This is a genomic window from Burkholderia mayonis, from assembly GCF_001523745.2.
Classification (GTDB): domain Bacteria; phylum Pseudomonadota; class Gammaproteobacteria; order Burkholderiales; family Burkholderiaceae; genus Burkholderia; species Burkholderia mayonis.
The window spans coordinates 3,378,497-3,435,534 of sequence record NZ_CP013386.1 but is presented as its reverse complement, the minus strand read 5'-3'; the positions used below and the strand labels follow the sequence as shown (position 1 = coordinate 3,435,534).

The following is a 57,038-nucleotide window of genomic DNA, read 5'->3' as shown; positions in this document are numbered from 1 at the left end:
CCGCGCGCGTGACCGTGACGGGGAACGTGCGGTCGTCGCTCTTGCGGAAGATCGTCAGCGTGACCTTCGTGCCGGGTTCGCCGCGCATCTGCTTGACCGCCTTGTCGAGCGTCATGCCGCGCACCGGGCGATCATTGATGCGGGTGATCAGGTCGCCCGGACGGATGCCGGCGCGGAATGCTGGCGTGTCTTCGATCGGCGAGATCACCTTGACGAGGCCGTCTTCCTGCGAGATTTCGATGCCGAGTCCGGCGAAGCGGCCCTTCGTCTGCTCCTGCAGTTCCTGGTAATCGGTCTTGTCGAGATACGACGAGTGCGGGTCGAGGCTCGACACCATGCCCTTGATCGCCGCGGTCAGCAGTTTCTTGTCGTCGACGGGCTCGACGTATTCGCGCTTGATCTGCCCGAACACTTCGGCGAAAAGCCGCAACTGGTCGAGCGGCAGCGGCGCTGCGGCCGTCGTGACGGCCTGCTGGGCCGACGCGGAGATTTGCAGCGTCGCGAAGACGCCGGTCGCGAGGCCCGCGGCAATCAGGCCGATGTTCTTCAATTTCATACGCATAGAGTCTGGTGCGATCGGAAAGCGCGTGGCTGTCGCGGGAGCAACGGGACGGTCATAGGACGGTCAAGTATAACTGTTCGTCCGGATGCCTTGTGGATTGGGGCGAAACGGGGAACGCCAGCAGGATTCCGACAACGCCGCGCGAAACAGGTTCGCGCGGCGCGTGCGTGCGGGGGGTTACGCCGCGGTTGCCTTGCCCTGTTGCGCGACGGCGGCCTGCGCCTGCGCGATCGCGTCCTGGTCGCCGAGGTAGTAGTGCCGGATGGGCTTCAGGCTCTCGTCGAGCTCGTAGACGAGCGGCACGCCGTTCGGGATGTTCAGGCCGACGATGTCCGCATCGGAGATGCCGTCGAGATACTTGATCAGCGCGCGCAGCGAGTTGCCGTGCGCGGCGATCAGCACCTGCTTGCCGGCCTTCACCGCCGGCGCGATCGATTCGTTCCACAGCGGCAGCACGCGCGCGACCGTGTCCTTCAGGCATTCGGTGAGCGGCAGCTGCTCGCGCGGCACCTTCGCGTAGCGCGGATCGTCGTACGGCGCGCGCTCGTCGGTCGGCTCGAGCGCCGGCGGCGGCGTGTCGTAGCTGCGGCGCCAGACCAGCACCTGCTCGTCGCCGTACTTCGCGGCCGTTTCCGTCTTGTTGAGGCCCGACAGCGCGCCGTAGTGGCGCTCGTTCAGCCGCCACGAGTGGACGACGGGCACGTACATCAGATCCATCTGGTCCTGCACATGCCAGAGCGTGCGGATTGCGCGCTTCAGCACCGACGTGTACGCGATGTCGAACGCGTAGCCGGCTTCCTTCAGGAGCTGGCCGGCTTGCTGGGCTTCGCGGTTGCCTTGTTCGGTCAGGTCGACGTCGACCCAGCCGGTGAAGCGGTTTTCCTTGTTCCAGGTCGATTCGCCGTGGCGGATGAGAACGAGCTTGTACATAGATGCTTGCGGTCGGTAGTGAGGAAGCGGTAAGCGCGGATGCGGACCCGGCTCCGGGGCGACATCGCGTCAGACGGTTATTTTATAATGGCAAGATTGCCCTTTCCGATTTCTCTTTTTCGGCGGATTCTCCGTGACGTTTTTCACCGATTACACGAACCTCGCGCTCATCGCGATCCTGGTGGTTTCCGGCGGTCTCCTCGCATGGCCCGCGCTGCGGCGCGGAGGCGGCGGCCTGTCGGCCGCGGAGGCGACCCAACTGATCAACCGCCGCAACGCGATCGTCGTCGATCTGCGCCCGGCGGCCGAGTACGGCGCGGGCCATCTGCCGTCCGCGCGCTCCGTCGAGTTCGGCGAGCTGCAGGCGAAGGCCGGCCAGCTCGCGAAGAACAAGGGCACGCCCGTGCTGCTCGTGTGCCAGAACGGTCAGCAGTCGCAAAAGGCGCGCAAGATCGTCGAGGACGCAGGCTACCAGGACGTCCACGTGCTGCAGGGCGGCCTCAGCGCGTGGCAGCAAGCCGGCATGCCGGTCGTCAAATAAGGAGTGGCGAAGTGAACAAAGTGGTCATGTACAGCACGCAGGTGTGCCCGTATTGCATCCAGGCCGAGCGGCTGCTCAAGCTGCGCGGCGTCGAGCACGTCGAGAAAGTGCTGATCGACAAGGAGCCGGAGCGTCGCGCCGAAATGATGGAGCGCACCGGCCGCCGCACCGTGCCGCAGATTTACATCGGCGACATGCACGTCGGCGGCTACGACGACCTGTCGAAGCTCGACCGCGAAGGCGGCCTGAAGCCGCTCCTCGAAGCCGCCTGACCAGGCGCAAGCAACCGCTCCGCCACCGCCTTGCGGACGGCGCGCGGTCCAAGCACGATTACACCGGGCGTGCCGGAGGGTTCCGGCCGCCGCGAAATCATTTTTAGGGAGCCACCATGTCCGACGTAGAAAACCAACCATTCTTCAACATCCAGCGCATCTACCTGAAGGATCTGTCGCTCGAGCAGCCGAATTCGCCTGCGATCTTCCTCGAACAGGAGATGCCGGCCGTTGAAGTCGAAGTCGACGTGAAGGCCGAGCGACTTGCCGACACCGTGTACGAGATCGTCGTCGCGGGCACCGTCACCGCGAAGGTGCACGAGAAGGTCGCGTTCCTCGTCGAAGCGAAGCAGGCGGGCATCTTCGATATCCGCAACATCCCGGCCGAGCAGATCGACCCGCTCTGCGGCATCGCATGCCCGACGATTCTGTTCCCGTACCTGCGCTCGAACATCGCCGATTCGATCACGCGTGCAGGCTTCCCGCCGATCCATCTCGCCGAGATCAACTTCCAGGCGCTCTACGAGCAGCGTCTCGCGGAAATTTCGCAACAACAGCAAGGCGGCGCGCCGAACGGCACGACGCTGAACTGAGCGCGAACGACGATCGGTGCTGAGCATGAAAGTCGCTGTTCTCGGCGCTGGCGCGTGGGGCACCGCGCTCGCGGCGCATCTCGCCGCGCGGCACGACACGCTGCTGTGGGCGCGCGACGCCGCGCTCGTCGCCGAGCTCGCGGCGCGGCGCGAGAACGTCCGCTACCTGGATGGCGTCGCGCTGCCGCCGGCGCTGCGCTACGAGGCCGATCTCGCGACGGCGGTGTCGCACGCGCAAGCGGACGACGCGCTTTGTGTGATCGCCGCGCCCGTGGCCGGGCTGCGTGCGCTGTGCCGCGCGATGCGCGATGCGGGCTGCGTACCCGCGCACTTCGTCTGGGTCTGCAAGGGCTTCGAGGCGGACACGCGGCTGCTGCCGCATCAGATGGTCGGCGAGGAGCTGCCGGATCACGCCAGCTACGGCGTGCTGTCCGGGCCGAGCTTCGCGCGCGAAGTCGCGCAGGGGCTGCCTGTCGCGTTGACGGTCGCGAGCGCGTCGGCCGCGTGCCGCGAGCGCACGCTCGCCGCGTTCCATCACGGCGCGATGCGCATCTACACCGGTGACGATGTCGTCGGCGTCGAGGTCGGCGGCGCGGTGAAGAACGTGCTCGCGATCGCGACGGGCATCGCCGACGGCCTCGGCCTCGGGCTCAACGCGCGCGCGGCGCTCATCACCCGTGGGCTGGCGGAGATGTCGCGCCTGGGCGTCGCGCTCGGCGGCCGCGCGGAGACGTTCACCGGCCTCACGGGCCTGGGCGACCTGATCCTCACGGCGACGGGCGATCTGTCGCGCAACCGGACCGTCGGTCTGCAACTCGCCGCCGGCCGTTCGCTCGACGATATTCTGGCCGCGCTCGGCCATGTGGCCGAAGGCGTGCGGTGCGCGCATGCGGTGCTGTCGATCGCGCGCGAGCGCGGGGTCGACATGCCGATTACCGAAGCGGTGTGCGCGGTGCTGTTCGACGGCGTCGCGCCGCGCGACGCGGTGAGCGGCCTGCTGCGCAGGGATGCGAAGGCCGAATAGGCTCCGACGAGCCGAATCGAACCCAACCAAGCGAGACAAGCGAAATCGGGCGCGCGGCATTGCGCGCACCGGTTTCGTGCGTCTGTGCGCACGGGCCGGGCGAGCGTACGCTGTGCGTATCGCGATCAATTCGATGGAGGACGTCATGCCGAGCATCGGTTCGACGTCGGTCGAGGCGCGCGTCGTCGACATCACGACGCTCGCGCTCGACGCAATCGTCAATGCGGCCAACGAGTCGCTGCTGGGCGGCGGCGGCGTGGACGGCGCGATCCATCGCGCAGCGGGGCCCGAGCTCGTCAAGGAATGCGCGACGCTCGGCGGCTGCGCGACGGGCGACGCAAAGCTCACGCGCGGCTACCGGCTGCCCGCGAAGTTCGTGATCCACGCGGTCGGCCCGGTATGGCACGGCGGCGGGCGCGGCGAGCCCGAACTGCTCACGTCGTGCTACCGGCGCTCGCTCGAGGTGGCGGCCGACGCCGGTTGCGTGTCGCTTGCGTTTCCCGCGATCAGTTGCGGCGTGTATCGCTTCCCGTCCGACGATGCGACTGCGATCGCGGTGCGCACGGTGGTCGACGCGTTGGCCGGCGCGAAATTCGAGCGCATCGTGTTCGCGTGCTTTTCCGACGCGATGCTCGAGCTCTATCGCGCGGAGCTTGCGCGGTTTTGACGGGGGCGTCGAGCGCTGTCATCGACGTAGTACACAAAGACGAAGTCGCGGCCTTCTTCGTTCCCGCCGTCTCGCCGTCGATCCGTTACGGAGCGGCCCGCTGCGGCGTGAACGATCCCGGCCCGTTCGCCTTGCCGGATTCACTTTCGCCGGCGACCGGCAGCGACACAGGCAGCGCGACATTCGGCGCAGCTTTTCGCCGTGGTCCCGATCGCTCGAATCGATCCGCTCAATGCCCCGCGCGCTTCTCAAGCCCCGCCTTCGAACCCCGCCTGCCGCCACGCCTCGAACACGACCACCGCGACCGTATTCGACAGATTGAGGCTGCGATTGCCCGGCCGCATCGGCAGCCGCACGCGCTGCTCGGACGGAAAGCGCTCGACGAGCTCGGGCGCGAGCCCGCGCGTTTCCGCGCCGAACACGAACCAGTCGCCCGGCACGAACGCGCGATCGTGAAAGCGTCCCGAGCCGCGCGTCGTGAACGCGAACATGCGCGCGGGATCGGGCGCCTCGGCGGCGATGAACGCATCCCAATCGCGATGGACGCGCATCTGCGCATATTCGTGATAGTCGAGTCCAGCGCGGCGCATCCTCGCGTCGTCGAGCGGGAAGCCGAGCGGCTCGATCAGATGCAGCCGCGCGCCCGTGTTGGCGCATAGCCGGATCACGTTGCCGGTGTTCGGCGGAATTTCGGGCTCGACGAGAACGACGTTGAACATGATTCGATTCGATCGGTGAAAAGCGTGTGAACGCGTGTGGGTGGCGCGATGCGGCGCGCCGTCAATCCTTCGCGGTGCGCAGCGCGACGAAGTTCGTCACGCGTCGCGCGCCCGCTTCCTTCAGTTTGCGCGCGAGCGCGTCGAGCGTCGCGCCCGACGTCATCACGTCGTCGACGACCCCGACGTGCAGGCCCGCGACCGGGCGCGCGATCTCGAACGCCGCCGCGACGTTCGCGCGCCGCGCATCGAACGCGAGCCGCGATTGCGGCGCGGTGTCGGCCACGCGCGCGGCGAGCGTCGCGTCGGCGCGCACCTTCAGCACACGCGCGAGCGGCCGCGCGATCGTCCACGCCTGGTTATAGCCGCGCTCGACGAGCCGGCGCCGCGCGAGCGGCACGGGCGCGATTACGTCGATCGGCGGCGCGCCGTCGAGCGCGTCCGCCGCGAGCCGCGCGAGGCGCTCGCCGAATTCGCGGCCGAGCGCGAGTTGCGCGCGGAACTTCAGGTCGATCGCGAGGCTGTCGAGCGGCGCGCGGTAATCGGCGAGCGCGAGCGTCGCGTCGAACGGCGGCGGCGACTCGGCGCATGCGCCGCAACGGTAGCGCATCGCGCCGCCCGGTCCGCGCGCGCCGGGCAGCGGCAACGCGCAGCGCGGGCAGCGCAGCCGCGCCTCATTCCAATATGCGCGGTCACAACAGTCGCAAATTGTCCGATGTGACAAATTGCCGCACAGTGCGCAGCGGTTCGGCAGCGCAACAGCGGAAAAACGTGCCAGGGCAATGCCCAAGCGCGCCGCCGCCGCCCGTATGCCGCATCGCAATACGACGGGATTCGCCATGGTCCGGCTCCTGCAACGGGCCGCTTCGCTGAATGGCGCGAAGCGAGCGAGTATACTTCGGGCTCTTCGCCAGTGTGCCCGACATGTCCCCAGCTCCCGTAGAAACCAGCCGTCCGGCCTATGATTCACGGCGCTTGCAGCGAATCTTCGACCGCCGCGCCGCCGCGTTCGACGCCGTGTCGTTCCTGCCGCGCGAAATCGCGCAGCGGATGCGCGAGCGCCTCGACTACATCAAGGTGAATCCGGCGGGCGTGCTCGATGCGGGCTGCGGCACGGGCGACGATCTGCCGTTGCTGCGCGCGCGCTTCCCGGAAGCGCCCGTGTTCGGCGTCGACGTGTCGCGCGGGATGCTCGTGCGCGCGGCCGCGCGCGACACCGCCGAGACGAGCTGGCGCCGGTTCCTGCCGGCGACGCTGTCGAAGGCGCTCGGCCATCGCGGGCCGCGCGTCGCGCAAGCCGATTTCTCCGCGTTGCCGTTCGCGAGCGACGCGTTCGATCTCCTCTGGTCCAACTTCGCGCTGCACTGGCACGCGCGTCCCGATCTCGTGTTCCCTGAATGGCATCGCGTGCTGCGCGTCGACGGGCTGCTGATGTTCAGCACGCTCGGCCCCGACACGCTGCGCGAGCTGCGCGCCGCATGCGCGGAGGCGGCCGCCGCGGCGGGCGGCGCGCCCGCTGCCGCCCGCGTGATCGATTTCGTCGACATGCACGATCTCGGCGACATGCTCGCCGAGAGCGGCTTCGAGATTCCGGTGATGGACCAGGAGACGCTGACCGTCACCTACAAGTCGCCCGATTCGCTGCTTGCGGACGTGCGCCGCCTGGGCGCGTATCCGTTCGGGCGCGACGCGTCGGGACATGCGTCGCGCCGCCTGCGCGCGGCGCTCCACGATGCGCTCGAAGCGCGCAGGCGCGACGACGGCACGATTCCGCTGACGTTCGAAGTGATCTACGGACACGCATGGAAGGCGGCGCCGCGCATGACTGCGGAAGGCTTCAGCATCGTGCGCGTGCAGGACATCGGCAGAGGGCGGCCGAAGCGTTCGTGACGCGGTAAAGCGGGGTTTCGTTATGCCGGGAATCAACGGCCGCGGGAGGCTGGAAAAAGCCTCCTAAAATGGCCGGAAAGCTTGTCGCGCTTGGCTTGCCGGGCGATGGCCGTTTGCTTGTGGATGACTTTGAACCCGCCTATAATGCGACAGTTTGTCGTCCTGGGGGTCCTCACAATACAGGACGGCCGCCCGATGAGGGCGAGCATCAGACGCCATTCGCGAGAGGCAGCGATGGAAGCAGCGAACGGTTTGCATGACGCCGAACCGGTCCTCGCGGACTGGCTGATGAAGCGCAACTGTTCGGTGTCGCCGCGTCAATTCGTGGCGTTCTACGTTTCGCTCGCGGCGTTTTCGCTGTCGATCGCAGTCCTGTTGTCGTGGCGCGGAGCCTGGCTCGTGCTGCCTTTCACCGGGGTCGAGTTGCTGGCGGTGGGTGTCGCGTTCGCAGTCTATGCGCGCCATGCGGTCGATTACGAACGCATCCGGCTGTATCCTCACCGGCTCGTCATCGAGCGGATGAGCGCGGAGCGGCTGACGCAGCTCGAATTGAACCCGCGCTGGGTGCGGGTCGAGCCGGGTGCGTCGCCGCGCGATCCCATCAAGTTGGTGTCGCGCGGAGAGGCCGTCGTGGTCGGGCAGCACCTCGCGCAATACCGGCGCGCGCAGTTCGCGCGCGAGCTGCGCGCGTCGCTGTCGCGCTGCGGCTGAACGGGGTGGTCGGCGTGAAGCGGGCGGCCAGCGACGGGGGAGGGTTTGAATGGAAATTTTGGGTAAGGAAGCTATGAAAACAATCAAGCGAGCCCTCACGGGCGTGCTGGCATGCAGCGGGTTGCTCTTGTCCGGCGCCGCTCTGGCGGTCGGCGACAGCCCGGGCGGCCCCCGCGTCAACGAGATCAATCTCCAGCCGCCCGTGACGAAGATCGCCGAGGAGCTCTACGACCTCCACACGATGATGCTGATCCTCTGCACGGTGATCTTCGTCGGCGTGTTCGGCGTGATGTTCTATTCGATCTTCGCGCACCGTAAGTCGAAAGGCCACAAGGCCGCCAATTTCCACGAAAGCACCACCGTCGAAATCATCTGGACGATCGTGCCGTTCATCATCGTCGTGTTGATGGCGCTGCCCGCCACGAAGGCCGTCGTCGCGATGAAGGACACGACGAACGCCGATCTCACGGTCAAGGTCACCGGCTACCAATGGAAGTGGGGCTACGACTACGTGAAGGGGCCGGGCGAAGGCATCAGCTTCCTGTCGACGCTGTCGACGCCGCGCAGTGAAGTCAACGGTCAGCAGCCGATCAGCGACACCTATCTGCAGGAAGTCGATCACCCGCTCGTCGTGCCGGTCAACAAGAAGATCCGCATCATCACGACCGCGAACGACGTCGTCCACTCGTGGTACGTCCCGGCGTTCGGCGTCAAGCAGGACGCGATCCCGGGCTTCGTCCGCGATACCTGGTTCAAGGCGGAGAAGACGGGCACCTACCGCGGCTTCTGCACGGAGCTCTGCGGCAAGGAGCACGCGTACATGCCGGTCGTCGTCGAAGTGCTGTCGGACGACGACTACGCGAAGTGGGTGAACACGCAGAAGGCGAAGCTCGCAGCCGGCGCGGTCGATCCGAACAAGGTGTATACGCGCGCCGAACTGATGGCGCACGGCGAAGAGGTTTACAAGGCGAACTGCGCGGTGTGCCACCAGCCGAACGGCAAGGGCGTCGGCGCTTTCCCGGCGCTCGACGGCGGCAAGATCGTCAACGGCCCGATCGCCGGCCACCTCGAGCAGGTGCTGAAGGGCAAGGGCGCGATGCCGTCGTGGGCGTCGCTGTCGGATCTCGACATCGCGTCGGTGATCACGTACGAACGCAATTCGTGGGGCAACCACAAGGGCGACTCGCTGCAGCCGAAGCAGGTGGCCGACGCACGCAACGGCAAGCTGCCGGAAGACGCCGCGCAACAGGCGGGCGACACGGCGGCGCCGGCGGCGGAAGCCTCGGGCGCGGCCGCGCAGGCTCAGGCACAGGCGCTGCCGGCGGAAATCTATTTCGAGACGGGCAAGAGCGAACTGCCGGCCGACGCGAAGGACGCGATCGCCGCAGCGGCTGAATACGTGAAGGCGCATCCGGACGCGAAGCTCGCGCTGTCGGGCTTCACCGACAAGACGGGCCCGGCCGACGCGAACGCCGAACTGGCCAAGCGCCGCGCACAAGCGGTGCGCGATGCGCTGAAGGCCGCGGGCATCGCGCAAGAGCGCATCATTCTGAAGAAGCCGGAAACGATCACGGGCGGGGCTGACGCGAAGGAAGCCCGGCGGGTCGAGATCGGGCCGGCGGCTTGACGTGTCGCTGTGTTTGTCGACGTATTCGCATTAGGAGATTCTCATGTCTAGCATCGGGCACGACGTAGCCGCGGGCCACGCGCACGACGACCACGCGCACGAAACCCCGCACGGCTGGCGGCGCTGGCTGTTCGCCACCAACCACAAGGACATCGGTACGCTGTACCTGCTGTTCTCGTTCATCATGTTCCTGTCGGGCGGGGTGATGGCGCTCGCGATTCGCGCCGAGCTGTTCGAACCGGGCCTGCAGATCATGCGGCCGGAGTTCTTCAACCAGCTGACGACGATGCACGGCCTCATCATGGTGTTCGGCGCGATCATGCCGGCCTTCGTCGGTTTCGCGAACTGGATGATTCCGCTGCAGATCGGCGCGTCGGACATGGCGTTCGCGCGGATGAACAACTTCAGCTTCTGGCTGCTGCCCGTCGCGGCGGTGCTCCTCGTCGGCTCGTTCTTTGCGCCGGGCGGCGCGACGGCCGCCGGCTGGACGCTGTATGCGCCGCTTTCGACGCAGATGGGCCCGGGCATGGATTTCGCGATCTTCGCGGTGCACATCATGGGCGCGTCGTCGATCATGGGCGGGATCAACATCGTCGTGACGGTGCTCAACATGCGCGCGCCGGGCATGACGCTGATGAAGATGCCGATGTTCGCGTGGACGTGGCTCATCACCGCTTACCTGCTGATCGCGGTAATGCCGGTTCTGGCGGGCGCGATCACGATGGTGCTGTTCGACCGTCACTTCGGCACGTCGTTCTTCAACGCGGCAGGCGGCGGCGATCCTGTGATGTACCAGCACATCTTCTGGTTCTTCGGGCACCCCGAGGTGTACATCATGATTCTGCCGGCGTTCGGGATCGTGTCGCAGGTGATCCCGGCGTTCTCGCGCAAGCCGCTGTTCGGCTATAGCTCGATGGTGTACGCGACGGCGTCGATCGCGATCCTGTCGTTCATGGTCTGGGCGCACCATATGTTCGCGACCGGCATGCCGGTCACGGGCCAGCTCTTCTTCATGTACGCGACGATGCTGATTGCGGTGCCGACGGGCGTGAAGGTGTTCAACTGGACGGCCACGATGTGGCGCGGCTCGCTGACGTTCGAGACGCCGATGCTGTTCGCGATCGGCTTCCTGTTTGTGTTCACGATGGGCGGCTTCACGGGCCTGATGCTCGCGATGGCGCCGCTCGACATCCAGTACCACGGCACGTACTTCGTCGTCGCGCACTTCCACTACGTGCTCGTCGCGGGCTCGCTGTTCGCTCTCTTCGCCGGGTGGTACTACTGGGCGCCGAAGTGGACGGGCTGGATGTACAACGAGACGCGCGGGAAGATCCACTTCTGGTCGTCGATGATCTTCTTCAACATCACGTTCTTCCCGATGCACTTCGTCGGGCTCGCGGGCATGCCGCGACGCTATGCGGACTACCCGGCGCAGTTCACTGACTTCAACCAGCTCGCGACGATCGGCGCATTCGGCTTCGGCCTCGCGCAGGTGTACTTCCTGTTCGCGGTCGTGCTGCCCGCGTATCGCGGCGGCGGCGAGCTCGAGCGGGCTTCCGACAAGCCGTGGGACGGCGCGACGGGCCTCGAGTGGACGGTGCCGAGCCCGGCTCCGTTCCACACGTTCGAGCATCCGCCGACGGTCGAGTAACGGTTTGCCTATTTTCGCCGCCCGCGTCGTGCGACGCGGGCGGCGGAGTCCCAATCGAAAAAATATCGCATGACCCGGAATTCACAAAAAAGACGAACGCCCGACGAGATTCGCGCGGGCAACAAGCGGCTGCTTTTGATCCTGCTCATCGTCGTCGCCGTTTTCTTTGTGGGTGCCGTCGTCCGGCAGTGGATTGCGTCCACGTCCTGACGCAGTATTGAGGAAGGCCTGATGTCGAAGTCCGAGGCGAACGTCGATCGCGCGTTCAACCGGTCGATGCTCGTGAAGCTCGTCGTCGTGGCGGGGCTGATGTTCGGCTTTGGCTTCGCGTTGGTGCCGATGTACCGCGCGATCTGCCAGATCACCGGCATCAACAACTTGCTGCAGCGCGACGTCAGCGAGCGCGAGGCGAAGAACACGCAGATCGATTACACCCGGACGGTGTCGATCGAGCTCGACGCGAACGCGCGCGGACCGCTCGGCTTCAAGCCGAAGCGCAACAGCATCGACGTGCATCCGGGCGAGTTGACGACGGTCGTCTACGAAGTGACGAACGGGCAGGGCAGAACGGTGGTCGCGCAGGCAATCCCGAGCTACGCGCCGAAGCAGGCCACCGAGTTCTTCAAGAAGATCGAATGTTTCTGCTTCACGCAACAGACGCTCGCGGCGAACGAGACGCGCGATATGCCGGTCGTGTTCGTGATCGATCCGAAGCTGCCGAAGGACGTGAAGACGATCACGCTGTCGTACACGTTTTTCGAGTTGAATACGCCGGCGCCCGCTGCGCGTGGCGCCGCGGGGCAGACGGGCGGCGCCGCGGCGAAGCCCGCCGCCTGACACAGGGGAGGGCGACAATGACGAGCGGATCGGGTAACAAGAGTACGTTCTTGCAGACGATGAAGGCGGTCCTGTGGTCGTTCTTCGGCGTGCGCAAGCGGCGCGATCTCGAAGCGGACGCGACGCAGCTCAACCCGCTGCACGTGCTGATCGCCGCGTTGATCGGGGCGGCGCTCTTCGTCGGCGTGCTGATCCTGATCGTGCGCGCGGTGGTGGGGTAGCGGATTCGGATTTGGCGGGCGCGCGGCTTCGCGAGTCCGCAAGCAGAAGGTGAGGCGGCGCCGCGTGCGCCGCGAGAGAGAAATAAGCCGGATCGTTCCGGAACAAATTGGACTGAAGTGGAGAATCAAGCATGACCGGTCAAAACGAGAGCCCGTACTATTTCGTGCCGCATCCGTCGCAGCACCCGATCAGCGCGGCCGTCGGCCTGCTGGTCATGCTCGGCTCGTTTGCGCTGTGGGTCAACGGCGAGCCGTGGGCGCCCTACACGGCGCTCGTCGGGCTGCTGTGGCTTCTGTTCGTGCTGTATCACTGGTTCGGCGACGCGATCGCCGAGTCCGAAAGCGGGATGTACGGCAAGCGCGTCGACAAGTCGTATCGCTGGAGCATGAGCTGGTTCATCTTCTCCGAAGTGATGTTCTTCGGCGCGTTCTTCGGCGCACTGTTCTATGCGCGTGAAATCGCGATGCATCAGCTCGGCAGCCTCGACTACAAGCTGATCTGGCCGGACTTTTCCGCCGTGTGGCCGAACGAAGGCCCGGGCGCGCTCGTCGGCCACTTCAAGACGATGGGCCCGTGGCCGATCCCGACCCTCAACACCGCGCTGCTGCTGTCGTCGGGCGCGACGTTGACGGTGTCGCACCACGCGCTGCGCGACGATCACCGCACGAAAGCGATCGCATGGCTCGCCGCGACGCTCGTGCTCGGTATCTGCTTCCTGTTCCTGCAGGGCTTCGAGTATTTCCACGCGTACAACGAGCTGAACCTGACGCTCGGCTCCGGCGTGTACGGCTCGACGTTCTTCCTGCTGACGGGCTTCCACGGCTTCCACGTGTTCCTGGGCGGCACGATGCTCGCGGTGGTGCTGGCGCGGATGATCCGCGGCCACTTCAAGCCGGATCACCACTTCGCATTCGAAGGCGCCGCGTGGTACTGGCACTTCGTCGACGTCGTCTGGCTGGGCCTGTACGTCGTCGTCTACTGGCTGTAACAACGAAAACGGCCCGCGCAGCGATGCGCGGGCCGTTTGCTTGGTTCGTCGGCGCCGCGATGTGCGCCGAAGGGCCGCAGGCCGACCGGTGCGCCGCCCCGACTTCGTCGGGCGGCGTTTTTGCTTAAATGGATCGTGTTCGTGCGGCGTTATGCCGCATCAGCGGCCGATCGGAATGCCGGTCGAATGGATCCAGCCCATCCAGTTCGCGAACAGGATGAACAGGAACAGCGAGATCGACAGGCCGACTCGCATCGCGAGCGACCAGACCATCCGCTTCGTATGGCCCCGGTCGTGCATCATGAAATACAGCGCCGACACCATGCTGGCGATGATGAGTACGAAGGCGATCGGAACGAGAATGTGCATGAAGCTAACCGGAAACCGGCAATTAGAGGAAGAAAAAAACATTATCTCACTTCGGTCGGGCAGTCGTCGCCCCCAGGGAGCGGCGCGATGAGGATTCGCTGGCTGCCCGCGCTGCTGATTCTCGCGGTGATCGCGGTGACGGTGCGGCTCGGTTTCTGGCAGCGCGACCGCGCGCATCAGAAGGAGGCGCTCGAATCGCAGATCACGCGCTACGAGCACGCGAGTCCCTTCGACGTGCCGCGCGAGCCCGTCGCGCTGAAGGACATCGAGTTCCACCGCGTGCGCGCGGTTGGCCGCTTCATGCCGGAGCTCGCGGTGTTCCTCGACAACCGGCCGTACAACGATCAGCCGGGCTTTTATGTCGTGATGCCGCTGAAGCTCGCGAACGGCGGCTACGTGCTCGTGAACCGCGGATGGCTGCCGCGCAATTTCGCCGACCGCACCGCGATTGAGCCGTTCGCGACGCCGGCGGGCGACGTGACGATCGAGGGCATCGCGCGCGGCAGCGCGTCGCGCGCGTTCGAGCTCGGCGAAGGCGGCTCGGCCGCGCATCAGAAGATCCGGCAGAATCTCGACGCCGCCGCGTACGCGCAGGAAACCGGCCTGCCGCTGCAGCCGTTCGTGATTCAGCAGACGAGCGACGGCGGCGACAAGCTCGTGCGCGACTGGCCCGCGCCGACGACGGGCGTCGAGCGCAACTACGGTTACATGTTCCAATGGTGGGGCATGGCGGCGGCTGCCGCCGGCTTCGGTCTGTATGCCGCGCGGCGCGCGGCGAAAAAGCAGTCCGGCGACGCGTGACGGCGGCGCCGGTCCGTCGCGCTGCGACGCGCGACGTCCATCGTTTCAAGAGGTTTCTTTGGTGATGCAATTTTCCCGTCCGACGGAGCCGCAGGGCGGCCGGCAAGCGGAACCCGCGCAGCGCGGTTCATGGAAGCGCGGCCGCTGGGTGCTGCTCGCGCTCGCGCTCGTCTGCGCGGCGCCCGTGATCGCGTCGTATTTCACGTATTACGTGATCAAGCCGCGCGGCGGCGCGACCAACTACGGCACGCTGATCGAGCCGCAGCGGCCGATTCCGCCCGATCTGAACGTCGTCGACGAAGCGGGCAAGACGGTGCCGCTCGCGTCGCTGCGCGGCGTGTGGCTGTTCGTGATGGAAGACGGCGGCGCGTGCAACGACGTGTGCGCGAAGAAGCTCTATTTCATGCGCCAGGTGCGCGCGACGCAGGCGGGCGAGCGGCAACGGATCACGATGGTGTGGCTGAAGAGCGACGCGGCGAACGTGCCGGCCGCGATCGCGGACGCATATCCGGACACGGTCAAGCTGCGCGCCGATCCGGCCGCCGTCGCCGCATGGCTGCCGGCCGACGCGGGCACGCAGGTCGCCGATCACATCTATCTCGTCGATCCGAACGGCAATTTGATGATGCGTTTCCCGAAGAATCCGGATCCGAGCAAGATCAAGAAGGACGTGACGAAGCTCCTCAAGTGGTCGAGCATCGGTTGAGCGCCGGCTGCGACCGGCGATAGAGGGTAAGAGAGAAACACGGATGTATCTACTGCAACTCGGCCTGATCGGCCTCTGCATCGCGCTGCTGCCGCTGTCGTACGTGTGGGTGAAGGCGGACGACGACAAGTTCCGCAAGCTCGTCTGGATCACGACGTTCCTGACGCTCGATCTCGTGATGTTCGGCGGCTTCACGCGCCTGACCGATTCCGGTCTCGGCTGCCCGGACTGGCCGGGCTGCTACGGCACGTCGTCGCCGTTCGTCGCGCACGCGGCGATCACCGCCGCGCATCAGGCGATGCCGACGGGCCCCGTCAGTATGACGAAGGCGTGGATCGAGATGATCCACCGCTATTTCGCGATGGCGATCGGCGTGCTGATCATCGCGCAGACCGTGATCGCGTGGGCCGCGCGGCTGCGCCGCCGGCCGCTCCACGTATCGCCGTGGTGGCCGACGAGCCTGCTGCTGCTGATTCTCGTGCAGGGCGCGTTCGGCGCGTGGACCGTGACGATGAAGCTGCAGCCGGTGATCGTGACGATCCATCTGCTGCTCGGCCTCACGCTGCTCGGCACGCTCGGCTGGCTCGCCGCGCGCCAGACGCCGCTGCCCGCATACGAGCCCGAGGTCGGCCGCTATCGCGCGGCGGCGCTCGCCGCGCTCGTCCTGCTCGTCGCGCAGATCGCGCTCGGCGGCTGGGTCAGCACGAATTACGCAGTGCTCGCGTGCACCGACTTCCCGACCTGCAACGGCGCGTGGATTCCGCCGATGGACTTTCGCAACGGCTTCCACCTGTGGCGCGCGCTCGGCATGACGAACGACGGCGACGCGATCACGCAGGACGCGCTCGTCGCGATCCACTGGACGCACCGGACGTTCGCGTTCGTCGTCGTCGCGTACCTGGTCGCGTTCGCGCTGAAGATGCGCCGCTTCGCGTCGTTGCGGCGCCCGGCGAACGGCGTGCTCGTCGTCGTCGTGCTGCAATTCGTCACGGGTTTGACGAATATCGTGTTGCAGTGGCCTTTGCCGGTCGCGGTCGCGCATAACGGGGGGGCCGCGATCCTGCTCCTCCTCGTCGTCATGCTAAACTTTCGCATCCTTTCAAGCCGTCCCGGCCGCGCCGCGCAACCCGCGCGCGACGCCGCGCCCGCGTGACGTTGACCGTACATGGACACCACACTTTCCCAAACGCCCGGTAGCCGCCTCTCCCAGTATCTGGCGCTGACGAAGCCTCGCGTCACGCAGCTCGCCGTGTTCTGCGCGGTGATCGGGATGTTCCTCGCGACGCCGGGGATGGTGCCGTGGACCGTGCTGCTCGGCGGCACGATCGGCATCTGGCTGCTGGCGGGCGCCGCGTTTGCGATCAATTGCCTTGTCGAGCAGAAGATCGACGCAATGATGCGGCGCACCGCGTGGCGGCCGTCCGCGCGCGGCGAGATCACGACCGCGCAGATCCTCGTGTTCTCGACCGTACTGGGCGGCCTCGGCGCCTGGACGCTCTACACGTTCACGAATCCGCTGACGATGTGGCTGACGATCGCGACGTTCGTCGGCTACGCGGTGATCTACACGCTGCTGCTCAAGCCGATGACGCCGCAGAACATCGTGATCGGCGGCGCGTCGGGCGCGATGCCGCCCGCGCTCGGCTGGGCGGCCGTCACGGGCGCGGTGCCGGGCGACGCGTGGATTCTCGTGCTGATCATCTTCGTCTGGACGCCGCCGCACTTCTGGGTGCTCGCGCTGTACCGCCGCAAGGACTACGAGAACGCGGGCCTGCCGATGCTGCCCGTCACGCATGGCGAGAAGTTCACGCGGCTGCACATCCTGCTGTACACGGTGATCCTGTTCGCGGTCACGATGATGCCGTTCATTTCCGGCATGAGCGGGGCCGTCTACCTGACGAGCGCCGTGCTGCTCGGCGCGATCTTCCTCGCGTACGCGTGGAAGATCTATCGCGATTATTCGGACGCGCTCGCGCGCAAGGCGTTCCGCTATTCGATCGTCTATCTGTCGCTGCTGTTCGCCGCGCTTTTGGTCGATCACTACGCACGTCCCGTGATCGGGATGTAACTCCAACGGTTCGACTGCGATGCTCAAATCCCTGTTCGCACGCCGCCGCGCGCAGCGCGGCTGGCTGTTCGCCTGCATGCTCGCGGGCGCATTGTCGATCGCGGGCTGCAACAAGCAGCCGGCGTTCCAGAATCTCGACATCACCGGCAACTCGCAATTCGCGAGCGACTTCGCGCTGCCGGACACGACGGGCAAGATCCGCACGCTCGGCGAATTCAAGGGCAAGGCGGTCGTCGTGTTCTTCGGCTACACGCACTGCCCGGACGTGTGTCCGACGACGATGGCGGAGCTGTCGCAGGCGCTGCAGCAGCTCGGCCCGGACGGCAAGCGTGTGCAGGTGCTGTTCGTCACCGTCGATCCGGAGCGCGATACCGCGGCGCTCCTCGGCCAGTACGTGCCCGCGTTCAATCCGGCCTTCATCGGCCTGCGGCCCGCCGACGAGGCGCAGCTGAAGAAGGTGACGAAGGATTTCCGCGTCTATTACGCGAAGGTGCCGGGCAAGACGCCCGACAGCTACACGATGGACCACACCGCTGCGAGCTACGTGTTCGATCCGAACGGCAAGCTGCGCCTCTTCGTGCGCGACGGCCAGGGGCCGGGGCCGTGGGTCCACGACCTGAAGCTGCTGCTCGACTGATAGCGAAACGTGTGGCCGCGCGGCCGCACGTCGGCGCGACATGCACCCCGAAGCGTCGGACGCCGGTCCGGCCTTCGGGGTGTTTTTCATGACGATGGCGGAAATCGCGGCGCGGCGATCGCGGCAATCGCCGCGGACAACGGCGTTTTGCCGCAAGCAGCCGGTTTTGCCGTCCCGTCAGTCGATCCCGCCTTCGCGATTCTCCCTTTCTTTTCCCGAACTCGCGCGCCGCTTACGGCAGCGCCGGCAGATTGACGCCCGGCGCGACGCGCGTCGTCTTGAATTCGGTCACCGTGTACGTGACGAGGCCGTCGGTGACGAACGGGTCGGTTTCGAGGATCGCATCCAGCGCGTCGCGATCGATCCGCACGGCGAGGATCACGCCGCCGTCGCGCGGCACCTTCGGCCCGCACGCGACGAACACGCCGGCGTCGAGATGGCGTTGCAGATACGCGCGGTGGCGTTCGAGCGCGTCGTCGATGCGCTCGAGCGGCGCGGTGTAGCGGATGTCGATCACGTACATGGAGGCCTCGTCGGAAAGCGGACCGCGACGCCCTGTCGCGGCCAAGCCGTCCTTGTAGCACAACCGCCGCCGTCGCGCTTCCATTCAAGTTGTAAGTCAGCGTGCCGTAAATAGCGGCAGCGATCGTTCGTTGCCGGGGCCGCGGCGCGGATGGTGCGCAACGAACACGACACGGGAAGGCACACACGATGAACAGAATGAGCTTGAATCGCAAGTTGTGGCTGGCGCTTGCGCTCGTATGGGTCGGATTGCTGGGGGTGGGGGCGTGGAGCGCGTTCGAGACGCGCTCGACGATGCTCGCCGAGCGCAAGGAAGGGATGGCGAACCTCGTCGATTCGGCGGCGGGCGTCGTGAAGGCGTATTACGCGCTCGCGCAGAGCGGCAAGATGAGCGACGCCGATGCGCGGCGCGACGCGCTCGAGCGCCTGTCGGCGATGCGCTACGGCGATTCCGGCTATCTGTTCGTGATGGATTCGAAGCCCGTCGTGCTGATGCATCCGACGCTGCCGAAGCTCGTCGGCACGCAGGTCGGCGATTACCTGGATCCGGACGGCAAGCCGCTCTTCGTCGCGATCCTGAACGCGGCGAAGGAGCGTGGGCACGGCTTCGCCGAGTATCGCGGGCGGCTGCCGCACAGCGAGACCGCGGTGCCGAAGATCAGCTACGTGACGCGCTTTGCGCCGTGGGACTGGAACATCTCGAGCGGCGTGTTCCTGAAGGACATCGACACCGTCTACTACGAGACGCTCGTCGGCCACCTCGCGATGGTGTTCGTGATCGGCTTCGTGATCACGGCGGCGATGCTCGTCATCATCCGCAACGTGCGCGCGAGCCTGGGCGGCGAGCCGGACGAGGCGGCCACGCTTGCCGCGCGGATCGCGGCGGGCGACCTGACGCGGCCCGTCGCGGTGCGCGCGGGCGACGAGACGAGCATGATGGCCGCGATGCGCGACATGCAGGGCCGCCTGCAGTCGACGATCGGCGGCATACGCCTTGCGGCGGAGTCGATCGCGGCGGCGAGCCACGAGATTGCAGCGGGCAATCACGACCTGTCTCAGCGCACCGAGCAGCAGGCCGCGTCGCTCGAGGAGACCGCGGCGAGCATGGAAGAGCTGACCGCGACGGTCAAGCAGAACGCCGAGAATGCGCGACAGGCGAGCGGGCTCGCGAACAGCGCGTCCGAGATCGCGCTGAAAGGCAACGACGTCGTGAGCCGCGTGATCGGCACGATGGGCGAGATCAACGACAGCTCGCAGAAGATCGCCGACATCATCGGCGTGATCGACGGCATCGCGTTCCAGACCAACATCCTCGCGCTCAATGCGGCCGTCGAGGCGGCGCGCGCGGGCGAGCAGGGGCGCGGCTTCGCGGTCGTCGCGGGCGAGGTGCGCTCGCTCGCGCAGCGGAGCGCGACCGCGGCGAAGGAGATCAAGCAGCTGATCGACGCGTCGGTCGAGCGCGTGCACAACGGCTCGGCGCTCGTCGGCCAGGCGGGCACGACGATGACCGAGATCCTGCAGGCGGTGCGGCGCGTGACCGACATCATGGGCGAAATCGCGGCCGCATCCGAGGAGCAGTCGAGCGGGATCTCGCAGGTCGGCCGCGCCGTCACGCAGATGGACGAAATGACGCAGCAGAACGCGGCGCTCGTCGAGGAGGCGGCCGCCGCCGCGTCGTCGCTGCAGGAGCAGGCGGCGCGCCTGCGTGAATCGGTGAGTGCGTTCCAGGTCGGCGACGGCGCGGCTTCTGCGGGTACGGCGGGCGGCGGCCCGAATGCGGCCGCTTCGTCCGGGCGCGTCGAGCCGGCGCTCGCATGACGCAATCCCATACCTATATGAGCGGGATGTATTTCACAGCCTTGCGATCTTGTGACACCATTTGCGCTTTCGTCAGCGCGGCCCGGCCGGTCAGGCCGTCGCGCCCCCTTTATCGAGCCTGGATGGTTCTGCAAGCAAGCGAGAAATAGATGAAGCGTCGCACTCTCCTGAAAGTTGTCTCCGCAGTTGCGGCCGGCGCGGCTGCCCTCTCCGTTTCCGTCGGCGCGCAAGCGCAGGACAAGGTGATCAAGGTCGGCACGGTCGCGGGTCCGGACGCGCAGGTCTGGCAAGTCGTCCAGAAGGTCGCCAAGGAAAAGCAGGGCCTCAGCGTGAAGGTGATCGAATTCAACGACTACGTGCAGCCGAACGCGGCGCTCGACGCGGGCGACCTCGACGCGAACAGCTTCCAGCACCAGCCGTACCTCGACAGCCAGGTGAAGCAGCGCGGCTACAAGATCGTGAGCGCGGGCCTCACGTACATTTCGCCGATCGGCGTCTATTCGAAGAAGTTCAAGTCGCTGAAGGATCTGCCGGCCGGCGCGAAGGTCGCGCTGCCGAACGATCCGTCGAACGAGAACCGCGCGCTCCTGCTGCTGCAGACGCAAGGCGTGATCAAGCTGAAGGCGGGCGCCGGCACGGGCGGCAACAACGCGACCGTGCTCGACGTCGTGGAGAATCCGAAGAAGCTGAAGCTGACCGAGCTCGACGCCGCGCAACTGCCGCGCGTGCTGTCCGACGTCGACGCGGCCGTGATCAACACGAATTACGCGCTCGCCGCGAACCTGCAGCCGACCAAGGATGCGATCGCGCTCGAATCGCTGACGAGCCCGTACGCGAACCTGATCGCGGTCCGCGCGAAGGACAAGGATCAGCCTTGGGTGAAGAAGCTCGTGAAGGCGTACCAGTCGCCGGAAGTGAAGGAATTCATCGCGAAGCAGTTCAAGGGTTCGATGGTCGCGTCTTTCTGAGCGCCGTCCGATAGCTTCGAATCGCCGGAAGGCCCGCGCATCGCGCGGGCTTTTTTGTTTTGGGCGAAGCGGCCTGCGATCCGCCGGCGCACGCTCGTCCGTACTGTCCCGAAATATTGAATAGTCTGCGGAAATGATATCCTCGGACGCATGCCGTCGCGCCCCGTTTTCGGCGCGGCGGCGCGAGCCGCGCACGTTCCGGGGAGCGCGGCCCGCCTACCATTCAGAACCGGGGGAGACAGACTCATGAAGCGATTCAAGATCGTTGCCGCTCATTCGATCGCGGCGGGCGTCGCGGCGTTCGCGATGCTCGGCGCCGGCGCCGTGCACGCGCAGACCGTCAAGGTGCTGTCGATCGTCGATCATCCGGCGCTCGACGCGATCCGCGACGGCGTGCGCGCGGAGCTGAAGGCCGAGGGCTACGGCGACGACAAGCTCAAGTGGGAATACCAGAGCGCGCAGGGCAACACCGGCACCGCGGCGCAGATCGCCCGCAAGTTCATCGGCGATCGTCCCGACGTGATCGTCGCGATCGCGACGCCCGCCGCGCAGGCCGTCGTCGCGTCGACGAAGAGCGTGCCCGTCGTCTATACGGGCGTGACCGATCCTGTCGCCGCGCAGCTCGTCAAGGGCTGGGGACCGACGGGCACCAACGTGACGGGCGTGTCCGACAAGCTGCCGCTCGACAGGCAAGTGGCGCTCATCAAGCGCGTCGTGCCGAAGGCGAAGACGGTCGGCATGGTCTACAGCCCGGGCGAGGCGAATTCGGTCGTCGTCGTGAAGGCGCTGAAGGAGATCCTCGCGAAGCAGGGGATGGCGCTCAAGGAAGCCGCCGCGCCGCGCACCGTCGACATCGCGCCCGCCGCGAAGAGCCTGATCGGCAAGGTCGACGTGATCTACACGAATACCGACAACAACGTCGTGTCCGCGTACGAATCGCTCGTGAAGGTCGCGAACGAGGCGAAGATCCCGCTCGTCGCGGGCGACACCGACAGCGTGAAGCGCGGCGGCGTCGCGGCGCTCGGCATCAACTACGGCGACCTCGGCCGGCAGACGGGCAAGGTCGTCGCGCGGATCCTGAAGGGCGAGAAGCCGGGGGCGATCGCGTCCGAGACGAGCAGCAACCTCGAGCTGTTCGTCAACGCCGACGCGGCCGCGAAGCAGGGCGTGACGCTCGCGCCCGATCTCGTCAAAGAGGCGAAGACGGTCATCAAGTAACGCGAGCGCGCGAGCCGGCGCCCGCCGAACGAGGGTGCTCGTTCGGCGGGCCTCGGCGGGCCGCTCGCTGCGCGCGGCCCACGGGCTCGGGCCGGGTCGGGCGCCGCCGCCGCGCGCCGTCCCGTCCCGCCCAGCACGCAGCAACAGGATTTCCCCACCATGTCTCTTTTCTCTCTTCTGGGCGCGCTGGAGATCGGCCTCATCTTCAGCCTCGTCGCCCTCGGGGTGCTGATCTCGTTTCGCATCCTCAACTTTCCCGACTTGACCGTCGACGGCAGCTTTCCGCTCGGCGGCGCGGTCGCCGCGACGCTGATCTCCGCGGGCCACGATCCGTTCACGTCGACGCTCGTCGCGATCGCCGCAGGCGCGTGCGCGGGCTTCGTCACCGGCTGGCTCAACGTGCGCCTGAAGATCATGGATCTGCTCGCGAGCATCCTGATGATGATCGCGCTCTATTCGGTGAACCTGCGGATCATGGGGCGGCCGAACGTGCCGCTCATCACCGAGCCCACGCTCTTCACGGTGCTGCAGCCCGACTGGATGCCCGACTACGTGCTGCGGCCGGCGCTGTTGTGCGTCGTCGTTGTGGTCGCGAAGCTCGGGCTCGACTGGTTCTTCTCGTCGCAGCTGGGGCTCGCGATGCGCGCGACGGGCGCGAATCCGCGGATGGCGCGCGCGCAAGGCATCGCGACCGGCCGCGCGACGCTGTCCGGGATGGCGCTGTCGAACGCGCTCGTCGCGCTCGCGGGCGCGCTGTTCGCGCAGACGCAGGGCGGCTCGGACATCTCGATGGGGATCGGCACGATCGTGATCGGGCTCGCCGCCGTGATCATCGGCGAGACGCTGCTGCCCGCGCGGCGGCTCTTCCTCACGACGCTCGCCGTCGTGCTCGGCGCGATCCTCTATCGTTTCTTCATCGCGCTCGCGCTCAACAGCGAGTTCATCGGCCTGAAGGCGCAGGACCTGAACCTCGTGACGGCCGTGCTCGTGACGGTTGCGCTCGTGCTGCCCGCGACGCGCAAGAAGCTGTTCGCCCGCAAGACGGGAGGGGTGTAAATGCTGTCCGCACAAGACCTGAAGCTCACGTTCAACCCCGGCACGCCGATCGAGACGCGCGCGCTGCGAGGGCTGTCGCTCGACATCCCGAACGGCCAATTCGTCACGGTCATCGGCTCGAACGGCGCCGGCAAGTCGACGTTCCTGAACGCGGTGAGCGGCGATCAGCCGGTCGATTCGGGGCAAATCACGATCGACGGCGTCGACGTCACGCGCAAGCCCGCGTGGGGCCGCGCGCCACTTGTCGCGCGCGTGTTCCAGGACCCGATGGCTGGCACCTGCGAAGCGCTGACGATCGAGGAGAACATGTCGCTCGCGATGGCGCGCGGCGCGCGGCGCGGCTTTCGGCCGTCGCTGAACCGCGCGTCGCGCGAGCTGTTTCGCGACAAGCTGCGGCTGTTGAATCTCGGGCTCGAGAACCGGCTCGCCGACCGCATCGGCCTGTTGTCGGGCGGGCAGCGGCAGGCGGTGAGCCTCCTGATGGCGTCGCTGCAGCCGTCGCGGATCCTGCTGCTCGACGAGCACACGGCCGCGCTCGATCCGAAGACGGCAGCGTTCGTGCTGGAGCTGACGGCGCGAATCGTCGCCGAGAGCAAACTGACGACGATGATGGTCACGCACAGCATGCGGCAGGCGCTCGATTATGGCGATCGCACGGTGATGCTGCATCAGGGGCAGGTGGTGCTCGACGTGTCCGGCGACGAGCGCCGCGGGCTCGACGTGCCCGATCTGCTGAAACTGTTCGAGAAGACGCGGCACGAGAAGCTCGACGACGACGCGTTGCTGCTCGGCTGACGTTCGGCGGCGGGACGGGGACGCGGCGGCGTTGCGCGCGGCGTTCGGGGCGGCGAAAGGGCGGCGGCGTGCGACGCGGGGCGAGCCGTCCGTTCTCGGGTTCCGGGTGCGGCGGTTTCGTTTCGACCGGTGCGGCGGCGGGGATTTTGCGTTTCCGGCCGCCGCGACTTCGTGCGAGCGGGTGTCGCGGCTTGCCGAAGCGGACAATTCCGAGCGGCTGTCCGGCGGCTGTCTGGGGCGGGGCAGCGGAGGTTCATTGCCGTAGCGCTCCGCGGGTTCCGATTCGATTTTTCCTCCGATCCTCTGACGAAAGGCCGGTTTCACATCGGTTGCTGTGCGTCGCGGAGGCGTTGCCATATACTGTACAAATATACAGTTATCGGCAACGCGATGTCCGGCTCCTCCCTTTCCCTCGAATCGCTGCATCCGTCGCTCTGGCGCGGCTCCCAGCTCGCGCGCGGCGGTCCGCGCACGGTCGACACCGGTTATGCGGCGCTGTCGGCCGAGCTGCCGGGGGGCGGCTGGCCGGTCGGCGGGCTCGTCGAGCTGCTCGTGCCGCACGCGGGCTGCGGCGAGATGCGCGTGCTCGCGCCCGCGCTCGCTGCGACCGGCAGCGCGCGGCGGCCGCTCGCGTTCGTCGCGCCGCCGCAATCGCCGCATGCGTGCGCGCTCACCGGCCTCGGCGTGCCGCTCGACGCGATGCTGTGGCTGCGCGCGGACAGCGGCGCGGATGCGCTGTGGGCGGCCGAGCAGGCGCTCAAGACCGGCTGCTGCGGCGCGCTCCTGCTGTGGCAGCAGAACACGCGCGCCGATGCGTTGCGCCGCCTGCATCTCGCCGCCGCGCGCGCGGGCGACACGCTGTTCGTGATGTTCCGGCCGCTTGCGGCCGCGCGGCAGCCGTCGCCCGCGGTGCTGCGTGTCGCGCTGCATCCGTCGCCGGGCGGCGTGTCGGTCGAGATCGTCAAGCGCCGCGGGCCGGCGCGCGGCGAGCCGCTCCCGCTCGAGTTGCCGTCGCCCATCGTGGAGAGCCGTTATGCGCGTCTTGCTCGGCATCCATCTGCCGCGCCTGCCGCTCGACGTGTGCGCGCCGTCGTCGCCTGACGGCGGCGACGGCTGCGCGGTGCTCGAACAGGGCGTCGTGCTGGTCGCCGATTCGGCCGCGCGCGCGCGCGGCGTGCGCGCCGGCATGAAGCGCGGCGGCGTGCTGACGCTCGCGCCAGGCGCGCGGCTCGTCGAGCGCGATCCGGCGCGCGAGGCTGATGCGCTGCGTGCGGTCGCGCTCGCGCTCTTGCGCTTCTCGCCGTGCGTCGCGCTCGACGACGAAGCGACGCTCGTCGTCGACGTCGGCGCGAGCCTGCGGCTGTTCGGCGGCCTGCCGTCGCTGTGCCGGCAGGTGCGCGCGACGCTCACCACGCTCGGCTACGCGGCGCGTCTTGCCGCCGCGCCGACCGGGCGCGGCGCGTGGCTGCTCGCGCGCGCACCGGGCCGGCCGCGCACGCGGCGGCGGATCGTGCGGACGGCGTCGCTCGTGCGCGCGCTCGATGCGCTGCCGTGCGAGCTGCTGCCCGACGCGCGCCCGTACGCCGGCTGGTTCGACGGCCTCGGCTGCCGCACGCTCGCCGACCTGCGCCGCCTGCCGCGCGCGGGGCTCACGCGCCGCTGCGGTCCCGCGCTCGTTGCCGCGCTCGATCGCGCGTACGGCGACGTCGCGGAGCCGCTCGCATGGATGCCGGCGCCGCCCGTGTTCGACGCGCGGCTCGAATTGCCGGAGCGCGTCGAATATGCGGAGGCGGTGCTGTTCGTCTCGCGGCGGCTCGTCGTGCAGCTATGCGGCTGGCTCGCCGCGCGGCACCTGTCGCTGTCGGCGATGACGTTTGCGCTCGAGCACGAGCGCGGCCGCCAGGCGGTGCCGCCGACGTCGCTCGAGCTCGCGTTCGCCGAGCCCGCGCGCGACGAGACGCACTTCATGCGCGTTCTCGGCGAGCGGCTCGCGCGCGTCACGTTGCCAGCCGCGGTGATCGCGGTGCGCCTGACCGTCACGCGCGTCGAATCGGTCACGCCGCCCGCCGACGATCTGTTCCCCGAGCCGGGCGGTACTCGCGAGGCGCGCGCACGGCTCGTCGAACTCCTGACCGCGCGGCTCGGCGCGGACAACGTGCTGCGCGCGGCGCCCGTCGCCGATCACCGGCCCGAGGCGGCGAACCGCTGGCTGCCGCTCGACGCGCCGGCCGGCAAGCCGGCCGCGCCGCCCGTCGCGCCGCCGCGTCCCGCGTGGCTGCTCGCGGAGCCGCTGCCGCTCGTGATGCGCGAGAACTGGCCGGTCTATCGCACGCCGCTCAAGTTCGTGTCGTCGATCGAGCGAATCGAGGCGGGCTGGTTCGACGGCCAGCTCGTCGCGCGCGACTATCGCGTCGCGCAGGACGACGACGGCGCGTGCTACTGGGTCTACCAGGAGCGCGGCAGCGGCGCGGCGGGGCAGTGCTGGTTCCTGCACGGCCTGTTCGGGTGAGCGGCATGGACGCGGCATCCAAGATCCTGCCCGACTACGCGGAGCTGTTCTGCCGGTCGAATTTCTCGTTCCTGCACGGCGCGTCGTCGGCGGACGAGCTCGTCGAGCAGGCGAAGGCGCACGGCTATCGCGGCATCGCGATCACCGACGAATGCTCGCTCGCCGGCGCGCCGCGCATGCACGTCGCGGCGAACGCGAAGGGGCTGCCGCTCGTCGTCGGCGCGTACTTCGGCGTGACGCCTGACGACGTCGCGCCGGGACGCGATCCGGGCCCCGGCGCATTCGGCCTCGTGCTGCTCGCGCGGAATCGCGAAGGCTACGGCAACTTGTCCGAGCTGATTTCGTGGCGGCGGATGGACGCGCCGAAGGGCACCTACCGGCTCACGCCGCGGATGCTGGCCGCGCCGCCGTCGAAATTCGCGCATCTGCGCGGCGTGCCCGACTGCTTTGCGATTCTCGTGCCGACGTATCCGGCGCGCGCCGACATGCTCGATGCGCAGCTCGCGTGGTTCGATGCGCTGTTCGGCGAACGCGCGCGGCTCGGGCTCGTGCAACTGCAGCGCGCGCTCGACGGCGCGCATCGCGAGGAGATCCGGGCGGCGGGCGAGCGGTGCGGGATGCACATCGTCGCGCTCGGCGACGTGACGATGCACGCGCGCTCGTGCAAGCCGCTGCAGGATGCGATGACGGCGATCCGGCTCGGGGCGCCGATCGCCGAATGCGGCTACGCGCTCGCGCCGAACGCGGAGCAGCACCTGCGCATGCGTCAGCGGATCGCGCAGCTGTTTCCGCCCGAGGCGATCGCGGAGACGTGCCGGATACTCGACGCGTGCGACTTCTCGCTCGACGAACTGCGCTACGAATATCCGCGCGAACTCGTGCCCGAAGGCCATACGCCGACGAGCTACCTGCGGCGGGAAACCTGGGCGGGCGCGCGCAAGCGCTATCCGCACGGCGTGCCGGACACGGTGCAGGAGAGGATCCGGTACGAGCTCGAGCTGATCGCCGAGCTGAAATACGAGCCGTATTTTTTGACGGTCTACGACGTCGTCCAATATGCGCGCAGCCGCGACATCCTGTGCCAGGGGCGTGGGTCGGCCGCGAACTCCGTCGTCTGCTTTTGCCTCGGCGTGACCGAAGTGCATCCGGAAAAGAGCTCGCTGCTGTTCGAGCGCTTCATCAGCCGCGAACGCGGCGAGCCGCCCGACATCGACGTCGACTTCGAGCATCAGCGTCGCGAGGAGGTCATTCAGTATCTCTACGAAAAATACGGCCACGACCGCGCGGCGCTCGCCGCTGCCGTGTCGACTTATCGCCCGCGCGGCGCGCTGCGCGAGACCGGCAAGGCGCTCGGCGTCGATCCGATGCTCGTCGAACGGGTCGCGAAGGCGCATCGCTGGTTCGACGGCAGCCGCGATCTGCTCGCGCGCTTCGAGTCGGTCGGGCTCGATCCGGACACGCCGCTGATTCGCGCGTGGGCCGAGCTCGCCGCGCGGCTGCTTGGCTTTCCGCGCCATCTGTCGCAGCATTCGGGCGGCTTCGTGATCAGCCGCGGCAAGCTCACGCGGCTCGTGCCGGTCGAGAACGCGGCGATGGAAGGGCGGCGCGTGATCCAGTGGGACAAGGACGATCTGGAGGCGCTCGGGCTGATGAAGGTCGACGTGCTCGCGCTCGGCATGCTGTCCGCGTTGCATCGCGCATTCGACATGGTCACGGCGTGGCGCGGCAAGCGGGACGGCAAGCCGTTCGGGATGCAGAGCATCCCGCAGGACGACGCGGCGACGTACGACATGATCTGCCGCGCCGACACGGTCGGCGTGTTCCAGATCGAATCGCGCGCGCAGATGTCGATGCTGCCGCGTCTGCGGCCGCGCGACTATTACGATCTCGTGATCGAAGTCGCGATCGTGCGGCCGGGGCCGATCCAGGGCGGCGCCGTGCATCCGTATCTGAAGCGGCGGCAGGGCCTCGAGCCCGTCACGTATCCGAAGGATGACCTGAAGCCGGCGCTCGAGCGCACGCGCGGCGTGCCGATCTTCCAGGAGCAGGTGATGCAGATCGCGATCATCGCCGCGGGCTTCACGCCCGGCGAGGCCGACGCGCTGCGCCGCGCGATGGCCGCGTGGAAGCGCAAGGGCAATCTCGAGCAGTATCGGCGCAAGATCGTCGGCGGCATGCGCGAGCGCGACTATCCGCCCGAATTCGCCGAGCAGATCTTCGAGCAGATCAAGGGCTTCGGTGAATACGGCTTTCCGGAGAGCCATGCGGCGAGCTTCGCGCATCTCGTCTACGCGAGCAGCTGGCTCAAGTGCCACGAGCCGGCGATCTTCGTCGCCGCGCTGCTGAACAGCCAGCCGATGGGTTTCTATCCGCCCGCGCAGCTCGTGCAGGATGCGAAGCGCCACGGCGTGACGGTGCTGCCGATCGACGCGATGACAAGCGGCTGGGACGCGTCGCTCGAAGCGCAGCTCGGCGAGATGCCGCCCGACGGGCAGCCGGCGGTGCGGCTCGGCCTGTCGCTCGTGCGCGGCCTGGGCGAGGACGCCGCGCGGCGGATCGAAGCGGCGCGTGCGGCTGGGCCGTTTGCGAGCGTCGATGAACTCGCGCGCCGCGCGCGCCTCGAGCGCCGCGATCTCGAAGCGCTCGCCGCCGCGAACGCGTTCGCGGCGCTCGCCGGCCACCGTCGCGACGCGCTGTGGCAGGCGGTCGCCGCAGTGCCGGAGCGTGATCTGCTCGCCGCCGCGCCGATCGACGAAGCGGTGAAGCCCGAGCTCGGCGCACCGTCCGAGGCTGACGACGTCCTCGCCGACTATCACACGATCGGCCTCACGCTGAACCGGCATCCGGTCGCGCTGCTGCGGCCCGAGCTCGACGCGCGGCGGCTGTCGTCCGCCGCGGCGCTGCGCGATCGCCGCAACGGTCGGCTTGCGCGCGCGTGCGGGCTCGTGACCGCGCGGCAGATGCCGGGCACCGCGAAGGGCGTGCTGTTCGTCACGCTCGAGGACGAGACGGGCTGCGTGAACGTGATCGTCCGGCCGGAGCTGCTCGAGCGGCAGCGGCGCGAGACGCTCGATTCGCGGCTGCTCGCGGTGTCGGGCGTCTGGCAGTGCGAGAGCGACGTCCGGCACCTGGTCGCGCAATATCTCGAGGATCTGACGCCGCTCATCGCCGGCTTGCGGACCGAGAGCCGCGAATTCCATTGATGCGGACCGGTGCATACCAGTGCGCAGCACTGGTGCTATTTCGGTCTCTATTTCGTCAAAATCCAGTCTGCTCCGGTGTGTTCGTCCGACGCCCGGTTTTGGGTGTTAGGGTAAATACCTATCTCGTAACATGCTGTAAATAAAGGGCTTCGGTGCGTGCCAACCTTTGACCGACAACGCTTTCCAGCGATTCGGCGTACCGATTTTGATCAAATTGATTGGTATTATTTTGGTTATATAATGGCCTCGCTTTCGGACGACGCCCACCCGTTTTCGCACCCGGAGACCTATGGATATCGGCTGGTCGGCGCTGGCGCTGGATGCCCGCAGCGACACCCCGCTCTACCTGCAGCTCGCCCGCAATCTCGCCGGCGCGATTCACGGCGGCACATGGTGCGCCGGCGAGGCGCCGCCGTCCGAGCGCGGTTTGTCGGCGGCGGCCGGCGTGTCGCGGATCACCGCGCGCCGCGCGCTCGCGCTCCTCGTCGAGCAGGGCCTCATCCGCCGCGTGCGCGGCGCGGGCAGCTTCATCACGCCGCGCATCGCCGATCCGCTGTCGAGGCTCGTCGGGTTTTCGGCGAAGATGCGCCAGCGCGGGTTCGCACCCGATTCGGTGTGGCTCGCGCGCAGCCTGCGCGCCGCGCGCCGCGACGAAATCGCGTGCTTCGGCCTTTCGCCCGGCGCGACGGTCGCGCGCCTCGAACGGCTGCGGCGCGCGGACGGCATCGTGATGGCGTACGAGCGCTCGACGCTGCCCGCGACCTGCGTGCCCGAGCCGCAGGCGCTCGAAGGGTCGCTGTACAGCTACCTGCAGTCGCGCGGACTCGAAGTGGTGCGCGCGTCGCAGCGGTTTCGCGCGGCGAACGCGCCGCCCGACGTCGCGCAGTGGCTCGGCATCGCGCTGGGCGCCGCGCTGCTCGTCATCACGCGGATCGGTTACGGCACCGACCGGCGTGCGATCGAGACGACCGAAACCTATTGCCGTGACGACTATTACGATTTCGTCGCCGAGCTGAAACGCTGACACGACAGACTGTCGGCGGCAGCCCGGACGACCCGCAAGCCCTCTCGCAGCAGTACGCAGCACCGACCCAATACGCATCACCAGATATCAGAGAACGTCATGCTGACCGGAAACATACTCACCCCCGAAGGCTGGATCCACGGCACGCTCGAGTTCGAGAACGGCCGGATCACCGCACTGTCGGGCGACGCGACAGATCCGTCGAAGAACGACGCGCAATACGTGCTGCCCGGCTTCATCGATCTGCACGTGCACGGCGCGGGCGGCGCCGACGTGATGGAAGGCGGCGATGCGATCGAGACGATCGCGCGCACGCACGCGCGCTACGGCACGACGAGCCTGCTCGCGACGACGATGACGGCGCCGCGCGACGAGTTGATGCGCGTCGTCGCGGATCTCGGCGACGTCGCGCGCGTGCGCACGCCGGGCGGCTCGCGCGTGCTCGGCGTGCATCTCGAAGGCCCGTACATCAATCCCGGCAAGCTCGGCGCGCAGCCGGACGCGGCGGTGTCCGCGGTGCTCGACGAGGTGCTGAAGTATCTGTCGATCGCGCCGATCCGCGTCGTCACGCTCGCGCCGGAGATCTCCGGCCACATCGAGATCATTTCGGAGATGGCCGCGCGCGGCGTGCGCGTGCAGCTCGGTCACTCGCTCGGCACGTACGACGACGCGGTCGCCGCGCTCAAGCACGGCGCGTGCGGCTTCACGCACCTGTTCAACGCGATGTCGCCGCTGCATCACCGCAATCCGGGCATCGTCGGCGCGGCGCTCGCGCACGCCGAATACGCGGAGATCATCCCCGACCTGCTGCACGTGCATCCGGGCGCGATCCGCGCCGCGCTGCGCGCGATCCCGCGTCTGTACGTCGTGACCGACAGCACGTCGGCGACGGGCATGCCCGACGGCGAGTACCGGCTCGGCAGCCAGCGCGTGACGAAGTGCCTGGGCGGCGTGCGCCTCGCCGACGGCACGCTCGCCGGCAGCACGCTGACGATGGACCAGGCGCTGCGCAATCTCGTGTCGCTCGGCCTGCCGATCGCCGACGTGTCGAACCGGATGTCGCGCTATGCGGCCGACTATCTCGGCGTCGCCGATCGCGGCCGCATCGAGCGCGGCGCGTGGGCGGATCTCGTCGTGTTCGATCGCGAACTGAACCTGACTGCGACCTTTGTCGAAGGAGAATCGATTGTCGAATATGCTTAACGAGGCGCGCGAGTCGGCGCGCGTCGTCGCCGCGCAGCTCGCGGACACGCGCCGCGTCGAGGCGCTCGCGCTCCATCTCGCCGCGAACGCGCCGCAGGTCGCGCTGACCGTCGCGCGCGGCAGCTCCGATCACGCGGCGAGCTATTTCGCGAGCCTGACGATGAGCCGCCTCGGCGTGCCCGTCGCGTCGCTGCCGATGTCGGTCGCGACGCTGCAGCAGGCGCCCCTCAAGGTGCAGGGCCAGCTCGCGCTCGCGTTCTCGCAATCGGGCAAGAGCCCGGACCTCGTCAACACGATGACCGCGCTGCGCGAAGCCGGCGCGCTGACGGTCGCCGCCGTCAACGTGCTGCCGTCGCCGCTCGCCGACGCGTGCGAGCACCCATTGCCGCTCCTCGCCGGCCCCGAGCTGTCGGTCGCCGCGACGAAGAGCTATATCGCGATGCTGTCGCTGTCCGCGCAGCTCGTCGCGTTCTGGCAGCGCGACGCCGCGCTCGTCTCCGCGCTGCGCAGCCTGCCCGACGCGCTCGATCAGGCGGGCAGGCTCGATTGGTCGTCCGCCGTCGAAGAACTGCGCGACGTCGAGCGGATGATCGTGATCGGCCGCGGGCTCGGCCTCGCGATCGCGCAGGAGGCGGCGCTCAAGCTGAAGGAGACGTCGGGCATCCAGGCCGAGGCGTTCTCGAGCGCCGAAGTGCGGCACGGCCCGATGGAACTGATCGACCGCGACTATCCGCTCCTCGTGTTCGCGCCGCCCGGGCCGGAGCAGGAGGGCCTCCTGCAGCTCGCGCGCGACATGCGCGCGCGCGGCGCGCGCGTTTTGCTCGCCGCGCCCGCGGGCACGCCCGATGCGACGCTGCCGCTTGCGCGCACCGCGCATCCGGCGCTCGATCCGATTGCGGCCATCCTTTCGTTCTACGTGATGGCAGCCGAGCTCGCCGTCGCACGCGGCCGCGATCCCGACGCGCCGCGCCATCTGCACAAAGTCACCGAAACGCACTGACGATCACCGACGAGACGAGACAGCCATGAGACGTGCCGAGGAGTCACAGTTGAAGCAAGCATCCCACGACCAGACCGTGCTGGTCGCTCCGTTGACGGGACCCGTCGTGCCGCTCGCCGACGTGCCCGATCCTGTGTTCTCGGGCGGCATGTTCGGCGACGGCATCGGCATCGACCCGCTCGAAGGCCGGCTTGTCGCGCCGTGCGCGGGCATCGTGTCGCACGTCGCGCGCACCGGCCACGCGGTGACGATCACGGCCGACGGCGGCGCGGAGATCCTGCTGCACATCGGCATCGACACGGTTGAGCTGAACGGCCTCGGCTTCGCGGCGAAGGTCGCGGAAGGCGCGCGCGTCGCGGCGGGCGATCTGCTGATCGAGTTCGATCAGGATTCGATCGCGCGCGCCGCGCACAGCCTCGTGTCGGTGATCGCGATCGCGAATTCGGATGCGTTCGAAGTCGTCGAGCGCGCGGGCGCGGGCGTCGCGAAGGCGGGCGAGACGCCGCTGCTCAAGCTGCGCGCGCGCGGCGCGGCGGCGGGCGCCGTCGCGGGCGCGGGCGCGGCTGGCGACGGCGCGAGCGTCGCCGCCGAGGTGCGCAAGTCGATCACGCTCACGCAGCCGGGCGGCCTGCATGCACGGCCTGCCGCGCGCGCGCGCGAAGCGGCGCGCGGGCTCGACGCACACGTCGAAGTGCATTTCGAGGGACGTAAGGCGGCGCTGCAGAGCGTCGTCGGCCTGCTCGGCCTGGGCGCGGGCGAGCACGCGGCGATCGAGCTCGTTGCGACGGGCCGCGACGCCGCGCAGGCGATCGAGCTCGTCGCGCACGAGCTGCTGCGCGAAGCGCACGGCGAGGCCGAAGAGAAGCCGGCGCGCATCGTGTCTCCGGCGCCCGTCGTCGCGGCGGCGGGGCTCGCGCCGCTCGATCCGAACACGCTCGCGGGCGTGTGCGCGGCGCCCGGCATCGCGGTCGGCGCGCTCGTGCGCTGGGATGACGCGGACATCGCGCCGCCCGAGCTCGCGAGTGGCACGCCGGCGGCCGAGAGCCGCCTGCTCGACCGCGCGCTCGCCGCCGTCGACGCGGAGCTCGAGGCGACGGTGCGCGAAGCGTCGCAGCGCGGCGCGATCGGCGAAGCCGGCATCTTCGCCGTGCACCGCGTGCTGCTCGAAGACCCGGCGCTCGTCGACGCCGCGCGCGACTTGATCAGCCTCGGCAAGAGCGCGGGCCACGCGTGGCGCGAGACGATTCGCGCGCAGACCGCCGTGCTGTCCGACGTCGACGACGCGCTTCTCGCCGAGCGCGCGGCCGATCTGCGCGACATCGACAAGCGCGTGCTGCGCGCGCTCGGCTACGCGAGCGCGACCGCGCGCGAGCTGCCCGCCGAAGCGGTGCTCGCGGCGGAGGAATTCACGCCGTCCGATCTGTCGTCGCTCGATCGCGAGCGCGTGCAGGCGCTCGTAATGGCGCGCGGCGGCGCGACGTCGCATGCGGCGATCATCGCGCGCCAGCTCGGCATCCCGGCGCTCGTCGCGGTCGGCGATGCGCTGTATGCGATTCCCGAGCGCACGCAAGTCGTCGTCGATGCGAGCGCGGGCCGCCTCGAATACGCGCCGACCGCGCTCGACGTCGAGCGCGCGCGCCTGGAACGGCAGCGTCTCGCGGGCGTGCGCGAAGCGAACCGGCGTGTGTCGGGCGAAGCCGCGGTGACGCGCGACGGCCACAAGATCGAAGTCGCCGCGAACATCGCGACGCTCGACGACGCGCGCGTCGCGGTCGACAACGGCGCCGACGCGATCGGCCTGTTGCGCACCGAGCTGATGTTCATCCACCGGCAGGCCGCGCCCACGACGTCCGAACATCGGCAGAGCTATCAATCGATCGTCGACGCGCTGCAAGGGCGCACGGCGATCATCCGCACGCTCGACGTCGGCGCGGACAAGGAAGTCGACTATCTGACGCTGCCGCCCGAGCCGAACCCGGCGCTCGGCCTGCGCGGCATCCGTCTCGCGCAGGTGCGCCCGGATCTGCTCGACGATCAGTTGCAGGGCCTCCTCGCGGTGCAGCCGTACGGCTCGGTGCGGATCCTGCTGCCGATGGTGACGGACGTCGGCGAGCTCGTGCGCATCCGCAAGCGCATCGACGACTTCGCGCGCGCGATGGGCCGCGCGGAGCCCGTCGAAGTGGGCGTGATGATCGAGGTGCCGTCGGCCGCGCTCCTCGCCGATCAACTTGCGAAGCACGCGGACTTCCTGTCGATCGGCACGAACGATCTCACGCAATACACGCTCGCGATGGATCGCTGCCAAGCGGATCTCGCGGCGCTCGCGGACGGCTTGCATCCTGCCGTGCTGCGGCTCGTCGATGCAACCGTGCGCGGCGCCGAGAAGCACGGCAAGTGGGTCGGCGTGTGCGGCGCGCTGGGCGGCGACCCGGTCGCGGTGCCGGTCTTGGTCGGCCTCGGCGTGACGGAATTGTCGGTGGACCCGGTGTCGGTGCCGGGCATCAAGGCGCGGGTGCGCCGTCTCGATTACCAGTTGTGCCGGCAGCGCGCGCAAGACTTGCTCGCGCTCGAATCGGCGCAGGCGGTGAGGGCAGCAAGCCGCGAGATCTGGCCGGCGGACTGAAGAGCGTCCGGCGTCAGGCGAATCGCGTGCGTTTCGGTTTCAACCCACATGGCTGATCAATTATTCAACGACGAGACACAATAAGGATTGGAGGATCGAATGGACGGGAACCCGTTTCTGAAAATACAAAGCCTCGGTCGGGCGCTGATGCTGCCGATCGCGGTGCTGCCGGTGGCGGGCATCCTGCTGCGCCTCGGGCAGCAGGACGTGCTCAACATCAAGATGATCGCCGACGCCGGCGGCGCGATCTTCGACAACCTGCCGCTGCTGTTCGCGATCGGCGTCGCAGTCGGCTTCGCGAAGGACAACAACGGCGTTGCGGCGCTCGCGGGGGCGATCGGCTATCTGATCGAAGTCGCGATCATGAAGGACATCGATCCGAAGCTCAACATGGGCGTGCTGTCGGGGATCATCGCGGGCGTCGTTGCGGGGCTCCTGTACAACCGCTACAAAGACATCAAGCTGCCCGACTACCTCGCGTTCTTCGGCGGCAAGCGCTTCGTGCCGATCATCACGGGGCTCGCGTGCGTCGTGCTCGGGATCGTGTTCGGCTACGTGTGGCAGCCCGTGCAGCACGCGATCGACGCGATCGGCCAGTGGCTGCTGACGGCGGGAGCGATCGGCACGTTCGTCTACGGGTTCCTGAATCGTCTGCTGCTCGTCACGGGGCTGCACCACATCATCAATTCGCTCGTCTGGTTCGTGTTCGGCACGTTCACGCCGGCGGCGGGCGGCGCGGCGGTGACGGGCGACCTGCACCGCTTCTTCGCGGGCGACCCGACCGCCGGCGGCTTCATGGCGGGCTTCTTCCCGATCATGATGTTCGGCCTGCCGGCCGCGTGCCTCGCGATGTTTCATGAAGCGCCGAAGGAGCGCCGCGCGGTCGTCGGCGGCCTGCTGTTCTCGATGGCGCTCACGTCGTTCCTGACGGGCGTGACCGAGCCGATCGAGTTCAGCTTCATGTTCCTCGCGCCGGTGCTCTACGTGATTCACGCGGTGCTGACGGGGCTTTCGCTCGCGATCTGCCAGATGCTCGGCGTGAAGCTCGGCTTCACGTTCTCGGCGGGCGCGATCGACTACGTGCTGAACTACGGGCTGGCGACGAAGGGCTGGATTGCGATTCCGCTCGGCCTCGCGTACGGCGTCGCGTACTACGGCCTGTTCCGCTTCTTCATCCGCAGGTTCAACATGGCGACGCCGGGCCGCGAGCCGGCCGGCGCCGACGCGCAAGTGCAGTCGTTCGCGTCGGGCGGCTTCGTCGCGCCGGCGGCGGGCGCGTCCGTGCCGCGCGCGCAGCGCTACATCGCGGCGCTCGGCGGCGCGGCGAACCTGTCGGTCGTCGATGCGTGCACGACGCGTCTGCGTCTGTCCGTCGTCGACCCGAACAAGGTGTCCGAAGCGGATCTGCGCACGATCGGCGCGCGCGGCGTGCTGAAGCGCGGCGGAAGCAGCGTGCAGGTGATCATCGGGCCGGAGGCGGACATCATCGCCGACGAGATTCGCGCGACGCTCGGCAGCGGCGCGGGGGCGTCCGCGCCGGCCGGCGCTGCGGCTGCGGCCGCGCCTGCCGCGTCTGTGGCGGCGGCATCGGCCGCGGGCTCGCAGGCCGGGCCGCTCGATCCGGAACCGACGCGCTGGCTCGCGGTGTTCGGCGGCGCGACGAACGTCGCGTCGCTCGACGCGGTTGCGGCGACGCGGCTGCGCATCGTCGTGCGCGATCCGTCGGTGGTCGATCGTCAGCGCCTCGCGACGCTTGACGTCGCGTGGGTGTCGAGCGACACGTTCCACATCGTCTGCGGTCCGGCGGCGCCGCGCTACGCGCAGCAACTCGCAGCGCGTCTGCTGTCGACGGACGGCGGCGCGGCGGCTCAGCCGGCCTGACGCGACATGGGTCGGCCGAATCCGCGCGGCGGGTTCGGCTTCGATCGGCAAACGGGAAACGGCTTGCGATTGCCGCAAGCCGTTTTTCTTTGGCTCGGCGATCGGCGTGGGCGGTCTTCGCGTTGCGGAGGGCGAACGGCAAAGGAAACGGCACGCGGGCGGCGTCGCGGCTTTCTGCCGTCTTGGCCGCGCGACATCATGGATCGCCGGCGTGCCGATGGCGGCTTGCACGATGCGCGAGACATTGCGATTCGATGTGCGATTCGGCGTGGCGACTTGCGAAGCGGCGAGCGAGCGGACAAGCGAGAAGGCGGCCGCGCGCCGGATCGAAGCAGCGAAGCCCGATTCCGGATGCGAGCGCCGCGCCTGTCGCACGACGAAAGCGACGATCGGGAGCGGCCATCGCACTCGGCATGGCGCCGCGACGATCGGCGTCGGGGCACGCCTGCATCGTTTCCGCAGTCGCGTTGGCGATGCAATGAATGGCCCGCAGCACGCGCTTCGGCAAATCAGGCGCGACGACGGTTGGCCGAGCCGATGATTCGCCGCACGGGCGGCGTCCCGATCGAGCGTCGCGGCGCGCCGGGCAGATGGCCCATCGATGAAGCCGCGCCGCAATGGGCCTCGCGAAGCCGCGAGCGACGCATGCGTCCGAACCGGACATCTGCCGCTCGACCGAGTGCCGCTCGACCCGCGCATTGAAATTGAACAAGCCGGGCGACGCGCACGCAACGCGTCGCCCGGCTCGCGGATCACTTGCCCGTCAGCGTGAACGTCGGCTTGCGATACCCGATGCCCGCGCGTTCGAGCTTCGGCAATTCGCGCCGCTTGAGCACGGTCGCGAAGCCCGCCCAGTCGCGTTCGAGCGCCGCCGTGTCGACGTGATGCGTGTCGCCGAGCTTGTAGCGCACGCCGGCCGCATACGGCAGCTCCCAATCGGCCCGGTGCCACGCGCGCTCGGCGAGCGCGAGGAGGCGCGGATACACCATGTATTCGAGCAACTGCCCGTTGCGCATCACTTCGCCCCACGCCTGCCCCTGGATGCCCTCGATGCGCGGCGTCGCACCCGCGCTCGTCACCTCGAACGGATTACCGTCTCGATCGCCGAACACCTCGGCGTTCTGCGGCAGGTTCTCCGGCGCGAGCGAAAACACCTTGTACTCGTCCGTCGCCTGCGATCCCCAGTAGTAGCCGCGCTCGCGCGGATTACGCGTGTACGGGAAGTCGAAGTACAGGTAGTCGGGCAGCGCGAGCACCGTCCGATAGCCCTTCGCGCTCAGGTCGCGCGCGCTGTCGGACGCGCCCCAGAAGATCGTGTCCCACAGCGACACCATCACGCTGCGCGTGCTGAAGTCCTGCGGTCCGTTCGCATGCTTGATGCCGTCCTGCCACGCGGCCATCGCGCCGATCCCGTTCGCGTTCACGACGGCGCTGACCTGCTTCGCGAAGCGCGTCGGCAGCTCGTCGATCGACTTGATTTCTCCACGCTGCAGCAGCGCGGTGCAGGCGGGCGAGCGCGCCCACGGCTTGTCCTGCGCGGCGAGATTGACGCGGCCCTTGCCCGGATCGGCGCCGTCGAGCGGCTGGAAGCCCGCGCCGAGCAGGATGTTCTTGGCCTCGTCGCCGCCGAAGTGCCAGATGCGCAGCGGCGCTTGCGCGTCCGCGTGCATCGACGCGATCTCGCGGATCACCTTCGACGCGAAGTTGAGCGCGCCCGGCAGGCACGGGTTCAGATCGCTGCGTCGGTCGTAGAACTGGACCGTCAGCAGGTTCGACGTGTCCTGCGGATCGAGCAGACGATACGCGCTCGCTTCTTGCTCGCGGCCGGCCGCGTGCAAGCGGCGATAGCGCGCCTCCATCGATACGACGGCCGCGCGCGAGTGCGCGGGCATGTCGATCTCGGGGATCACTTCGACGAAGCGATCGGCCGCGTAGCGCAGCAGCGCGATGTAGTCGTCGCGCGTCAGATAGCCGCCGCCCGAGCGATTGTCCGGCCCGGAGCCGAGCTGCGGCAGCAGGCAGCGCGTTTCGCTCGGATCGTGGCAGCGGCGCGAGCCGATGTCGGTCAGCTCCGGCAGGCCCGGAATCTCGATGCGCCAGCCCTCGTCGTCGGACAGATGCAGATGCAGCCGGTTGAGCTTGTACGCGCTCATCTGGTCGATCAGGCGGCGCAGCGTCGCTGGTTGCTTGAAGTTGCGCGCGAGATCGACGTGCATTCCGCGATGGGCGAAGCGCGGCGCGTCCTCGACGAGCATCGCCGGCACGGTTCCGCCGCCCGCCGGCGCGAGCGAGAAGAGCGTCTGCACGCCGTGGTACAGACCGGCGCGATCGTAGCCTTCGACGAACGCGCCGCGTGGCCCGATCGCGAGCCGGTAGCCGCCCGGCGCCGCGATGTCGGCGGGCAGCCGGCGCGGCGCGACGACGCCCCAGACGGGCACGGCCGCGCCGTCGAGACCGAGCGTGCCCGCGCGATCGCGCAACGCCGCGACCTGCGCGGACGACAGCTCCGGCAGCGTCAGATCGACGCCGCGCAAATCGAGCGCGCCGGGCAGCGCGCGCTCTCGCTTCACGCTCGGCAGCGCGCGGCTCGCGACCGGCTGCGCGGCGACGGGCGGCGCATTGCCGGGCGAGTCGCTCTGCGCGTCGGCGGGCAGCGTTTCGACGTAGCGCAGCTCGTCGTCGGTGTCGTCGTAGCGGAGCACCGCGGGCGGCGCACCGTCGACGACGACGTACGGGCGCGGAATCACGTCGCTGTAGCGGCGCAGCCAGTATTCGGCGACGAACGGCAACTCGATCCGCTCGCCTTGCGCAAGCTTGATCGTGCCGGGCTGCGGCGTCAGCTCGTACAGATCGCCCGTCAGATGGCGCAGCGTGAAGCCCGGGCGATCGATCCGGAGAATCCGTCGAATGCTGTGCAGATACAGCCGCCAGCCGCCGTCGGTGATCTGCGGGTGCCCGCGGTTCTGCAGGATCAGGCGGCCCGTCGCGCAACTCGCCCAATCGGCGCCGAGGCCGGCGCACGGCACGCCTGCCGACGCCGCATGATTGTTGTCGACGGAGACGCGCACCGCGAGGCCGTTCGACAGCAGCGCGGCGAGCTCGGCGGGCGTGGCGGGCGAGGTGGACGGCCGTGCGGCCGCCGCGGCCGCAGTTGCCCGCGCGGGCAACTGCGCGCGCGATGCCGCAGGCACTAGCGCCGCCGCGGCCAGCAAGGCGGTGCACAGGGAATGCGAGATTCGATTCATGGGGATTCCTCGGAAAAAAACGGCGATACGACGCCGTGGGATTACGTCGCTGCGATCGGGTCTTTCAAGGAAGCTGCTGGGGAAGGCTCGGGGGCTGCGCGCGGACGAAAGGAAGGACGAAGCTGCGGTCGCGCGCGTTCGCGTGTCACGGATCGGATTCGGGGCGGTCGTGTCGGTCGGGGCGGCGGCGCGCGGGTGCGGGTGTGTTCATGAGCGGCGCGCGGCCATGCGAGCGAAGGCGAAGCCTGCCGTGATGCCGACGCCGACGCCGAAGCCGAAGCCGAAGCCGACGCCGAAGGCATCGGGCGCGAAACGAGCGGGCCGCGCGGCGCGATTCGTCGACGGCGCGGGATGAGCCGCCAGCGAACGTTCAGGTCGAGTCATCGAGGCACGGCGCGAGCGGAAGCGGTGGGTGCCGGTTGCGTCGAATGCGTTGGAAGCGACGATGCCGGCCAAACGGGGATCCTTCATGCCTCCTCCACCGATGTGGATGCGGCCTGTGAGCGGCCGTGTGAAAGATCTTATGAAACCTTCGATTGGTGTTCAAGTGGTATCAATTTGGAATCTGATTGGAATTGGATTTTGCAAAAAAGGATGGATTGAGCGATGCGGCGGGTGGGCGGCGCGTTCAGCGAAGGCGGGGCGAAGACGCGCGCCGAGAAGTCGCGGCCGCGGCAAGCGAGCGGCGACGAAAGAAGCCGGCGGGGGGAGCGAGGAGCGAAAGCGAAAGACGTAAGCGACATGCATCGGCGGCGCGCCGCGCCGTTCATCTCCCGCGAAACGGGCTGCGAGCGATTCGCCGAAATCAACGGCATCGCATCGACGCGGGCGGCAGGTGCGACGAAAACGAGAGCGTCGCCGTCCCGGGCGCGTCGCTACTGATCCGCGATGGCTGTGCGCGAAACCGCGCCCGCTCACGCGCAAGGCGAAACAAAAAGCCCTCGCGCGCGGCGAGGGCTTTGTCCTGCGGCATTGAATCGAGCGTCTCGAGCCCGGAACAGACAAGCGAACGAGCGAACGAGCGAACAACGACGACCGCTCGCGTCCGCTGCCGATCCGACGCAGCGCTAGGCCGGCCCGACGCGCGCGCCGCCGTTACGCATCGCGCTTTTGCCGCGCTTCGAGCCACATCGCATTGATGATGCCGAACGCGAGCGCGACGCCGATGCCGAGTATCCAACTGAAGTACCACATGATCTGACTCCTTGCGAATCTTGCCAAGAACCGGCCGCGTCGTGCCGAGCACGCGGCGGCCGGCCGAACGTCAATACATCGAGTGCCGGTTTTCCTCGAGCGCGCGCGGCGTGACCTTGCCGCGCAGCACGCGGTACACCCAGCCCGTGTAGAGCAGGACGACCGGCAGGAACACGATCACGGCGGCGAGCATCACCTGGAGCGTCAGCTTGCTCGACGTCGAATCCCAGACCGTGAGGCTGCTCTTCGGATCGAGCGACGACGGCATGATGAACGGGAACATCGAAAAGCCCGCCGTCAGGATCACGCCGGTGATCATGAGGCCCGTGCAGATGAACGCAGTCTTCTCCAGCTTCGAGCCCGCGAGCAGCATCGCGAGCACGCCGCCCGCGATGCCGACGATCGGCGCGGCGATCGTCCATGGATACAGCCCGTAGTTCACGAGCCACAGGCCCGGGGCTGCGGAAACCTGCTTGAGGAGCGGGTTCGCGACGGTGTCGACGGGCGCCGCCTGCGTGATCTGGAAGCCGCCGATGAACGACGCGATCAGCACGCCCGCGAGCACGAACAGCGCGACCGCGACGAGCGAAGATACGCGCAGCGCGATCGACGCGCGCTTCGCGATCACGCCGTCCGTCTTCATCTTGACGAACGCGGCGCCGTGCGCGACGAGCATCGTCAGGCTCACGAGCCCGCAGACCAGCGCGAACGGATTCAGGAGCGCCCAGAAGCTGCCGTGATAGGTGACGCGCAAGTCGTTGTCGAACGCGAACGGCACGCCCTGCAGCAGATTGCCGAACGCGACGCCGAACACGAGCGCGGGCACGAAGCCGCCGACGAAGAGCGCCCAGTCCCAGCTCGTGCGCCAGCGCGGATCGTCGCGCTTGCTGCGGTAGTCGAAGCCGACGGGCCGGAAGAACAGCGCGAACAGCACGAGCAGCATCGCGAAGTAGAAGCCCGAGAACGACGCGGCGTAGACGAGCGGCCAGGCGGCGAACATCGCGCCGCCCGCGGTGATGAGCCAGACCTGGTTGCCCTCCCAGGTCGCGCCGACGGTGTTCACGATGATGCGGCGCTCGTCGTCGGTCTTGCCGAGGAACGGCAGCAGCGCGGCCGCGCCCATGTCGAAGCCGTCCGTCAGCGCGAAGCCGATGAGCAGTACGCCGACGAGCAGCCACCAGATGACTTTGAGAGTTGCGTAGTCCATAGCGATTCCTTGTGCGAATTCGATGTGGCGAGGTCGTCAGGCGGCCGTTCCGGCGACTGCCTTGTCGAGCTGCCGCTCGCCCTGTTCGTGGTGATAGCGGCCGGTGTGCAGCGACGACGGGCCAAGGCGCGCGTACTTGAACATCAGCGTGATCTCGATGATGAAGAGCGCCGTGTAGAACAGGATGAAGCCGGCAAGACTCAGGTACAGATCGGTCGGCGTGAGGCTCGACGCGGACAGATGCGTCGGCAGGATGCCCGCGATCGTCCACGGCTGGCGGCCGACTTCGGCGACGATCCAGCCGAACTCGGCGGCGAGCCAAGGCAGCGGAATCGCCCACACCGCGTAGCGCAGGAACCAGCGGCGGTTGTCCTGCAGCAGTTGGCGGCGCGCGCAGAACCAGAACGCGGCGATGAAGGTCGCGAGGAACAGGAAGCCTAGGAACACCATGATCCGGAACGAGAAGAACACGGGCGCGACGGGCGGGATCGTCTGCTTGGCCGCGGCCTTGATCTGATCCGGCGTCGCGTCGGTCACGTTCTGCGTGAACTGCTTGAGCATCAGGCCGTAGCCGAGATACTGCTTGTGCTGGTCGAAGGTCGCCTTCGTCTCGGCGCTCGTGTCGCCCGCCTTCAGCTTCTGCAGCGCGCCGTATGCGACCATTCCGCTCTGGATGTGCTCCTCGCTGCGCTTCGCGAGCTCGCGCAGGCCGATTACCGGCTCGTCGATCGAGCGCGTCACGATGAGGCCGAGCGCGTACGGGATCTTGATCGCATAGTCGGTGCGCTCCTCGGCCTGGTTCGGCAGGCCGATCAGCGTAAACGATGCGGGTGCCGGCTGCGTCTCCCATTCGGATTCGATCGCGGCGAGCTTCATCTTCTGCACTTCGCCCGTCGTGTAGCCAGATTCGTCGCCGAGCACGATCACGCAGAGCGTCGACGCGAGGCCGAAGCCCGCGGCGACCGCGAACGAGCGCAGCGCGAAGTCCGTGTCGCGCTTCTTCAGCAGATACCACGCCGACACGCCGAGCACGAACATCGCGGCCGTCACGTAGCCGGCCGACACCGTATGCACGAACTTCACCTGCGCGACCGGATTGAAGATCACGTCGAAGAGGTTCGACAGCTCCATGCGCATCGTCTGGTAGTTGAACTCGGCGCCGACCGGATTGTTCATCCAGCCGTTCGCGACGAGGATCCACAGCGCGGACAGGTTCGAGCCGAGCGCGACGAGGAACGTGACGATCAGGTGCTGGACCTTCGACAGACGGTTCCAGCCGAAGAAGAACAGGCCGACGAACGTCGATTCGAGGAAGAACGCCATCAGTCCTTCGACGGCGAGCGGCACGCCGAAGATGTCGCCGACGTAGTGCGAGTAGTACGACCAGTTCGTGCCGAACTGGAATTCGAGCGTGATGCCCGTCGTCACGCCCATCGCGAAGTTGATGCCGAAGAGCTTGCCCCAGAACTGGGTCATGTCCTTGTAGACCTGCTTGCCCGTCATCACGTAGACGGCTTCCATGATGACGAGCAGCCAGGACATGCCGAGCGTCAATGGAACGAACAGGAAATGGTAGAGCGCTGTGATGCCGAACTGCAGGCGCGACAGATCGACGACTTCGCTACTTATCATGGCGGTCTCCCCGAGTGGGTTCGGATGGCGTCGTCGACAGCAGCTGCGCGGCGACGACGGCAGGCGGCAACGACATGTGCTCGGCCTGCGGATGGTTGAAGAATGCGTACTTGAGCGCGACGAGCAGGATCAGCTTGAAGACCAGCACGATCGAGATGTCGCGCGCGAGGGTCGGGCCGCGGGCCCAGGCGGCCGCCCGATCGCGCCAGCCCGCCGGACGAGCGGGCGGCGTATCGCGGGGCGACGCCTTTTTGTTGATGAGAGTTAAAGCCATGATGTCCGGGATAGCGCGATAGGCGTAAAACTAGGCCGGTCTCGTGACGCGCTTGCGCACGCGCAGCATCCGTTGGCCGGTCCTCCCAATTGTAGGAGGTGTCCCGGAAAACCCTTAGCGCCGCGCTGCGGCACACCGTCGCGAAGCAATCGCGGAAACTTGAGCTGGCTCAAGACTTACGTAAATCGCAATGCACCGGGGGGAATTTTTCATAACGTTGATCAAGCATACGCGCAACGCGTGCGGTTTCGCAGTGCACAAAAAAGCCCGCTGTCACAAGACAGCGGGCTTTTCCGTTTCGACGCGGCCTGGTGGGCCGGGTGATCGAGCGTTACGCGTACGCGGCGAGCGCCGTGCGCATCTTCTTCATCGCGCTTGCCTCGATCTGGCGGATGCGCTCCGCCGACACGCCGAATTCGGCCGCGAGGTCGTGCAGCGTCGAGCCGCCCGAGCCGTCGTCGTCGACGTGCAGCCAGCGCGCCTCGATGATCCGGCGGCTGCGTGCGTCGAGCGACTCGAGCGCTTGCGCGATGCCGTCCGTCTGCAGCATGTCGCGCTGCCGCGCGGCGAGCACGGCGGTCGGCTCGTTGTGCGAATCGGCGAGATACGCGATCGGCGCGTACGACTCCTCGCCGTCGTCGATCTGGCCTTCGAGCGCGACGTCGCCGCCCGACAGGCGGGTTTCCATCTCGGCCACTTCCTCGCGCTTGACGCTCAGCTCCTGCGCAAGGCCGTCGATTTCCTCGGGCGTGAACGCCTGCGTGCCCTTCTTGTGGCTGCGCAGGTTGAAGAACAGCTTGCGCTGCGCCTTCGTCGTCGCGACCTTGACCATGCGCCAGTTGCGCAGGATGTACTCGTGAATCTCGGCCTTGATCCAGTGGATCGCATACGACACGAGACGCACGTTCTGAGCGGGATCGAAACGCTTGACCGCCTTCATCAGGCCGATGTTGCCTTCCTGGATCAGGTCGCCGTGCGGCAGGCCGTAGCCGAGGTAATTGCGCGCGATCGACACGACGAGCCGCAGGTGCGACAGCACGAGCTGGCGCGCGGCGTCGAGGTCGTTGCTGTCGCGGTATTCGGTCGCGTATTGGCGCTCTTCTTCCGGCGTCAGCAACGGAATCCGGTTGACGGCCTGGATATAGGCGTCGATGTTGCCCAACTGGCCGGGCAGCATCGACTGGGATGCGAGCGCCAGCGAGCCTGCCGATGCGGCCTTAGCGGACGCCGGGCGCAGAATGTTCGGAAGGGTCAATGCGTTGCTCACGTAAAAAACTCCTTTGGAATCAGGGACAAGCCCCTTTGCCGGGGCGATTCCTCGATGAATCTTAGCACTCCATCTACCGGAGTGCTAATCCTTAGAAGGAACAGGGTCGCTGGAGTTCCCATTTTGCTATTGATTTTGATGAAGTGATAGCCCATGCCGGAGCCCTTTTTCTGCTCGTCGTCCATAAGTCGTTGTTTTACGGGCGTTTCGGGTAAAGGATCCTGATTCTTGTCAATTCGGCAGAAAACCATTTCGTCAGACGATGCCGATCAGAAAAGTCCTTTACCATAAGATTCTGTTCGCTCGGGCACCGCATGCGGATTGCAGCGAGGCTCTATTCAACCAGAGAAGTTGGAGTAAGAGATGAACGATAAAAACGGTGGTCGGGCGGGGCGGGTCATCGCGCAGGTCGTAGTGGCAGCGGCGCTTGTCGGCGCCTCCGGCGCCGCTTTCGCGGATCGTTGGGGATTGCAGCTCGGCGGCGGCGTCGCCGACCACGACATCAAGAAGGGCGACATCGCTGTCGCTTGGGATCCGAACTGGGCCTGGTGGGAAATCGGCGGCTGGCACTTTGCGTTCGTCGCCGAAGGACACTTGTCGTATTGGCGGTACACGGGCGATCGCGCGATCAACGACAGCGTCTGGGAAGTCGGCGCAACGCCCATCGTGCGCTTCATCAAGAGCGCCGGCTACGTGCGGCCGTTCATCGAGGCGGGCGTCGGCGTGCGTTTCCTGTCGCATCCGACGATCTCGCAGAACTACTCGATGTCGACCGCGTTTCAGTTCGCCGACATGATCGGCGTCGGCGCGCAATTCGGCGATCGTCAGCAGTATCAGGCGGGTTTGCGCTTCCAGCACGTGTCGAACGCGGGTATCAAAGACCCGAATCCTGGTATAAATTTCAGCCAGCTCTACGTGCAATACAACTTCTGATCGGCGCGCCGGAGGCGCGCATGCAGTCGAGGAGTATGGCGATGGTGGCGAAGGTGATCGATGCGATTCGCGCGCTCGAGCGCGACCGGTTTCGTGCGATGGTCGACGGCGACGGCGAGGCGCTCGAAGCGTTGTTGTCCGACAAGGTCTACTACGTGCACACCAATGGCAAGCGCGAGACCAAGCAGCAGTTCATCGACGCGATCGCGGCAGGGCGCCGCCGCTATCGGCAGATCGAAATCCAGTCGCAGGAGGTGCTGCCCGTCGGCGACGGCGACGCCACGTATGTCGTCGCGGGGCGCGCGCTGATCGAGATGGAGACGAACAACGGCGGCCTCGTGTTTCCGGTCGCCTACACCGCGGTGCAGACGCTGGAGAGCGGCCGCTGGCGCCTCCTCGCATGGCAGGCGACGCGCTGCGCGACCGAGAGCTAGGCACGAAGCACGCCTTCGCCCGCCATTCTCGCCCGCAGCTGCCGCCCGCTTTTTCGGTTCTTTTCCGGCCCTTTCCCGGCCGTTTCTTTCGGCCCCTCGTCGGAGCCTTCCGTCGCCGCGCGGCTTCGTGAGCTGCACGGTTTGCGCCGGCGCGCCGCGGATCGCGCGTCGCACCGGTTTGGCGCAGCGGCGTGCGCCGCGCCCTGTTCTTTCGCGTGTCGCTCGCGCCGCGTCAGGCGGCCGCGCGCCGCTCGTCGCGGCTCCAGGCGGAGCGGTTGATCGCGCTTGCGACCGCATCCGTCGCGGCGGCGACCGGATCGCGATGCACGCCCGCGCCGTGGCGCAGCGCGGCCCCGCCGACCTTCGCGCCGACGAACACGACGGTGTCGCCATTCGCGGTGCGCTCGACCTCGCACGACGCGACGTCGATCTCGACGCCCGCCGCCGCCGCGAACACGGCGGCCGCCTGCCGCGCCGCGCTTTGCGCGTCGTCCGCGTGAGCGAGCGCGGCTTCGCGGTCATGCCAGCTCGCCGACGCGCCCGCGCGCGCGGCCGGACCCATCGTCTCCAGATATTCACGCGCGAACAGCGCGCAGATCGCGTCGGCCGTCACTTCTTCGCCCGATGCATCGGCGAGCGCCTGCACCGCATGGCTGAATTCGATCTGCACGCGGCGCGGCGGCGAGAAGCCCATCCCGCGCTCGAGCAGGTACGTCGCCCCGCCCTTGCCGGACTGGCTGTTCACGCGAATCACCGCGTCGTAGCCGCGGCCGAGATCGGCGGGATCGATCGGCAGATACGGCACTTCCCAGATCGCGTCGGGCTGCTGTTGCGCGAAGCCCTTGCGGATCGCGTCCTGATGCGAGCCGGAGAACGCGGTGAACACGAGGTCGCCCGCGTACGGATGGCGCGGATGCACGGGGATCTGGTTGCAGCGTTCGACGACGCGGCGCACCGCGTCGATGTCCGAGAAATCGAGGCCCGGATCGATCCCTTGCGTGTAGAGATTGAGCGCGAGCGTGACGAGGTCGACGTTGCCCGTGCGCTCGCCGTTGCCGAACAGGCAGCCTTCGATGCGATCCGCGCCCGCGAGCAGCGCGAGCTCGGCCGCCGCGACCGCGGTGCCGCGATCGTTGTGCGGATGCACGGACAGCACGATGCTGTCGCGATAGCCGAGATTGCGGTCCATCCATTCGATCTGGTCGGCGAACACGTTCGGCGTCGCGGCCTCGACGGTCGCGGGCAGGTTCACGATCATCTTGTGATCGCGGGTCGGCCGCCACGTCTGCGCGACCGCGTCGCAGACTTCGCGCGCGAACGACAGCTCGGTCATGCTGAACGTCTCGGGCGAGTACTGGAACGTCCAGTGCGTGTCGGGGCGCGCCTGCGCGTGCGCCTTGATGATCCGCGCGCCGTCGACGGCGAGCGCTTTCACCTCGTCCTTCGACAGCCCGAACACGATCCGGCGGAACGACGGGCAGATCGCGTTGTACAGGTGCACGATCGCGCGCGGCGCGCCTTCGAGCGCGTCGAACGTGCGCGCGATCAGGTCTTCGCGCGATTGCACGAGCACTTCGATCGTCACGTCGTCGGGGATGCGCTGCTCGTCGATCAGCTTGCGCACGAAATCGAAGTCGGTTTGCGACGCCGACGGAAAACCGACTTCGATTTCCTTGAAGCCGATCGAAACGAGCATCTCGAAGAACTCGAGCTTCTGCTCGATGCTCATCGGCTCGATCAACGACTGGTTGCCGTCGCGCAGATCGGTGCTCATCCAGATCGGCGCGCGCTCGATCGTGCGGCTCGGCCATCGGCGTCCGTTGATGCGAACGGGTTCGAACGGTCGGTATTTCTCAGCGGGGTTGCGCTTCATCTTTGCCTCGGGCGGTCAAGTCGCGAGCGAAGACGGGCGGCATGTCGCGCCGGTGGGCGCCGCCTGCGCACGTGCATGCCCGATGGCACGACGACGCGGGAATCTTCGCGATTCGCCCGACGGATCGACGGACGAAAGCTGACGACTACGGGTTGTAAAAAACTGCGAGGAACAGCTAGGGAAGGGACCGCGCCGGGACGGCGCGGCGCTACGACAGCTTTACGCTAGTCGTAGCGATAGCGGCCGCGCTAGGCGGCCGGAGGTAATTCGGAGGGGGTTCGGGAAGGAACGCATGTCGGCAACTCTATGCGAAGTCGGCGGCGGCTGTCAATCATCGGGGTATTCGAAGGCGGGGGCGTGACGCGGGGGCGGCGTGTGCGGCTTGCCGGTGGGAGGGGCAGGACGCAGGACGAGGAGGCAGGACGCAGAGGGCGCGCGAGCGACGCGAAGGCCCGGCGTGCGAGCGTCGGCATGATGCGGCGCGCGGAACGCCGTGCCGGCGGCCGGCCGGGCTTCCGGCGCGATGCGTCGGGCTTCGTGCCGGGGGCGCGCCGAGAGGCGTCTCACGGCGCGCGAGGCGACGCGTCAGGCTGCACCACCGCGGCGCCGCATCCGCCGGTCCGCGCGATCGCAGCGATCCGCCGCCTCCCCGGCAGCGCCGCCGGCGCTCATTCGACGATCCGCGAGAGCCGCACGATCGTTTCGACTTGCGTCGCGACCGCGTCCGGAACCGGGATTTCGCCGCGCATCACGGCGTCGGTCCACGCGGCTGTCGTCGCGGCGTCGCGCGACGCGGGCAGCTCGACGGGCGGCGCGTCGGGCGACGAGCGCACCGGTTCGGCGACCGTTTCGCACAGGCCGTCGTGCAGCCAGTCGACCTGGACCTGGCGGCGCGTGTCGGCGACCGCCTCGCCCTCGGTGCCGCGCGCGAGCAGCGCGCCGCCCGCAGCTGCTTCCGGATGTTCGCGGAACAGCTCGACGAGGCTGTCGCGGTACGGCGGATGCGTGTAGTTGACGAGCCGCAGCCCGGCCGGCTCGAACGGCTGCAGCAGCTTGACGACCGTGTGCGTCGAGTTGCGCACGCCGAGCACGCGCCGCAGCGCGATTAGCCGCGCGAGCTTCGGCGCGAGCACGTCGATCGGCGCGAACGCGACGCGGCGCTCGGCGAGCGTGTCCTCGATCCCGTCGTGCGATGCGCCGGGCGGAATCGACAGCTCGGCGAAGATCTCCGCGCTCGTCACGCGCCCCGGGTCTTCGGTCACGCCGTGCACGAGCACCGGCACGCCTTCCCGCGCAAGCAGGAGCGCGAGGAGCGGCACGAGATTGGGCTGCCTGCGCGCGCCGTTGTAGCTCGGGATCGACACCGTGCGGAACGCGGCGTCCTGCACGTGCAGCGGCTCGAACGACGCGTGCGCGGCGGCGAGCATCGCCGCGAGCTCGGCGGCCGTTTCGCCCTTGAGCCGGTACGCAATCAGGATCGCGCCGAGCTCGACGTCGGATACGTGTCCGTCGAGCATCGCGCGATAGAGCGCCGACGCGTCGTCGTACGACAGCGGGCGTGCGCCGTTTGGTCCGCGCCCGATCTCCTTGATGAAGCGGGCGCACGGAAAGTGATCGGGCAAGGCTGCATTGGCTTGGGATTCGGTCATCGAGGAGCGGGAGCCGCGGCCGTCGCCGTTTCGGCGATCAGGCGGCGCAGCTCGGGTATGCAGGAACCACACTGAGTACCGCATTTGAGCCGTTCTTGCAAGTTCGCGAGCCGCTCGCCGGGTGTCGCGGACGGCGCGTCGGCGGCGAGCATCGCGCCGATCTCGCGCTCGCCGACGCCGACGCAGTTGCAGATCGTGCGGCCGCGCGCGGGCGCCGTCTGCAGCGGCACGCGCCCCGCGAACAGCAGCAGGCGGCCGAGCGCGCCGACGCTCGCGCCGCTCTCGACATAGTCGCGCAGCACGGCCGCGCTCTCTTCGGTCGCGCCCGCGGCGCCCGCGACCGAGAACGCGGCGAGCGCGCCGTCGACGATCCGCACGCGCCGGCCGGCGCCGCGCCGCGCGTCGCCGTAGCTCATCACGTCGGCCGCGTGCGCGGGCAATTCGAAGAGCGCCTCGATTTCGCGCTGGAGCTCGGCGGGCGCGGGCTCGTACGCGGCGACGCGCCACGCGAGCCCGGTGTACTCGTCGGTGCCGAACGGCACGCAGCTCGCGTACGGAAAGCACGCGAAGAATGTACGCGCGGCGCGCTGACGCTCGAGCATCCGGTCGGCCGGCACGCGTGCGGCGATCAGCCAGCGCCACGGCAGGTCGGCCTTCAGCAGTTTGATCGCCGCATGCTTCAATTCCGGCTGCTGCGAGTACGGATCGCGCATCGGCGTCGTCAGTGCGTTGACGCCCGTCGCGGCGCGGTTGCCCGCGACGCCCGATACGTATTCGTCGCCCCAGTGCATCGGCGCGAACGCCTGGCCGGGGGCGACCGCATCGTCGGCGCGCGCGGGGACGAGCGCGCTGCCGCGGCGCGACGTCACGTGGACGAAGTCGTGCGGGCCGACCTCGAGCCGGGCGCAATCGCCGGGATTCAGGTCGACGCACGGTTGCGGCGCATGCGCGAACAGCTTCGCGACCGTGCCCGTGCGGCTGCCGCCGTGCCATTGGTCGCGCAGGCGGCCCGTCGTCAGCGCGAAGCGGTAGCGCGCGTCGACCGCCTCGGCGACCGGCTGATAAGGCGTGAGCACGAAGCGCGCGCGTCCGTCGGCGGTCGGAAAGCGGCCGTCCGCGTACAGGCGCGCGAGCCCGCGCTCGGCGCCCGCCGGGAATGGCCACTGTTGCGGACCGTCGCGTGCGATGAGCGGCCACGACAGCCCGCCGATGTCGCAATCGCGGCCGATCGTCGTCGCGCGGTGCTCGTTCCATACGGCTTCGGCGTCGGCGTACGGAAAGAGCGTCGGGCGGCCCGGCGCGAGCCGCGCTTCGATCCGGCGGCCGACGTCGGCGGCGATCTGCCAGTCGGCGCGCGCATCGCCGTGCGGCACCGTCGCCGCGCGCACGCGCGAGATCCGCCGCTCCGAGTTCGTCACCGTGCCTTCCTTCTCGCCCCAGGTCGCGGCGGGCAGCAGCACGTCCGCGTACGGCGCGGTTCCCGTGTGCGCGTATGCGTCCTGCAGCACGACGAATTCTGCGCGCTCGAGCCCCGCGCGCGCGATCGCCTGGTTCGGGATCGAATGCGCGGGGTTCGTGCAGACGATCCAGATCGCCTTAAGCGTGCCTTCGGCGAGCTGCTCGAACATCTCGACCGCAGTCAGTCCGGGCTTCGCCGGCAAGTCGGGCACGCCCCAAAGGCGCGCGATTTCCGCGCGGTCGGCGGAATTCGCGAGATCGCGGTGCGCGGACGCGAGCGTCGCCATGCCGCCTACCTCGCGGCCGCCCATCGCGTTCGGCTGTCCCGTCAGCGAAAACGGCCCGGCGCCCGGTTTGCCGATCTGGCCGGTCGCGAGATGCAGATTGATCAGCGCGACGTTCTTCGTCGTGCCGGTCGCCGACTGATTGAGCCCCTGGCAATACAGCGACAGCGACGGCCCCACGCCGAACCAGCGCGCGGCCTGCACGATGTCGTCGGCGCGCAGGCCGCAGATTTGCGCGGCGGCGGCGGGCGTCGCGTCGCGTACCGCGTCGCGCAGCGCGTCGAAGCCTTGCGTGTGCGCGTCGATGAATGCGCGATCGAGCGCGCCGTCCCAGATCAGCACGTGCAGCATCGCGTGGAACAGCATCGTGTCGGTGCCGGGCTGCAGCGCGAGATGCAGCGTCGCGTCGCTCGCCGAATCGGTGCGCCGCGGATCGGCGACGATCACCTTCATCTGCGGATTGCGCGCGCGCGCCGCTTCGAGCCGCCGGTACAGGATCGGATGCGCGTACGCGGGATTCGCGCCCGCGATCAGCACGGTGCCCGCGTGATCGAGATCCTCGTAGCTGCACGGCGGCGCGTCGGCGCCGAGCGTCTTCTTGTAGCCGACGACGGCCGAGCTCATGCAAAGCCGCGAGTTCGAATCGACGTTGTTGGTGCCGACGAGCCCCTTCGCAAGCTTGTTGAAGACGTAATAGTCCTCGGTCAGCAATTGGCCGGAGATGTAGAAGCCGACCGCGTCGGGGCCGTGCTGCTCGACGATTCGCGCGAAGCGCAGCGCGACATGATCGAGCGCGTCGTTCCACGACACGCGCGTGCGCGCCGCATCGCGCGACAGGCGCAGTTCCGGATGCGCCGCGCGCGTCTGCGCGTAGCGCTCGGGCGTCGCGGTCAGATGCAGCGTGCTGCCCTTCGAGCATAAGCGGCCGAAGTTCGCCGGATGTTCGGGATCGCCGCGTACGCCGACGATCCGATCACGGCCGTCGGCGTCGCGTCGCGTTTCGATGACGACGCCGCATCCGACGCCGCAATAGCAGCAGGTCGAACGCGTTTCGCGCACGGCGTCCGGCGCGTCTTGCGCGGGCCGCGCCAACGTGTCGACCGTCATGCCGCGGCGCCCGGCGCAACGAATGCGATTGGTTGCGGCGCGTCGTCGACGCCGAGCGTCGCGAGCTCCGCGCGATCGAGCAGCACCGCATCGCCTTCGCGCTTCACGCGAAAGACCGTCGCGCAGCCGTCGTCGGGCGGCAGCGCGCGGCCGCTCTCGAACGCGATGTTGAAACCGTGCAGCGGACAGGCGACCTGCTCGCCGTGGACGATGCCTTGCGACAGCGGGCCGCCTTTGTGCGGGCAGCGGTCGAGCAGCGCGAACACGGTGTCGCTCGCGGTGCGAAAGAGCGCGATCGGCGCGCCCGCGGGACGCGTGACGACGCGAGCGCCGAGCGGCGGGATGTCGCCCAGATCGCAGACGGCGATCCATTCGGATGGCGTGACGGACATGTTTCGAATTCCTGGTTGATTGACCTGGCCGGCGTGCGGCGCGATGCGCGGCGCATCGACGCGCATCACGCGTCGGCGGGCGCGACCGCGATCGGGATGAACTGGCGCAGATCGACCTGCGCTTCCTTCGAGTCGTGCCACGGATCCGGCTCGTCCTTCAGCGCGAATTGCAGGCGCTCCCACAGCGCGCGGCGATTGTCCGCATCGTCCAGCATGCGGGCCTTCACGTGGTCGAGGCCGACGCGCTCGAGGTAGTGCACGGTGCGCTCCAGATACCAGCCTTCCTCGCGATACAACTGCAGGAACGCGCCCGCGTACTCGAGCACCTCTTCGTGCGTCTTCACCTTGCAGAAGAACTGCGCGACTTCGGTCTTGATGCCGCCGTTGCCGCCCACGTAGATTTCCCAGCCCGAATCGACGCCGATCACGCCGACGTCCTTGATCCCCGATTCCGCGCAGTTGCGCGGGCAGCCGGACACCGCGAGCTTCACCTTGTGCGGCGCGTACATGCGCCACAGCGCGCGCTCGAGCTGCTGGCCCATCAGCGTCGAGTCCTGTGTGCCGAAGCGGCACCATTCCGAGCCGACGCAGGTCTTCACCGTGCGCAGCGCCTTCGCATACGCATGGCCGCTCGGCATCCCGAGGTCGTGCCAGACGCCCGGCAGGTCTTCCTTCTTCACGCCGAGCAGGTCGATGCGCTGCCCGCCCGTGACCTTCACCGTCGGAATCGCGTACTTGTCGACGACGTCCGCGATGCGGCGCAGCTCGCCGGCGGTCGTCACGCCGCCCCACATCCGCGGCACGACCGAATACGTGCCGTCCTTCTGGATGTTCGCGTGCGCGCGCTCGTTGATGAAGCGCGATTGCGGATCGTCGTTCGCTTCGTGCGGCCACGTGCTGATGCAGTAATAGTTGAGCGCCGGGCGGCAGGTCGCGCAGCCGTTCGGCGTGCGCCATTCGAGGAAATGCATCGCGGACGGCACCGACAGCAGCTTGTGCTCGCGGATCGCCGCGCGCACTTCCGAATGCGTGCGGTCGGTGCAGCCGCACACGGGCTTCGCCTTCGGCGACGCCGAATAGTCGCCGCCGAGCGTCGACATCAGGATCTGCTCGACGAGGCCCGTGCACGATCCGCACGACGCGGACGCCTTCGTGTGCTTGCGCACGTCGTCGAGCGTGAAGAGGCCTTTTTCCTTGATCGCCGAGACGATCGTCCCCTTGCACACGCCGTTGCAGCCGCACACTTCGGCGTCGTCGGCCATCGTCATCGCGTGCGTCGCGCCGCTGTGGCCGGTGTCGCCGAGACTCGTCTCGCCGAACATCAGCGTGTCGCGGATGTCGGCGACGTTGCGGCCTTCGCGCAGCAGCTTGAAATACCATGCGCCGTCGGCGGTGTCGCCGTACAGACACGCGCCGACGATCTTGTCATCCTTGATGACGAGCTTCTTGTACACGCCTGCGATCGGATCGGACAACGTGATGTCTTCGGTGTCGCCGCTGCCGAGAAAGTCGCCCGCGGAGAAAAGATCGATACCCGTGACCTTGAGCTTCGTCGACGTCACCGAGCCCGTGTAGCGGCCGATGCCGAACTGCGCGAGATGGTTCGCCGCGACTTTCGCCTGCTCGAAGAGCGGCGCGACGAGGCCATATGCGATGCCGCGATGGCTCACGCATTCGCCGACCGCATAGATGCGCGGGTCGTAGGTCTGCATCGTGTCGTTGACGACGATTCCGCGATTGCAATAGAGGCCCGCGCTTTCGGCGAGCGTTGTGTTCGGGCGGATGCCGACCGCCATCACGACGAGATCGGCCTTGCATGTTTCGCCGTCCTTGAAGCGCACCGCGCACACGCGGCCGCTCTCGTCGCCGACGAGCGCCTGCGTTTCCTTCGGCATCGCGAATTTCAGGCCGCGCGCTTCGAGCGACGTGCGCAGCAGGCCGCCCGCCGTCGCGTCGAGCTGGCGCTCGAGCAGCGTCGGCGCGAGGTGGACGACCGTCACGTCCATTCCGCGCAGCTTCAGGCCGTTCGCCGCCTCGAGGCCGAGCAGGCCGCCGCCGATCACGACCGCATGCGTGTGGCGCGCGGCGGCATCGATCATCGCCTGCGTGTCGGCGATGTCGCGATAGCCGAGCACGCCGTCGAGATCCGCGCCCGGGATCGGCAGCATGAACGGATTCGAGCCGGTCGCGAGCAGCAGGCGGTCGTACGCGGCCTCGGTGCCGTCTTCGGCGATCACGACGCGCTTCACGCGGTCGATCTTCACGATCTTCTTGCCGACGTGCAGCGTGATGTCGTGCCGTTCGTACCACGCGTAGTCGTTGAGCACGATCTGCTCGAGCGTCTGCTCGCCCGCGAGCACGGGAGACAGCAGGATCCGGTTGTAGTTCGGATGCGGTTCGGCGCCGAATACCGTCACGTCGTACAAATCGGGGGCGAGCTTGAACAGTTCTTCAAGG

General features: G+C 68.0%; 52 protein-coding genes (2 of these 52 running past the window's edge). 34 read left to right on the top strand and 18 right to left on the bottom strand.

Going from position 1 to position 57,038, the window contains the following annotated elements; translation table 11 throughout:
* Both WS70_RS16540 and gpmA read right to left on the bottom strand, forming a co-directional pair.
* On the bottom strand, positions 1–562 hold the beginning of the coding sequence (locus tag WS70_RS16540; protein ID WP_059471832.1) for a S41 family peptidase. The gene continues 1,031 nt to the left of window position 1, outside the view; only the first 562 of its 1,593 coding nucleotides appear in the window; it begins with the start codon at positions 560–562; its stop codon lies beyond the left edge, outside the window.
* A 177-nt stretch (positions 563–739) separates the two neighbouring features.
* Positions 740–1,492, bottom strand: coding sequence for a 2,3-diphosphoglycerate-dependent phosphoglycerate mutase (gene gpmA, locus WS70_RS16535; RefSeq protein ID WP_059471831.1), 753 nt, complete (start codon positions 1,490–1,492; stop codon positions 740–742).
* 133 nt (positions 1,493–1,625) lie between these two features.
* Here gpmA and WS70_RS16530 point away from each other — a divergent pair, with 133 nt between their 5' ends.
* The 5 genes from WS70_RS16530 (at position 1,626) to WS70_RS16510 (ending at position 4,589) form a co-directional block, all read left to right on the top strand.
* On the top strand, positions 1,626–2,033 hold the full coding sequence (locus WS70_RS16530) for a rhodanese-like domain-containing protein (RefSeq protein ID WP_010101426.1): 408 nt from the start codon (positions 1,626–1,628) through the stop codon (positions 2,031–2,033).
* A gap of 11 nt (positions 2,034–2,044) precedes the next feature.
* Entirely contained in the window at positions 2,045–2,305 is a 261-nt protein-coding gene (gene grxC / locus WS70_RS16525) for a glutaredoxin 3 (protein ID WP_059471830.1), read from the top strand.
* Positions 2,306–2,421: 116 nt separating this feature from the next.
* Positions 2,422–2,898 (top strand): protein-export chaperone SecB, encoded by a 477-nt coding sequence (gene secB, locus WS70_RS16520; RefSeq protein WP_059471829.1) that lies wholly within the window; start codon positions 2,422–2,424, stop codon positions 2,896–2,898.
* 25 nt (positions 2,899–2,923) lie between these two features.
* On the top strand, positions 2,924–3,922 hold the full coding sequence (locus WS70_RS16515) for an NAD(P)H-dependent glycerol-3-phosphate dehydrogenase (protein ID WP_059596794.1): 999 nt from the start codon (positions 2,924–2,926) through the stop codon (positions 3,920–3,922).
* Positions 3,923–4,067: 145 nt separating this feature from the next.
* Positions 4,068–4,589, top strand: coding sequence for an O-acetyl-ADP-ribose deacetylase (locus WS70_RS16510; RefSeq protein ID WP_059471980.1), 522 nt, complete (start codon positions 4,068–4,070; stop codon positions 4,587–4,589).
* A 248-nt stretch (positions 4,590–4,837) separates the two neighbouring features.
* Here the strand turns inward: WS70_RS16510 and trmL are convergent, their stop codons facing one another.
* Together trmL and WS70_RS16500 are read right to left on the bottom strand one after the other, a co-directional pair.
* Complete coding sequence (trmL, locus tag WS70_RS16505) at positions 4,838–5,308, bottom strand: tRNA (uridine(34)/cytosine(34)/5-carboxymethylaminomethyluridine(34)-2'-O)-methyltransferase TrmL (protein ID WP_059471827.1); 471 nt, start codon at positions 5,306–5,308, stop codon at positions 4,838–4,840.
* Between the two features lie 61 nt (positions 5,309–5,369).
* Positions 5,370–6,146 carry a ComF family protein gene (locus tag WS70_RS16500; protein ID WP_059471826.1) on the bottom strand — a complete coding sequence of 259 codons (777 nt, stop codon included), beginning with the start codon at positions 6,144–6,146 and terminating at the stop codon, positions 5,370–5,372.
* An 83-nt stretch (positions 6,147–6,229) separates the two neighbouring features.
* Between WS70_RS16500 and WS70_RS16495 the strand changes: the two genes are divergently transcribed.
* The 8 genes from WS70_RS16495 to WS70_RS16460 all read left to right on the top strand — a co-directional run bounded on the left by WS70_RS16495 (position 6,230) and on the right by WS70_RS16460 (position 13,231).
* Positions 6,230–7,195: a methyltransferase domain-containing protein gene (locus WS70_RS16495; protein WP_059471825.1), complete on the top strand. Its 966-nt coding sequence runs from the start codon at positions 6,230–6,232 to the stop codon at positions 7,193–7,195.
* Positions 7,196–7,429: 234 nt separating this feature from the next.
* Complete coding sequence (locus WS70_RS16490) at positions 7,430–7,906, top strand: DUF2244 domain-containing protein (RefSeq protein WP_059596793.1); 477 nt, start codon at positions 7,430–7,432, stop codon at positions 7,904–7,906.
* Between the two features lie 49 nt (positions 7,907–7,955).
* Positions 7,956–9,533: a cytochrome c oxidase subunit II gene (gene coxB / locus WS70_RS16485; protein WP_059596792.1), complete on the top strand. Its 1,578-nt coding sequence runs from the start codon at positions 7,956–7,958 to the stop codon at positions 9,531–9,533.
* 43 nt (positions 9,534–9,576) lie between these two features.
* Complete coding sequence (gene ctaD / locus WS70_RS16480; protein WP_006024427.1) at positions 9,577–11,184, top strand: cytochrome c oxidase subunit I; 1,608 nt, start codon at positions 9,577–9,579, stop codon at positions 11,182–11,184.
* 69 nt (positions 11,185–11,253) lie between these two features.
* Positions 11,254–11,394 (top strand): cytochrome oxidase small assembly protein, encoded by a 141-nt coding sequence (locus WS70_RS32415; RefSeq protein ID WP_004550920.1) that lies wholly within the window; start codon positions 11,254–11,256, stop codon positions 11,392–11,394.
* Positions 11,395–11,415: 21 nt separating this feature from the next.
* A complete protein-coding gene (locus WS70_RS16470) occupies positions 11,416–12,021 on the top strand; it encodes a cytochrome c oxidase assembly protein (protein WP_059471822.1) in 606 nt (201 codons plus the stop codon).
* 17 nt (positions 12,022–12,038) lie between these two features.
* Positions 12,039–12,242, top strand: a complete 204-nt coding sequence (locus WS70_RS16465; RefSeq protein ID WP_059471821.1) for a DUF2970 domain-containing protein — start codon at positions 12,039–12,041, stop codon at positions 12,240–12,242.
* Between the two features lie 131 nt (positions 12,243–12,373).
* A complete protein-coding gene (locus WS70_RS16460; protein ID WP_059471820.1) occupies positions 12,374–13,231 on the top strand; it encodes a cytochrome c oxidase subunit 3 in 858 nt (285 codons plus the stop codon).
* A gap of 159 nt (positions 13,232–13,390) precedes the next feature.
* Here WS70_RS16460 and WS70_RS16455 read toward each other — a convergent pair whose 3' ends face one another.
* Positions 13,391–13,600: a twin transmembrane helix small protein gene (locus WS70_RS16455; RefSeq protein WP_004200193.1), complete on the bottom strand. Its 210-nt coding sequence runs from the start codon at positions 13,598–13,600 to the stop codon at positions 13,391–13,393.
* 87 nt (positions 13,601–13,687) lie between these two features.
* On the opposite strand from WS70_RS16455, the gene WS70_RS16450 reads away from it, so the two are divergent.
* From WS70_RS16450 to WS70_RS16430, 5 genes are all read left to right on the top strand, one after another.
* Positions 13,688–14,401 (top strand): SURF1 family protein, encoded by a 714-nt coding sequence (locus WS70_RS16450; RefSeq protein ID WP_059471819.1) that lies wholly within the window; start codon positions 13,688–13,690, stop codon positions 14,399–14,401.
* A 64-nt stretch (positions 14,402–14,465) separates the two neighbouring features.
* Positions 14,466–15,107, top strand: coding sequence for an SCO family protein (locus tag WS70_RS16445; RefSeq protein ID WP_059471818.1), 642 nt, complete (start codon positions 14,466–14,468; stop codon positions 15,105–15,107).
* A 43-nt stretch (positions 15,108–15,150) separates the two neighbouring features.
* Positions 15,151–16,260, top strand: a complete 1,110-nt coding sequence (locus tag WS70_RS16440) for a COX15/CtaA family protein (protein WP_059596791.1) — start codon at positions 15,151–15,153, stop codon at positions 16,258–16,260.
* A gap of 12 nt (positions 16,261–16,272) precedes the next feature.
* Positions 16,273–17,175, top strand: coding sequence for a heme o synthase (gene cyoE / locus WS70_RS16435; RefSeq protein WP_059596790.1), 903 nt, complete (start codon positions 16,273–16,275; stop codon positions 17,173–17,175).
* Between the two features lie 19 nt (positions 17,176–17,194).
* Positions 17,195–17,812 carry an SCO family protein gene (locus tag WS70_RS16430; protein WP_059471815.1) on the top strand — a complete coding sequence of 206 codons (618 nt, stop codon included), beginning with the start codon at positions 17,195–17,197 and terminating at the stop codon, positions 17,810–17,812.
* Between the two features lie 232 nt (positions 17,813–18,044).
* Here the strand turns inward: WS70_RS16430 and WS70_RS16425 are convergent, their stop codons facing one another.
* On the bottom strand, positions 18,045–18,335 hold the full coding sequence (locus WS70_RS16425) for a YciI family protein (protein WP_059596789.1): 291 nt from the start codon (positions 18,333–18,335) through the stop codon (positions 18,045–18,047).
* Between the two features lie 188 nt (positions 18,336–18,523).
* On the opposite strand from WS70_RS16425, the gene WS70_RS16415 reads away from it, so the two are divergent.
* The 14 genes from WS70_RS16415 to nagE all read left to right on the top strand — a co-directional run bounded on the left by WS70_RS16415 (position 18,524) and on the right by nagE (position 37,632).
* The gene (locus tag WS70_RS16415) at positions 18,524–20,152 is read left to right on the top strand and encodes a methyl-accepting chemotaxis protein (RefSeq protein WP_059596788.1); all 1,629 of its coding nucleotides are present in this window, start codon (positions 18,524–18,526) and stop codon (positions 20,150–20,152) included.
* Positions 20,149–20,301: a permease gene (locus WS70_RS16410; RefSeq protein WP_082716240.1), complete on the top strand. Its 153-nt coding sequence runs from the start codon at positions 20,149–20,151 to the stop codon at positions 20,299–20,301. Before WS70_RS16415 ends, WS70_RS16410 begins: the two co-directional genes overlap by 4 nt.
* Positions 20,302–21,120 (top strand): MetQ/NlpA family ABC transporter substrate-binding protein, encoded by an 819-nt coding sequence (locus WS70_RS16405; RefSeq protein WP_059471812.1) that lies wholly within the window; start codon positions 20,302–20,304, stop codon positions 21,118–21,120.
* Positions 21,121–21,366: 246 nt separating this feature from the next.
* The gene (locus WS70_RS16400; RefSeq protein WP_059471811.1) at positions 21,367–22,338 is read left to right on the top strand and encodes an ABC transporter substrate-binding protein; all 972 of its coding nucleotides are present in this window, start codon (positions 21,367–21,369) and stop codon (positions 22,336–22,338) included.
* Positions 22,339–22,497: 159 nt separating this feature from the next.
* Entirely contained in the window at positions 22,498–23,394 is an 897-nt protein-coding gene (locus WS70_RS16395; RefSeq protein WP_059596787.1) for an ABC transporter permease, read from the top strand.
* The gene (locus tag WS70_RS16390; protein WP_059471809.1) at positions 23,395–24,189 is read left to right on the top strand and encodes an ABC transporter ATP-binding protein; all 795 of its coding nucleotides are present in this window, start codon (positions 23,395–23,397) and stop codon (positions 24,187–24,189) included. It begins immediately after the preceding gene.
* Between the two features lie 390 nt (positions 24,190–24,579).
* Positions 24,580–25,290, top strand: coding sequence for a translesion DNA synthesis-associated protein ImuA (gene imuA / locus WS70_RS16385; protein WP_059596786.1), 711 nt, complete (start codon positions 24,580–24,582; stop codon positions 25,288–25,290).
* On the top strand, positions 25,223–26,698 hold the full coding sequence (locus WS70_RS16380; protein ID WP_059471807.1) for a Y-family DNA polymerase: 1,476 nt from the start codon (positions 25,223–25,225) through the stop codon (positions 26,696–26,698). The genes imuA and WS70_RS16380 overlap by 68 nt, the downstream gene beginning before the upstream one ends.
* Before the next feature lie 5 nt (positions 26,699–26,703).
* The gene (locus tag WS70_RS16375) at positions 26,704–29,901 is read left to right on the top strand and encodes an error-prone DNA polymerase (RefSeq protein WP_059596785.1); all 3,198 of its coding nucleotides are present in this window, start codon (positions 26,704–26,706) and stop codon (positions 29,899–29,901) included.
* Between the two features lie 289 nt (positions 29,902–30,190).
* A complete protein-coding gene (locus WS70_RS16370) occupies positions 30,191–30,925 on the top strand; it encodes a GntR family transcriptional regulator (protein WP_059596784.1) in 735 nt (244 codons plus the stop codon).
* A gap of 99 nt (positions 30,926–31,024) precedes the next feature.
* Positions 31,025–32,128 (top strand): N-acetylglucosamine-6-phosphate deacetylase, encoded by a 1,104-nt coding sequence (nagA, locus tag WS70_RS16365; protein ID WP_059596783.1) that lies wholly within the window; start codon positions 31,025–31,027, stop codon positions 32,126–32,128.
* The gene (locus tag WS70_RS16360; RefSeq protein ID WP_059596782.1) at positions 32,121–33,128 is read left to right on the top strand and encodes an SIS domain-containing protein; all 1,008 of its coding nucleotides are present in this window, start codon (positions 32,121–32,123) and stop codon (positions 33,126–33,128) included. Before nagA ends, WS70_RS16360 begins: the two co-directional genes overlap by 8 nt.
* A gap of 25 nt (positions 33,129–33,153) precedes the next feature.
* Positions 33,154–35,751, top strand: coding sequence for a phosphoenolpyruvate--protein phosphotransferase (gene ptsP / locus WS70_RS16355; protein ID WP_059596781.1), 2,598 nt, complete (start codon positions 33,154–33,156; stop codon positions 35,749–35,751).
* Positions 35,752–35,850: 99 nt separating this feature from the next.
* Positions 35,851–37,632 (top strand): N-acetylglucosamine-specific PTS transporter subunit IIBC, encoded by a 1,782-nt coding sequence (gene nagE, locus WS70_RS16350; protein WP_059596780.1) that lies wholly within the window; start codon positions 35,851–35,853, stop codon positions 37,630–37,632.
* A 752-nt stretch (positions 37,633–38,384) separates the two neighbouring features.
* On the opposite strand, the gene WS70_RS16340 is transcribed toward nagE, so the two are convergent.
* From WS70_RS16340 to rpoH, 7 genes are all read right to left on the bottom strand, one after another.
* Entirely contained in the window at positions 38,385–40,877 is a 2,493-nt protein-coding gene (locus WS70_RS16340; RefSeq protein ID WP_059596778.1) for a family 20 glycosylhydrolase, read from the bottom strand.
* Between the two features lie 207 nt (positions 40,878–41,084).
* The gene (locus WS70_RS31615; protein WP_159082910.1) at positions 41,085–41,348 is read right to left on the bottom strand and encodes a hypothetical protein; all 264 of its coding nucleotides are present in this window, start codon (positions 41,346–41,348) and stop codon (positions 41,085–41,087) included.
* A gap of 624 nt (positions 41,349–41,972) precedes the next feature.
* Positions 41,973–42,071, bottom strand: a complete 99-nt coding sequence (gene cydX / locus WS70_RS16330; protein WP_004550904.1) for a cytochrome bd-I oxidase subunit CydX — start codon at positions 42,069–42,071, stop codon at positions 41,973–41,975.
* Positions 42,072–42,141: 70 nt separating this feature from the next.
* Positions 42,142–43,278 (bottom strand): cytochrome d ubiquinol oxidase subunit II, encoded by a 1,137-nt coding sequence (gene cydB, locus WS70_RS16325; RefSeq protein ID WP_059471797.1) that lies wholly within the window; start codon positions 43,276–43,278, stop codon positions 42,142–42,144.
* 36 nt (positions 43,279–43,314) lie between these two features.
* Positions 43,315–44,910 carry a cytochrome ubiquinol oxidase subunit I gene (locus WS70_RS16320; protein WP_059596776.1) on the bottom strand — a complete coding sequence of 532 codons (1,596 nt, stop codon included), beginning with the start codon at positions 44,908–44,910 and terminating at the stop codon, positions 43,315–43,317.
* Positions 44,900–45,184 carry a cytochrome oxidase putative small subunit CydP gene (gene cydP, locus WS70_RS16315; protein WP_059471795.1) on the bottom strand — a complete coding sequence of 95 codons (285 nt, stop codon included), beginning with the start codon at positions 45,182–45,184 and terminating at the stop codon, positions 44,900–44,902. Before cydP ends, WS70_RS16320 begins: the two co-directional genes overlap by 11 nt.
* Before the next feature lie 331 nt (positions 45,185–45,515).
* Positions 45,516–46,451 carry an RNA polymerase sigma factor RpoH gene (gene rpoH / locus WS70_RS16310; protein WP_059596775.1) on the bottom strand — a complete coding sequence of 312 codons (936 nt, stop codon included), beginning with the start codon at positions 46,449–46,451 and terminating at the stop codon, positions 45,516–45,518.
* A gap of 363 nt (positions 46,452–46,814) precedes the next feature.
* On the opposite strand from rpoH, the gene WS70_RS16295 reads away from it, so the two are divergent.
* Complete coding sequence (locus WS70_RS16295; protein ID WP_059596774.1) at positions 46,815–47,384, top strand: acyloxyacyl hydrolase; 570 nt, start codon at positions 46,815–46,817, stop codon at positions 47,382–47,384.
* A gap of 41 nt (positions 47,385–47,425) precedes the next feature.
* On the top strand, positions 47,426–47,818 hold the full coding sequence (locus tag WS70_RS16290; protein ID WP_059471979.1) for a nuclear transport factor 2 family protein: 393 nt from the start codon (positions 47,426–47,428) through the stop codon (positions 47,816–47,818).
* A 232-nt stretch (positions 47,819–48,050) separates the two neighbouring features.
* Here the strand turns inward: WS70_RS16290 and leuA are convergent, their stop codons facing one another.
* The 5 genes from leuA to nirB form a co-directional block, all read right to left on the bottom strand.
* Positions 48,051–49,691 (bottom strand): 2-isopropylmalate synthase, encoded by a 1,641-nt coding sequence (gene leuA / locus WS70_RS16285; protein ID WP_059471791.1) that lies wholly within the window; start codon positions 49,689–49,691, stop codon positions 48,051–48,053.
* 668 nt (positions 49,692–50,359) lie between these two features.
* A complete protein-coding gene (gene ybiB, locus WS70_RS16275; protein WP_059471790.1) occupies positions 50,360–51,340 on the bottom strand; it encodes a DNA-binding protein YbiB in 981 nt (326 codons plus the stop codon).
* Positions 51,337–54,189: a nitrate reductase gene (locus tag WS70_RS16270; protein WP_059596773.1), complete on the bottom strand. Its 2,853-nt coding sequence runs from the start codon at positions 54,187–54,189 to the stop codon at positions 51,337–51,339. The genes ybiB and WS70_RS16270 overlap by 4 nt, the downstream gene beginning before the upstream one ends.
* Entirely contained in the window at positions 54,186–54,581 is a 396-nt protein-coding gene (gene nirD / locus WS70_RS16265; protein WP_059471978.1) for a nitrite reductase small subunit NirD, read from the bottom strand. Before nirD ends, WS70_RS16270 begins: the two co-directional genes overlap by 4 nt.
* A gap of 65 nt (positions 54,582–54,646) precedes the next feature.
* Positions 54,647–57,038: the 3' portion of a nitrite reductase large subunit NirB gene (nirB, locus tag WS70_RS16260; RefSeq protein ID WP_059471788.1), read on the bottom strand. It continues 53 nt past the right edge of the window; 2,392 of the gene's 2,445 nt are visible here — the last part of the coding sequence; the start codon falls outside the window, past its right edge — the gene reads right to left on this strand; the stop codon is at positions 54,647–54,649.

Coding starts and splice junctions, on each gene's coding strand:
- nagE (WP_059596780.1), top strand. CDS start 35,851: ATGGACGGGAACCCGTTTCTGAAAATACAAAGCCTCGGTCGGGCGCTG.
- WS70_RS16490 (WP_059596793.1), top strand. CDS start 7,430: ATGGAAGCAGCGAACGGTTTGCATGACGCCGAACCGGTCCTCGCGGAC.
- WS70_RS16460 (WP_059471820.1), top strand. CDS start 12,374: ATGACCGGTCAAAACGAGAGCCCGTACTATTTCGTGCCGCATCCGTCG.
- secB (WP_059471829.1), top strand. CDS start 2,422: ATGTCCGACGTAGAAAACCAACCATTCTTCAACATCCAGCGCATCTAC.
- WS70_RS16360 (WP_059596782.1), top strand. CDS start 32,121: ATGCTTAACGAGGCGCGCGAGTCGGCGCGCGTCGTCGCCGCGCAGCTC.
- WS70_RS16415 (WP_059596788.1), top strand. CDS start 18,524: ATGAACAGAATGAGCTTGAATCGCAAGTTGTGGCTGGCGCTTGCGCTC.
- cyoE (WP_059596790.1), top strand. CDS start 16,273: ATGGACACCACACTTTCCCAAACGCCCGGTAGCCGCCTCTCCCAGTAT.
- WS70_RS16390 (WP_059471809.1), top strand. CDS start 23,395: ATGCTGTCCGCACAAGACCTGAAGCTCACGTTCAACCCCGGCACGCCG.
- WS70_RS16380 (WP_059471807.1), top strand. CDS start 25,223: ATGCGCGTCTTGCTCGGCATCCATCTGCCGCGCCTGCCGCTCGACGTG.
- imuA (WP_059596786.1), top strand. CDS start 24,580: ATGTCCGGCTCCTCCCTTTCCCTCGAATCGCTGCATCCGTCGCTCTGG.
- cydP (WP_059471795.1), bottom strand. CDS start 45,184: ATGGCTTTAACTCTCATCAACAAAAAGGCGTCGCCCCGCGATACGCCG.
- cydX (WP_004550904.1), bottom strand. CDS start 42,071: ATGTGGTACTTCAGTTGGATACTCGGCATCGGCGTCGCGCTCGCGTTC.
- nagA (WP_059596783.1), top strand. CDS start 31,025: ATGCTGACCGGAAACATACTCACCCCCGAAGGCTGGATCCACGGCACG.
- WS70_RS31615 (WP_159082910.1), bottom strand. CDS start 41,348: ATGAAGGATCCCCGTTTGGCCGGCATCGTCGCTTCCAACGCATTCGAC.
- WS70_RS16515 (WP_059596794.1), top strand. CDS start 2,924: ATGAAAGTCGCTGTTCTCGGCGCTGGCGCGTGGGGCACCGCGCTCGCG.
- WS70_RS16500 (WP_059471826.1), bottom strand. CDS start 6,146: ATGGCGAATCCCGTCGTATTGCGATGCGGCATACGGGCGGCGGCGGCG.
- ptsP (WP_059596781.1), top strand. CDS start 33,154: ATGAGACGTGCCGAGGAGTCACAGTTGAAGCAAGCATCCCACGACCAG.
- WS70_RS16445 (WP_059471818.1), top strand. CDS start 14,466: ATGCAATTTTCCCGTCCGACGGAGCCGCAGGGCGGCCGGCAAGCGGAA.
- coxB (WP_059596792.1), top strand. CDS start 7,956: ATGGAAATTTTGGGTAAGGAAGCTATGAAAACAATCAAGCGAGCCCTC.
- WS70_RS32415 (WP_004550920.1), top strand. CDS start 11,254: ATGACCCGGAATTCACAAAAAAGACGAACGCCCGACGAGATTCGCGCG.
- cydB (WP_059471797.1), bottom strand. CDS start 43,278: ATGGACTACGCAACTCTCAAAGTCATCTGGTGGCTGCTCGTCGGCGTA.
- WS70_RS16495 (WP_059471825.1), top strand. CDS start 6,230: ATGTCCCCAGCTCCCGTAGAAACCAGCCGTCCGGCCTATGATTCACGG.
- WS70_RS16370 (WP_059596784.1), top strand. CDS start 30,191: ATGGATATCGGCTGGTCGGCGCTGGCGCTGGATGCCCGCAGCGACACC.
- WS70_RS16375 (WP_059596785.1), top strand. CDS start 26,704: ATGGACGCGGCATCCAAGATCCTGCCCGACTACGCGGAGCTGTTCTGC.
- trmL (WP_059471827.1), bottom strand. CDS start 5,308: ATGTTCAACGTCGTTCTCGTCGAGCCCGAAATTCCGCCGAACACCGGC.
- WS70_RS16430 (WP_059471815.1), top strand. CDS start 17,195: ATGCTCAAATCCCTGTTCGCACGCCGCCGCGCGCAGCGCGGCTGGCTG.
- WS70_RS16400 (WP_059471811.1), top strand. CDS start 21,367: ATGAAGCGATTCAAGATCGTTGCCGCTCATTCGATCGCGGCGGGCGTC.
- WS70_RS16455 (WP_004200193.1), bottom strand. CDS start 13,600: ATGCACATTCTCGTTCCGATCGCCTTCGTACTCATCATCGCCAGCATG.
- WS70_RS16295 (WP_059596774.1), top strand. CDS start 46,815: ATGAACGATAAAAACGGTGGTCGGGCGGGGCGGGTCATCGCGCAGGTC.
- WS70_RS16425 (WP_059596789.1), bottom strand. CDS start 18,335: ATGTACGTGATCGACATCCGCTACACCGCGCCGCTCGAGCGCATCGAC.
- WS70_RS16410 (WP_082716240.1), top strand. CDS start 20,149: ATGACGCAATCCCATACCTATATGAGCGGGATGTATTTCACAGCCTTG.
- gpmA (WP_059471831.1), bottom strand. CDS start 1,492: ATGTACAAGCTCGTTCTCATCCGCCACGGCGAATCGACCTGGAACAAG.
- WS70_RS16340 (WP_059596778.1), bottom strand. CDS start 40,877: ATGAATCGAATCTCGCATTCCCTGTGCACCGCCTTGCTGGCCGCGGCG.
- WS70_RS16290 (WP_059471979.1), top strand. CDS start 47,426: ATGGTGGCGAAGGTGATCGATGCGATTCGCGCGCTCGAGCGCGACCGG.
- ctaD (WP_006024427.1), top strand. CDS start 9,577: ATGTCTAGCATCGGGCACGACGTAGCCGCGGGCCACGCGCACGACGAC.
- nirD (WP_059471978.1), bottom strand. CDS start 54,581: ATGTCCGTCACGCCATCCGAATGGATCGCCGTCTGCGATCTGGGCGAC.
- WS70_RS16470 (WP_059471822.1), top strand. CDS start 11,416: ATGTCGAAGTCCGAGGCGAACGTCGATCGCGCGTTCAACCGGTCGATG.
- WS70_RS16270 (WP_059596773.1), bottom strand. CDS start 54,189: ATGACGGTCGACACGTTGGCGCGGCCCGCGCAAGACGCGCCGGACGCC.
- WS70_RS16320 (WP_059596776.1), bottom strand. CDS start 44,910: ATGATAAGTAGCGAAGTCGTCGATCTGTCGCGCCTGCAGTTCGGCATC.
- ybiB (WP_059471790.1), bottom strand. CDS start 51,340: ATGACCGAATCCCAAGCCAATGCAGCCTTGCCCGATCACTTTCCGTGC.
- WS70_RS16465 (WP_059471821.1), top strand. CDS start 12,039: ATGACGAGCGGATCGGGTAACAAGAGTACGTTCTTGCAGACGATGAAG.
- WS70_RS16450 (WP_059471819.1), top strand. CDS start 13,688: ATGAGGATTCGCTGGCTGCCCGCGCTGCTGATTCTCGCGGTGATCGCG.
- leuA (WP_059471791.1), bottom strand. CDS start 49,691: ATGAAGCGCAACCCCGCTGAGAAATACCGACCGTTCGAACCCGTTCGC.
- WS70_RS16510 (WP_059471980.1), top strand. CDS start 4,068: ATGCCGAGCATCGGTTCGACGTCGGTCGAGGCGCGCGTCGTCGACATC.
- WS70_RS16395 (WP_059596787.1), top strand. CDS start 22,498: ATGTCTCTTTTCTCTCTTCTGGGCGCGCTGGAGATCGGCCTCATCTTC.
- WS70_RS16440 (WP_059596791.1), top strand. CDS start 15,151: ATGTATCTACTGCAACTCGGCCTGATCGGCCTCTGCATCGCGCTGCTG.
- WS70_RS16405 (WP_059471812.1), top strand. CDS start 20,302: ATGAAGCGTCGCACTCTCCTGAAAGTTGTCTCCGCAGTTGCGGCCGGC.